We start from the raw sequence: 56162 nt of genomic DNA, 5'->3' as shown, positions 1-56162 counted from the left end.
GCCGTGTTCACCGGCAGGTTCGTCTTGCAGTGGCTGTACAGTGAGTTCAAGAAACGTAGCGTGATCCCGGTCGGCTTCTGGTACCTGAGCATGCTGGGCAGCGCGCTGTTGCTGATCTACGCCATCTACCGCCAGGACCCGGTATTCATCATCGGCCAGGCCTTCGGCTTTCTGGTGTACCTGCGCAACCTGCAGCTGATTGCCCGGCACAAGACGGCGGAGCACTGAAAGGTGCCGCAACTGAAGTCTGCCGCTCTGGAACGCCTGGCTCTGGCAGGCCTTGCCCTGCTGCTGGTAGGCGCGGGCCTGGGCTGGCGCCAGCCGCTGAACGTGGATGAGGAACGCTTTCTCGGGGTTGCCCTGGAGATGCTGCAAAGCGGCACCTGGTTCATTCCCCACCGCGCTGGGGAAATCTACGGCGACAAGCCGCCGTTGTTCATGTGGACGGTAGCCTTCTTCAGCTGGTTGACCGGCTCGCCCAGGGTCGCCCTCTACCTGCCCGGCCTGCTTTCCGCGGCGGTGACCACGGCGGTTCTGCATGACCTTGGTCAGCGCCTGTGGAACAGACGCATCGGCCGCATCGCCGCGCTTCTGTTCCTGGGCACCTATCAGACCTACAGCATCCTGCGGGTTGGCCAGATCGACAGCTTTCTCTGCCTCTGGGTCGCCCTCGGCCTCTACGGGCTGGTACGCCACCTGCTGCAGGGGCCGGCCTGGGGGTGGTTCTACCTGGGCTGCGCCGCCATGGGCCTGGGGATCATCAGCAAGGGCGTCGGCTTCGTGCCGGCGTTGATGCTGCTGCCTTATGCCTACGCGGTACGCCGAGGCTGGCCTGGGGTCGTCAGCCTGCCGGGGCAAGCGCGCCGCTGGTGGCTGGGCGCCTGTATCACCCTCGCCGCCTGCGCCCTCTGGCTACTGCCGTTGCTGGTGGCCATCGCCCAGCGAGGCGGGGCGGCCGAACTGGCCTATCTGCAGGATATCCTCCTGCGCCAGACCGCCAGCCGATACACCGATGCCTGGGATCACCGCGAGCCCTTCTGGTACTTCTTCGTCAAGGTCATTCCCCAGTACTGGCTGCCCCTGGTGCTCGCCTTGCCGTGGCTGGTACCGGCCTGGTATCGACAATTGCGCAAGGGCGACGCGCGGGTGCTGCTGCTATTGGGCTGGGCCTGCCTGGTAGTGCTGTTCTTCTGCCTCAGCACTGGCAAGCGCAAGATCTATATCTACCCAGCGCTGCCTGCCCTGGCGCTGGTAGCCGCCCCGCTCGTTCCATGGCTGCTGGGCCGTTGGTTCAGCGGTCGCCCTCGTGGTCGGCAAGCCTTCATTGCCCTCTCTGTGCTGTGGTTCGGCCTCTGGTTCGTCCGGGGTTTTGTCGAGCCGCTTCGCGAAGGCTCCAATCCTCATGCCGCCCTGATGAGCGAAGCCGCCGAAGCCAGCGCCGGCGCCGACCTGGTGCTGGTGGACTGGCGTGAGGGGCACTGGCTATTCGCCCGCCAGCCCATCGTTCACTTCGGCTTCAGCCGGGGTTCGTCCGTGGAAAACGCGGCCAGCTGGCTGCAAACCCACCCCACGGCCTTCGCCCTGGTGCCGAAGGCCAGCCTGAACCGCTGTTTCCACGCCGATCAGGCCAGGCTCCTGGGGCAGACCTCACGGGCCAGCTGGTACCTGGTCAACGGCACGGCGGACAACGGCCGCTGCCGCTCGACACCGCCCAGCACCGTGTACCGCTTCCATTGGACGGCGCCCACCGGGTAGCCGGCGCCACCCTTTCCTTCCCTTGAGTCGCACCCTGGAGACAACGCCATGACCACTCAGACCCTGACGCAGGACCGCTTGCGTGCCCATCCACGACAGAGGCGCCGGCTGCGCGTTCGCCTGCGCAGCCTCGGCCCACTGGCATTGCTCGCTCTGGTTGCCGGGCTCTGCGTGCAAGCCTATCGCCTGTGCCTGGTCGAACAACTGCAGGCGCATTGGCAGAACTATCGGACAGGCGACACCGCGCCGGGCCGCAACGTCTGGCTGCCTGGCTACCGGGTGACCATCGATGCCAAGCCCATAGCGCCGGGCCTGCGCAACCTCTCGGGGATTACCTATGACTACGACCACGATCGGCTGCTGGCCATCACCAATATGCCCATGGAGCTGCTGGTGATGAATAAGGAGGGGGACCTGGAGGCTCGCTATCCTCTTGTGGGTTTCGAAGATACGGAAGGCCTCACCTACCTGGGGGGCAATCGGGTGGCCATCGCCGACGAAGACCAGCAGCGGCTGGATGTGATCACCTTGCCGCCGCGAGAGCAGGCCATTCTGGCGAGCAGTGCCCAATCAATAACCCTCGCCCTGGGCCTGAGCCACAACAACAAAGGTTTCGAGGGGGTGACCTACGACACACGCAATGACCGCCTGTTCGCCATCAAGGAACGGGACCCTCAACAACTGTATTCGGTATCCGGCATGCTGCGATCGATCCAAGGCCCGCTGAACCTCACCGTGACCGACCTTACCGCCTGGGTGGAACGCGGACGCTACGGGCGCGACCTCTCGGACGGCTATTACGACCCGCGCACCGGCCACCTGCTGCTGCTCAGCGACCAGTCGATGAACATTACCGAACTCGACGAACAGGGACGTTTCGTCAGTATCCGCTCGCTGCGATCCAACCTGGGCGGCCTGCAGCAGGACGCCCCCCAGGCTGAAGGCTTGACCATGGACAAGGACGGCAACCTTTACGTGGTCAGCGAACCCAACCTCTTCTACCAGTTTCAGAAACGCTGATCCGTCCCCGCTGCACCAGTCCCCGCTCGCTCCGTGCGGGGGCTCCCTGCTGTTGAGCTTGCCGCGCCTTGCAGCCTGAGCAAGTCTTCATATGAAACCCTTCTGTGCGAAGCAGATTGAAAGCTCCTTGAAAGCCTGGCGGGTCTACCGTAGTGAGTTTGCAACAATTTGTTGCACCGGTATTCACACCAATAACAAAGGAGTACCCCCGTGGACCTGACCCCAGTGGCCTGGCTGGCCCATGACACCCGCCTGCTGGCCTGTTGTGCACTGGCCATCGCCAGCATCGTTGTGTTGATCAGTGGGTTGCGCCTGCCGCCGTTCCTGTCCATCCTGGTGGGCACCTTCATCGCTGGCATCGGCGCTGGCCTGGCTCCGGAAGAAGTCGCCAAGGCCTTCAGCAAGGGCGCCGGAGGCTTGCTCGGCGAAGCGGGCATCATCATCGCCCTGGGCGCCATGCTGGGCGCGCTCATGGCCGAATCCGGCGCGGCGGACCGAATCGCCAGCACCTTGCTGGGACTGGGCAAGGGCCGCAGCCTGCCGTGGGTCATGGCGCTGGTAGCGATGATCATCGGCCTTCCATTGTTCTTCGAGGTTGGCCTGGTGATGATGGTCCCGATCATCTTCGTGATGGCGCGCCAATCCGGCCAACCGTTGCTGAAAATCGCGATTCCCGCCCTGGCCGGCATGACCACCCTGCACGCGCTGATGCCTCCGCATCCGGGACCGCTCATTGCGGTAGGCGCCCTCCACGCTGATCTGGGCCTGACCATGCTACTGGGGCTGATCCTGGCAGTGCCGGCTGTTATCCTTGCCGGACCTTTGTACGGGCGATGGCTGTCGCGGCGCCTCGACGTGGCTATTCCCGCCGAGCTGGGTGAGCTGTTCAGCGCCCGCCCTGAGGCCGAGCGGCGGCCCAGCTTCCTCGCTTCCCTGGCGATCATTCTCCTGCCTGTGGCGCTGATGCTCGGCAGCACCTTGGCCAAGGTAGGCCTGCCTGTGGACAGCACCCTGGGCGTGGTGCTCAAGTTCCTTGGCGAGCCCCTGGTCGCGCTGGGCCTGGCCGTACTGGCCGCGGTCGCCCTGCTCGGCTGGGCCAACGGCATGGCCCGCGAGCGGGTGGGGCAGACGCTGCGCAAAAGCCTGGCCCCCATCGCGGCGTTGTTGTTGACCATCGGCGCTGGCGGCGGGCTGAAGCAGACCCTGCTCGAAGCGGGGGTCAGCCAGACCATCAGCAAGGCGGCCGAAAGCGCCCACTTGCCCTACCTGCTGCTAGCCTGGCTGATCGCCGTGGCCCTGCGCCAGGCCACCGGCTCGGCCACGGTAGCCACCACCACTACAGCGGGCATCCTGGCGCCCATGATGGCTGGCCTGGCGGCTACCCAAAGCTCACTGGTGGCATTGGCCATAGGTGCGGGCTCGGTGTTCTTCTGCCATGTGAACGACGCCGGCTTCTGGATGGTCCGTGAGTACTTTGGCCTGCAACTCAAGCAAACCCTCTGGGTGTGGTCCGTATTGCAGACCATCGTTTCAGTGGTGGGCCTGGTCGGCACGTCGTTGCTCTGGTGGTATCTGGCCTAGCGCGCCCGTCGGTCAATGCGGCTTGCCCAGCCAGCGCCGCATGATGGCTTCATAGGTACCGTTGCTCTTGATCGTCTGCAAGCCACGCCGGAACCGCTCCAGCAGCTCCGGTGAGGTGCCTCGACTGAAGGCCATGCTCAGGCCGTCAGGGCTGCTCAGCTCCGGCAAGGGCAAGGACTTTACCAGCACCTTGGCCGGGTCCTCACCGTTGCGCCGGGTCAGGTAGATCGCGTTGAGCTCGTTGGAAATCCACAACTCCACATGCTCGACCTTGAGCATGTGGAAATTGTTTTCATAGCGGTTGGTCGACTGCAGCTCCGAGTTCATCTTGAAGCCCTTGCCAAGCAGATACTGCTGGCCCACATCCATGTTGACCGTGGCGATCTGCCGCCCCCGGGCGTCTTCCAGGCTGTCGAGCTTCACCGGCCGTTCGGAGAGGCTGTACAGGTACCAGTTGGTCGGCCCGATGGGGCCGATCCACTGGAACAGGGGCTCGCGCTCGGGGGTACGGGCGATGGAGTAGATCAACACGTTAGGCACCGACAAGGCACGGTCATAGGCACGGGCCCAGGGCATCACCTGGATGGGCGCCTCGACGCCGGTTTCCTTCATCACCGCCTGGACGATCTCGGTACTGAAGCCGCTGATCTTGCCGCCTACCGTCATGTTGTACGGCGGCAGTTCTTCAGTGACCACCTCGATCTCACCGGCAGCCCAGGCCAACCCGCTCGGAATCGTGGCGGCGAGGACAAACAGTAGCAAGGCACGCAGCATGGTTCTTGTCATTGGGAAACCTGCAGGGATTCACACGCTGGACTATAGCTGGATTGAGGCACATCCTGCTCGCTCCCCGCCGCGCTCGTTAGCTGTTCCTGATGTTGTTCATGCAGGAGCGCGATCAGCGCCTGGGGTGTCATCGGCCGTCCCAGCAGATAGCCTTGTGCCTGATCGCACCCCAAGGCCGCCAAGGCTCCCAACTGCTCGGCCGTTTCCACGCCTTCGGCCGTCACCGCCATGCCCAGGCTCTTGCCCATGGCGATGACCGCGCTGACGATGGCTTCATTGTTGGCCTTGGGGTCGGTCAGGTTCATCACGAAACTGCGGTCGATCTTGATGCCATCGAAGGGGTAGCAACTAAGGTAACCCAGGGACGAATAGCCGGTTCCGAAGTCATCCATGGACAGCTTTACGCCCAGCGTCTTCAACTGTGTCATCAGGGCCAGGGCACGCTCAGCATTGTCGATCATCACGCTCTCGGTAACCTCGATTTCCAGTTGGCACGGCGGCAGGCCCGAAACCGCCAGGGCCTGTTCGACTCGGTTGACCAGGTCGGCGCGCATGAACTCTATGCACGAGAGGTTCACCGATACGAAGATCGGCTCCGGCATGTTGGCCACCAGCTCACAGGCACGGCGCAGCACGATGTCGCTCAGCCCGACGATCAAGCCGGTTTCCTCGGCCAGGGGAATGAACACCCCCGGGCTGAGCAGGCCCTTCTCCGGGTGCTGCCAGCGCACCAGCGCCTCGGCCCCCAGGATGCGCCGGCCGTCGATCCCGAAGCGGGGCTGGAACACCACAATGAATTCATCCTGCTGCACCGCACGCTTGAGATCCTGCTCCAGGCTACGGCGCTCCAGGATCCGGGTTTTCATCTCGGCGTTGTAAAGCTGCCAGCAATGCTGACCGTGGGCCTTGGCTTCATAGAGGGCGATGTCCGCCAGGCGCAACAGCTCCTCGCCATCGGTGCTATCCATGGGCGCCTGGGCGATACCGATGCACAGGCCAAGGCGCAGCTCGTGTTCAGCGGTGACCAGGGGCGGGTCGAAGTTCCGCAGCAGCGATTGACAAAGGATTTTCAAATGCTCCGGGCAGACTTGCGGCGTGATGACCAGGAACTCGTCCCCACCGAGGCGTGCCAGGAAATCCCCGTGACCAAGGGCGCCTTGCAGCCGACGAGCCACGTTGGTCAGCACCTGGTCACCGGCGATGTGGCCGAGGCAATCGTTGATCTGCTTGAAGCCACTGAGGTCGATGTACAGCACCGCGAAGGCACCGCCCTGGGCGACCCCTGCCAAGCGCTCCTGCAATACCTGGTAGGCGTGGCTGCGGTTGGGCAGGCCGGTGAGCGAATCGTGGCGCGACAGGTAGGCGACGTGGGCCTGGGCAATGCAGCCATGGTCCACCTGCTCCGCGGCCCGGATAGACCGGCGCAGCAACAGCCAGGCGCCGATGCCGAACAGCAGCGTGGCCATTACCAGCAATGGCAACATCATCGCCAAGAAGGTCGCCCCGGGGCGAGCCACGTCCCAGGTCAGGTAAAGCGGCGGCTGTTCGGATAAAGCCAGGCCGACCGTCGCCTCTGCCGGCGCCTCACGCAGGCCGGGCAAGCCGAACAGCTCGCCCATGCGCGCCAGGCTGCCGGGGCCGATGATGTCTACGAATACCAGACAGGCCAGTTCCGAGACCGGCGCCTTGGAATGGTACGACAGCGGTCTGATGGCCGCCGCGGCCACCATCGCCGGGCGCCCCTCTACGGTGAAGTACCTTTTGACGGCAATTCGCTCACCGGCGCGGTTCCTCGCCTCCGCGAGCAGGCCTGCAAGGTCACCGTCGATCCATTCATTGGCATGGCGGGTATTGAATTGCCCCTTGGCGAAGGCGTAGCGGGTTTCATTTTGAGCGTCCAGGATGAACACGCCGTTCAGGCCGTATTGGGCCAAGAGTGACCGTCCCATGCCCACCTGCTGAGCCGCCCAGGCTTCGTCGACGTTCCCGAGGGTATGCTCGTAGGCCTCGTCCCAATGGGCGAAATCCAGCAAGGGGTAGGTAATGCCGTTCAGCCAGGCCTCGCTGGCTCTGCTGGCCAAGGCCTGGCTGCGCAGGTTTTCCTCTTCATTGAGCTTTGAGGCGACCTGGCTCAGTACCCCGCTGGCGCCGAGAAACAGGCACAACAGGATCGTGGCTACCAGCCAGGCGGCACGTCGGGCAACCCGAGAATGGCTGCCGCTGCCAGGCATCGTGGGAGGTGAAGGCGCATGTGACAACGGCATGCTGGATTCCGGGAAGATGGCACAGTGATAGTTTTCTTATCGGCCAAGGCCTGAGGCCACTTCAGCGCTGCACGCTGCTCTTCGACGGACGGCAAGCCACGCGCTATGCTCACCCGGCTTGCCTGGAATGGATCGCTTATGAAAACCCAAGCCTTTGCGCTGCTCGTGGTTTTGCTGCTCCCCTGTGTCGGCCAGGCCGACCAGACCTTTCGTTGCGACAGTGCCCTGGTTTCGGTGAACGACAGCACCGCCATGGTACTGCGCAAGTGCGGCGAACCAGCCAGCCGCGCCGCGATCAGCTACGTTCGGGTCATCGATGCGGCTGGCCGTATGACAAGCCTGCCAGCAGAACAGTGGACCTACGGGCCTCGCGGCGGCATGTACCATTATCTGCGCTTCGAAGGTGATCGGCTGGTCGACGTCAGAGGTGAGCGGGGATGAGACGCGGGCCAGAGAAGCGCCGTGGCCAATGTCTCAAAGCCCGCATCGAGGGTGGTGAGTGACCTCGCAGGCCTTTAGGCTTAACCGAGGCCATGCCACTGGGCGGGGCGGCGGAATCGGGTTGCGCTCGTACAGGTCTACCACTCACTGCCCCATTCCTATTTCATCTGAGGAGATGGCAATGGCCACCACATTCAAGAAAGGCGACAACGTTGCCTGGAATTCCCAGGCAGGCGAGACACACGGCAAGGTCGTGAAGGTGCATACCAGCGACCTGGACTTTATGGGGAAGCACCGCACGGCGTCCAAGGACGAGCCCCAGTACGAGGTGGAAAGCGCGAAGTCCGGCCACCGGGCGCTGCATCATGGGGATGCGCTGAAGAAAGCCTGAGCGTGGGAAAGCGGTCCAAAGGTATCCAGAGAGGACGCCATCGGTCCTTGCTGCCTAGCCCTCAGGCCCGTGCTTTTTGCTACCAGCTTCATGGGCGGCTTCTCCGGGCAGTTCCTGGCGGCAAGCATCGTCGCCGGCCAGTCCCAGCCGCCCGGCTCCCTATTGGTCGCCGCGACTGAACCGGACGAAGGGCTGACCGGTCCGCGTTATACCACTGTCATCATTTCCCAGTGTGAGAACGCCCATGACTGACCAGCCCTCCCAACTCAACCGCCGCACGCTCTGCAAGCTGGTCGGCGCCTGCGCCACGGCCGCCGTGGTCGCACCGCGGGCCATGGCTGAGCGATTCACCGCGCCTACCCCTGTAGACACTGGCCAGGTGGAAGCCGGCGCAGTGAAATTCCCGGCCTGGCGCGGCCCGCAGGACACCCCTTCAGCACCGCCGCCCAAGCCGCTGCCCCCGGAGCAACGGGTCGGCTTCGCTATCGTTGGCCTGGGCCGCCTGGCCCTGGAGGAAATCCTGCCGGCCTTCGGCAAATCCTTGAAAGCCAAGCCCGTGGCGCTGGTGTCGGGCAGCCCGGACAAGCTCAAGACCGTGGCTAGCCAATATGGCATCCCACCCGAGGCCTGCTACAGCTACGAGAATTTCGACCAGATCCGCGACAACCCGCAGGTGAAGGTCGTCTACATCGTGCTTCCGAACGCCATGCACCGGGAATATTGCGAGCGGGCCGCCGCTGCGGGCAAGCATGTGCTTACGGAAAAGCCGATGTCGGTATCCAGCGAAGACGCCCAGGCCATGGTGCAAGCCTGCCAGCGGGCAAAGGTGAAGCTGATGGTCGCCTACCGTATTCAATACGAGCCCTATAACCGCCGCGCCCGGGAACTGGTACAAGACAAGGGGCTGGGCCGCCTGGTCGCCTACCATGGCGTCAACACCCAGACAGTCGCCGAGGATGGCGCACGGCAATGGCGCCACAAACACGCCATGGCCGGTGGCGGCTCGCTGGTGGACATTGGCCTGTACTGCCTCAATACCGCCCGTTTCATCACTGGCGAGGAGCCGGTGGAGGTCTATGCCACCACCTACTCGCCCCCGGGTGACCCTCGCTTCGCCGATGTGGAGGAAACCGTACAGTTCACGCTGCGCTTCCCCTCCAATACCGTCGCCAACTGCCTTACCAGCTACGGGGCTCGCGATGACAAGTATCAACGGTTGAACCTCGAGCGGGCCAGCCTGGACATGCCCAACGCCTTCCTGTACCAGGGCCAGCGTTTGTCCGTTATCGACCGCGACGGTGATGCCACCCGCAATGCCGAGCTCACCCTGCAGCCGAAGAACCAGTTCGCCCAGGAGCTGGACCATATGGCCGAGTGTGTGCTCAGTGACCGCACCCCCTTCACGCCCGGAGAAGAAGGGGTACAGGACCATCGATTGATGGAAGCCATCTACGAGAGCGCGCGCACCGGCCAGCCGGTGCGCCTGAAGCCGGTAGAGGGGCTGGACAGCTTCCGTGGCCCGCCCTTCGAGCCCGCCTGAGCAGCGGCAGCGCGGGCGGGGCCCTCAGCCGTGCTGTCGAAACACCAGCGCCAGCCCCAGCAGGATCAGCCCCATGCCCAGCAGGCTCAACCGGCTCAGTACGTTGCCCAGCACCAGGTAGTCCAGCAACACAGTGACCACGGGCACCAGGTAGAACAGGCTGGTGACCTTGACCAGGTTGCCGGTCTGGATAAGTCGATAGAGCAGTAACTGAGCCACGACCGAAACCACCAGGCCAAGCCAGAGCACAGGCACCAGCAGTCCAACCTCCCACCGGGCCGTTACCGGCTGGAAGGGTGCCAGGGCCAGGCACAGCAGCAGGCTCACCATATACTGCAACGGCAGCACCTGAGCCGGATGTTGGCTGACCTGCCGCTGCAGCAAGGCTCCGAAGGTCATGAACGCCAGGGCCAGCAAGGCGAAGACGCAACCTGACACGGATACCCGGGCCGCCACCAGGCTCTGGTAGACCACCAGCACCAGTCCACTCAAGGCCAGCAGCAGGCCGGCGAGCCGGACCAGCGACACCCGGCGCTCCAGTATCAACAACGTCAGGATGGGCTGCACCCCCAGCAGGGTGGCAATCAGCCCCGGCGTCATCCCATGGGCCATGGCCTGGAAGTAACACACCGAATAACCGCCGATCAGCAAGAAGCCGGTGGTGGCGACGCGTTTGCCGGTACCCGGGTCGGGAAGCCAGCGCTGACGCCATCCGCCGATAAGCGCCAGGGCCAACAGCGCCAGGCCGAATCGCAGAATCAGAAGGGCGATGGGCGAACCGTGGTCCAGCCCCCACCGAGTAAAGATGGCGGCGCTGCCCCACAGCAGCACGAACAACGCCATGGCAGCGGTCGCTGCCCAGGAGGATCGGGAAATAACCATGCAAGCATTACCTGTCGAAGAGGAAGCAGGCTCCAGTGCGCCAGCGCCTAGAGGCAAGCAAGACTGGAGCGTGAAAGGCGACCGTTCAGGCCAGCGCCACCACGGCGGGCAGCGCTACCGCTACAGCCACGGCAGCCACCATCACTGCAACGACAGGAGGAGATACCGGCTGGGCACACCGCCGCGGGCCTGGGGCAGGCTGCGCGATTGAAGCGGTGTGCAGAAATACCGGCATGGGATGTGTCCGAATGTGAACAGAGCTGAACATAGCAAAGGCTTCGCCATCCTGCAAAGCCCCGTGGCTTATCGCTTCATTGGGCCCAGGCGCTATAGGTCACGTCCTTGCCCACGTAGATGCGCATCAGGTCAGACCCTACTACCACCTTGCCCTGGGGCCAGACCTGCTGGGCGCGCTGCAACAGCATGGCGTCGGTGTTGGTCTCGTCCTGGGGGCCAGGTCGGGAGATATGGGAGAACACCGCCAGCCTGGGCTGAGCCTGGGCGAACACCCTGCCCGCCTCTTCCGGGGAGGTGTGGTGCTCGCGGATGGGCTTGGCCCAGGCTTCGTCCTGATGATGGGTGGAGATTACATTCACCTCGTGCACCAGCACATCGGCGCCCTTCGCATTCTCGATCACCCGGGGGTCATAGCGGGTATCCCCCGACAGCGTCACCGTATGGCCTTTGTACTGGACCTTGTAGCCATAACTGGGCTTGATGGCCGCCCCATGGTTGACCGGGAAGGCAGTGACCTTCACCCCCTTTTCATCGAATACCACGCCCGGCCGGTGGAAGCTATGCACCTCGATGCGCTGCGCCTCGGCAGTGGACTCGTTGTCATTCTGGCGGATGATCAAGTCCGCCGTCATGGTCATGCGCAAGCCTTCGGCCACGATCTGGGTGCCCTGGGGCCCATAGAGCTGGAACGCGCTGGTCCTGCGATTCTGCGGGCTGGGCAAGTAACTGGTGGCCCAGAGGTCGGCCAGGCCATTGATGTGGTCCGAATGGAAGTGCGTAAGAAAGGTGGCGTTCACCGCGCCCAGGGGTACGCCGAGCTGGGCCAGGCGAATGGTACTGCCACGACCGGCGTCGAACATCAGATTCAGGCCATTGGCCTGCACCAGTGTGGAGGGGCCGAAGCGTTCAGGGCTCAGGCTTGGGGAGCCGGTGCCGAGCAGGGTCACCACCATGTCGGCGTGTTCGGCCTCCGCGGCCGAAGCTACAGAAGGCACGGCAGCCTGGGCGGCCCCCCAGACCATGACGCAAGCAAACGAGGCGAACAAAGCAACGGCTTTCATGGGCGTCCTTTCGAGGAAGATGGCAGTCAAGCTGCCTAAGCTATCCCTTTCCTGACGCTTTGACTGCATGGTTTTTCTTCAGCCGCTTCGCTTTTTTCTACCGCTTCGCCAGGGCGCTATTCAGCAGGGCCCCACATGCCCGGGGCGGGGATAACCGACGCCTTCCAGCGAGTGCTCCCCGGAACATCAGGCGACGGTCACTCGGAATCGCTTGCTGGCTTGCGCCAATCGGCTGGTTGCCTGATTCAAGTGCTCCGACTCACCTTCGAGCACACCCGCCTGGATCGCATTGTCCTGAGCCACACCTTGCAACGCTCCAAGGTCGTCCTTTACCTGAGTGCTCGCCGCCGACTGCGACTGAGTGCTGGCGGCGATCTGCAGACTCATGGCACTGATCGAGTCAATGTCGTTGGCGACCGTGCCCAACAAGGTCGCGGCCTGGTCGACACCCTGGACGCAACGCTTTGCCCCTTCCCGACTCTCATCCATGGCCTGGGTCGCCTGGACGGTGCTTTGCTGGAGCCGCTGGATCAGCGTCCTCACTTCCACGGTGGAACTGGCCGTACGCTGGGCCAGGTTGCGAACCTCATCGGCCACCACCGCGAACCCCCTGCCCTGCTCCCCGGCCCGGGCCGCTTCGATGGCAGCATTGAGCGCCAAGAGATTGGTCTGATCAGCAATGCCACGGATGACGTCCAGCACCGTCCCGATTTCCTCGGAAGCCTCGGCCAGCGCGAGCACGTCCCGCCCTGTGGTTTCGATATTACCCGCCAGGGCCTGAATCTCTTTGCGTATGTGTTCGACCGCGGCGGTGCTCTGCCGAGAATGTCCATTGATGGCCACCGCGACGCTCGATGCCTGGCCAGCGCAGGCAGCCACTTCCTCGATCGAACCCGCCAGGGCACGAAGCGCCGCGTCCATCCGGTCGGCTGCGTCTTGCTGCTGGTCGACGCCACCGCGAATGCCGGTAGTGGCGCCGCTCAGTTTTTGCGCCGTGGCGCCGAGTCGATCCGCCTCGTCGATGACCTCGCCGACCATGCGTTGGAGCTGGTCCAGGAACTGGTGGAAACGCAATACCACGGGGCTGTGCACGTCGCTGCGATAGCCCAGGTCCACTCGGGTATCGTCGGCGCCGAGACGATTGGCGATATCCAGCAGGGCTTGCCCTTCCACGGCCTCGGCCTGGCTACGCTTGGCCATGTACACCAGGATGACGCTTTCAACGACCACGTAGAGCGCGTGCAGCAGCACGACCCAGATGTTGTGTTCCTGCACCACATGCACGGCGCTGAAGTGCTCCTGGATGAAAAAGAACGCCAGGTGATGGACCGCGATGACACCGGCGGCCACGACTATGGGCAGCCAGTCGCGGTAATACACAAGGCAGGCCAGCAGCACGAAAATACCGAAGTGCAGTTCAGTGAAGCCGCGGCCCAGGTTGATATGGAGCGCGGCCATTACCATCAGGCCGGTGCCCATGGCGCAACGAAGCAGCCGGGAGCCTGGGGCGATTCGCTGCAAGAGGGTAAGAACGATAGCGCAGCCCCCGCCGACCAGCCCGGCCTGGGCCCAGGTATCCGACCACGCGGCAATCCCCAGGGCAGCCAGGAACATGAACCAGACTATGCCCAGCATGACGCGGTCGGCTCGCAGGTAATGCTCTTTAAGTTGATCGTGTGATGCACGCATGGTGAAACTGCCTGTGAATGATCGAGTGGCTGACAACCGGATGTGGCTTGACCCGGTTATCGGCCATATCGCACGTAACCTGAACCATTGCAGTGAGCACCACGGCCATCCGCCAGGACACTGTCATGCAAAGCTGCTCGATGCTCCCGCAGCGCTCGGCCTAGGCTTTGCCGGAAGGATCGATACTCGCTGAGGCGGCTTCGAGTCCCCGCGGCGGCTAGGTTTTTCCGAAGTGCAGCCACAATGAAAACATTCCCAGCACCACCCAGAACCCGGTGAAGATCCAGGGGGTACGCATGGAAAACAGCAATGACTGGCGAAACCCCTTCTCCTGGGCTTCATACTTGCTGAACAGCGGCGAGTCGTCATAGGCCGCGCCCATGGTCGGCTCGGCGCGCAGCAACTGGTACTGCTTGAAATGCCAATGATCGATGATCTCGTAAGCCGCGCGTATGCCCGGCCAGGCATGCAGGGAACTGACGATTCCCAGCAGGGCGAGGATAGGGGGCACCACCAGGGTGAAGAGCTTGCCCCAGTCCGGGTTCAGGTTGGCCATGGAGGAGGCGAAGGCGATGACCAGGAACGATTGCGCGGACAGGTAGGCGTTGGTGCGGTTGGACAGCAGCGAGGTTTCGTACTGGATTTCGTTGCGGTAGAAGTCCAGCCGCGCCTTGGGCGTGCCGAACATGGCATTGTCGCTGGTCTCCTGGGCCTTGCTGGCCATGTCCCGCGGTTCAGTGATGATCTTGCTCATGGGCCTCCGGTGGAGCGAGGCCGGCCCCAAGGCGGGCCGGCTTTCGCGCGTTTCAATTTTTCATGTTCAGTTTCTTGCGCATGGTCGCGGTGATGGTCTGGCGCACCTTGGCGTAGCCTTCCCAAGGGTCATTGCCCTCCATCTCTGCGAGCCGCTCGTGAATATTATGAATGTTCCACTGGTTGCCGCCCTTGAGCCCGGCCACTTCTTCGCGCGACACCGGCACCGACACCGGCAGGCCTTCGCGGGTACGAGCCGCGAAGGCGCAAATGGTGGTAGCCCCCTGTGAATTGCGCAGGTAATCCACGAAAATCTTGCCCACTCGGTTCTTGGGCCCAGCCACCTCGGAAAAGCGATCCGGCAATAGCCTGGCCAGGTGGCTGACGATGGCATGGGAAAACGCCTTGACGCTTTCCCAGTCGTCCTTGGGCTTGAGCGGCACTACGATATGCATCCCTTTGCCGCCGCTGGTCTTGAGAAACGACTTGAGCCCCAACTCATCGAGCACCGTGAGGGTCAGTTGGGTAGCTTCCACCATGGCCTTCCAGGGCAGGGCCGGGTCCGGATCGAGGTCCAGCACGAAACGATCCGGATGCTGGCCGTCCTTGCTGGTGGCGTTCCAGGTATGGAACTCCACAGTGCTCATCTGTACCGCCCCCAGCAGTGCCTGGGGGTTGTCCACCACCATCACCGGCTGGCCGGAAAATGCCGACCCCAAGGTAGAGATGCCAGGGATCTTCAACCGTTCGGCATGCTTCTGGAAGAACAGCTCCCCGGCTATCCCTTCCGGCGCTCGCACCAACGCCACCGGACGCCGCTCGAGGTGGGGCAGTATCCAGGCCGCCACCTGGGCATAGTACTGAGCCAGCTGTAGCTTGGTGGTGCCGCTGGTGGCATCGATCACACGGTCAGGGTGGGTGATGCGGATCTCTCCGGCCGGGGCTTCGTGTTTGCCAACCCTGCTGGCCTTGAGCGGTGCCGGCTTGGCTTCGCCGGCACCCCTGGCCCCTGTTCTGGCTGATGCAGCCTTGGCAGTTGTTTTGGTCGAGGCCTTCTCGGCCTTGAGCTTGGCCGTATCCATGGGCGTCTCCTGGATGATTTCAGTGGCGGGCTTGTCCTGGCGCAAGCCGTGGAACACCGCATGGCGCACCGAACCCTCCCGGGTCATTTCGGCATAGGCCACCTCGGCCAGTTGCGTCGGCTTCAGCCAGTGAACGCCACGTGCCTCGGCGCCCTTGGGTGGGTTGGCCAAGGCCGGCTTCTTCACCTCCAGGGGCTGCAGTCGCGCATGGATAGTCTTCAAGGTGTGTTCGTTGAAACCCGTGCCTACCTTGCCGGCGTAACGCAACTCCCCGCTGTCGGCATCGTGCAGCCCCAGCAGAAGCGCGCCGAAAGCGCTACGGCTGCCGCGGGGTTCGGTATAGCCGACCACCACGAACTCCTGGCGATGCTTGCACTTGAGCTTGATCCAGTCATTGCTGCGACGGCTGACATAGGGGCTGCCCAGGCGCTTGCCGATCAGCCCTTCCATCTTCAGGGAGCAGGCACTGTCGAGCAGTGACGTGGCCGCTTCGTCGAAGCTGGCGGAAAACCGCAGGCCGCCATCCTGGTTGGCCTGCAGCAGTTTGTCCAAGGCCGCGCGTCGTTGTTCCAGAGGCGCCTGGGACAGGTCCATGCCATTGAGGTAAACCAGGTCGAACAGGTAATAGACGATAGCCTGGGCCTGATCGCTTTCGAAGGCGTTTTGCAGCGATTGGAAGGCCGGTACGCCTTCATCATTGTTGACAATCACTTCGCCATCCAGCCAGGCGGATTCCAACCCCAGGGCCTTTAGTGCCTGGGCCTGGCGCGGTAGCCGAGCGGTCCAGTCATGGCCGTTGCGGGTAAACAGACGAACCTCGCCCTGGTCGATTCGGGCCAGGATGCGATACCCGTCAAACTTGATTTCGTAGGTCCATTCCCCGGCCGGTGCGGACTCGACCAGGGTCGCCAGTTCCGGAGTGAGCGTCTCTGGCAGCGGTGCCGCCACCGCGCCTTCCAGCGCGCCACGCTTCTTGCTGGAAGCTGGTGGCCTCCCGACGGACGTAGCGGGCTTGGTGTCAGCCGAGCGGGACCTTGACGGCGTTTTCGCTGGCATCCTGGTCGAGGCTGCCTTGCCCCTGGCCCTCGGCACCAGGGTACGATCGCTGATCACGCTGTCTGGGGCGGCTTCGAGCACGTCGTACTGATCATGGTCCCGGGCCGCCTCGTCATGAGACTTGATCAGAAACCACTGTTGCTTGCTTCCGCTCATGCCGGTGCGCACCAGGTTCCAGACACCGCTGAGCTTTTCCCCTTGCAGGCGAAACTTCAGCCTGCCTTTTTCGAACGCCTTGTGTGGCTCTTCCTCCGGCTGCCAGACCCCCCGGTCCCAGACGATCACATCGCCGGCGCCATAATGGCCCTCGGGGATATGGCCCTCGAAGCTGGCGTAGTCGATGGGATGGTCCTCCACCTGGATGGCCAGGCGGCGGTCCCGGGGGTCCAGCGAGGGCCCCTTGGGCACGGCCCAGCTCTTCAGGGTGCCGTCCAGCTCCAGGCGAAAATCGTAGTGCAGATGGCTGGCATCGTGCTTCTGGATGCAGAACTGCAGCGCGTGCTCGGCGTCTTGGACCTTGCCCGGGCGGGCCTTGCCGGAGGGCTCCGGCGTGGCTTCGAAATCACGCTTGCGGTTGTACTCCTGCAGGGCGTCGCTCATGGCGCTGGGCCTCCTGTGCTCGCGGATGCTTGCCCGCCAGGTTCCAGGCCTGGCGAGCCGACGTTTCATGAAGCGCTTGAACGTCCGAAGCGATACGGGGGCAAGAGTTCCGCCGGCCGGCCGAGCGGCGGGCGGCTGGGCTCAGGCGAAGTGCAGCTCCACGCCCAGCCCACGTAGTGCATCCCAGTAGGCCGGGTAGGTCTTGGCCACGCAGGCCGGGTCCTGGATACGGATGCCACTGACCTTGAGCCCGGCCAGGGCGAAGCACATGGCCATGCGATGATCGGAATGGGTATCAATGATTGCCTCGCTGTGACTGCCAGCCAGCCCCAGATCGGCCGCTACCAGCAGGTCGTCCCCCTCCACGGTGGCCAGGCCGGGCCGGATGGCGTTCAGGCCATCGTACAAAGCCTGTACCCGGTCGCACTCCTTGACGCGCAGGTTAGCCAGCTGGGTGAAGCGCACCGGGTTGCGGTTGAACGCGGCCAGCACCGCCAGGGTCGGGATGGCGTCCTGCATCTGGGAGCCGTCGATCACCGGCGCCATGTCGGGGAAGCGGGCGATATGGGCCTGTGCCTGGGCGTCGGGCTGGGTGAAGGCATCGCCGGCCACGCCCAGGTCGATGGCGCCGCCAGTCAAGGCTTCGGCGGCCCAAAGGTAGGTAGCGGCGGAGGCGTCCGGCTCGATCAGGTAATCATGGGCCTGGTAGCCACCAGGAGCGACACGCCAGGTGGCATCGTCGAGCATGTCCACCTGGGCGCCAAAAGCGCGCATGCAGGCCAGGGTCAGGTCCACATAGCCACGCGCACCGATGTCCTTGCCGGTGAGCGCCACCTCGATGGGCGCTTCGCCCAGGGCCGCCAGCATCAGCAGCGCGGAAACGTACTGGCTGGACAGGCCGCCGTCGATCTCGAGCCGGCTGGCCTTGAGCGCGCCGCCGCGAACCGTGACCGGTGGGCAGCCCGTGGGGCTATGGGCATCAATACCTACTGCCCGCAGTGCGTCCAGCAGCGGGCCAATGGGGCGTTTTTGCATATAGGCGTCGCCGTCGAGCACCACCGTGCCCGGCACGGTCGCCACCGCCGCGGTGAGGAAGCGCACCGCGGTGCCAGCGTTGCCCAGGAACAGCGGCCCCGCGGGGACACGCAGGCCACCGTTGCCGGTGACGATGAAGGTGGTGGCGTCCGGCTCTTGGATGGCGACGCCCATCTGCCGCAGGGCTTCAGACATGTGGCGGGTGTCATCGCTCTTGAGCGCGCCGCTCAGGCGGCTGGTGCCCTTGGCCAGCGCCGCCAGCAGCAGCGCGCGGTTGGTGATGGACTTGGACCCTGGCGGCGCCACCCGCCCCTGCAAGGGTTTGCCAGGGGGAACGACGGTGACGGTGGGCAGGCTCATGGGCTTCTCCAGGGCGAACAGGGAAAAGCGCCGATGATGCCATAAAAGCCAGGGTCCGGCAGGTTTGCGCCTTCAGCGGCTGGGGGTAGCCCGCCCGGCAGCACGCCCGCTGAACAGACGCGGCCCGAACACATTGATCAACAGGCCCACCATCACCAGCGCGCCACCGGCCCATTGCAGCGGGCCTAGGCGTTCACCCAGCAGCCAGGCCGAAGAACTGAGCCCCACCACCGGCACCAGCAACGAAAAGGGTGCTACCTTGCCGGCCGGGTAACGGGACAACAGCGTGCTCCACAGGCCATAACCGAGCATGGTCGCGATGAAGGCCAGGTACGCCAGGCTCAGCAGCGAGCTCAAGTGAATGTTGAGCAAGGAATCGACGATACGCGCCTGCCCCTCAAGCCACCAGGACAGTGCAAGAAACGGCAAAGGTGGCACCAACGCCCCCCAGACGACCAGGGCGACCAAGTCCACGTTGCCGAAGCGCCGGGTGATGATGTTGCCCATGGCCCACATGGCGCCGGCGCACAGGGTCAGCAGCAGGGCCAGCATGGGCGTGACGTGATCCCCTTCCAGGCCGATCATTGCCAGGCCACCAGCGGCCACCAGCAACCCGAGCACGCTGGCCGGGCGCAGCCGCTCACGCAGGAAGAGCGCGGCGAAGAACAGGGTGAAGAACGCCTGGCTCTGCAGCACCAGAGAAGCCAGCCCCGGCGGCATCCCGTGGGCCATGGCCTCGAACAGGAAGGCGAACTGCCCCAAAGAAATGGTGGCGCCATAGGCCAGCAGCCAGCGCCATGGCAGCTTCGGTCGCCTGATGAAAAGCGCCGCGGGGAAGGCGACCAGGGCGAAGCGCAACGCCCCCAGCAGCATGGGCGGCAAACCGTCCAGGCCGACCTTGATCACGACGAAATTCAGGCCCCAGGCGACGATCACGACCAGCGCCAGCAATAAATCCTTTGGTGACATGCTTACTCCTGAGTGTCGCGGGCGACATTGGTCGGTGGGAAGAAACCTTTGCAGCCATGGCCGAGTCGACTAGTGAAGCGGGACGGCGTCCATCGTGCGCCTCGGACGCGGGGCTTGCTTTCTGAGGCGCCTCACGGCCGAAGGGATGCGCTGGCATCTTAATGCCAAGCCTGGCGACTCGCTACCAACTGCCTGGTTTTATGTTTCGGGAGCTCTCGAATGACCACCACACCCTCCTCCCCCCCTGGCCATGTCGCCAGCGGCCCCGCCTCTGCGGGCCTGCATGTGATCACTCTGGTCCATGGGCGCAGCGGCCACTTGCACAATCTTCTACAGGGGCTGGAGCATTCCACCGTTCTGCCCCTGGGGCTTTGGGTGGTGCATATGAACGAGCCAGCCGCCGCGTTGCACAGCGATCGCTTTCCCGTGCATGAACAGGTACTCGAAGGGGTAGACGGCCTGCCCCTGGCCCGTGCGCGCAATGCAATACTCGGCCTGCCGGTGGAGGGCCCCTGGATCTTCCTCGACGTGGACTGCATCCCCTCCGAGACCTTGGTGGAGCACTACCTGGCCGCCCTGCGCGCCTATCCCCATGACCTGCACCTTGGCGCGGTGCGCTACCTTCCCGAGGGGGCTAACGCACCGGGCTGGAACGAAGCCAGCCTGCGCGCCCAGAGCGTGGCTCACCCCCTGAGCGTCTACCGCGGCGAGCCGGGGGATGAACTGGAACACGCGCTGTTCTGGTCACTGAATTTCGCCTGTACCCGCCCGGTGTTCGAACGCATCGGCGGGTTCGACGAGGGCTATACCGGCTATGGCGCCGAAGACACTGACTTCGCCTTCCGTGCCCAGGCGCGCCAAGTGCCGCTGCGAGTAGCCGAAGCCCTGGCCTACCATCAGTACCACCCGACCTACAGTCCGCCGTTGAATCACTTCCAGGACATCATCACCAACGCCCTGCGCTTTCATCAGCGCTGGAAGGTCTGGCCCATGGAAGGCTGGCTGCGCAGTTTCGCCGAACGTGGCCTGGTGCATTGGGAAGGCGACACCCTGCAGGTGCTGCGCACGCCTGACGCCGCCGAGGTGGAAAGCTGCTTCAATACCGCTCGCCAAGGCTTTTGAAGACGGCCTCAGCCTGCTCCTGGATAATGGCCGCCGCCCGGGCACTGGCGGCGATGTCCGCCCAGCGGCGCCAGCGCAGGCCATCGAGGGCACCGGCTTTATCCAGTACCGAAGGCCATTGGACCGGAGCGGGCCAGGCCTCCAGGCCTAGGGCAAGGCCCGCCGCCTCCAGGCGTCGCGCCTGATGCAACTGCTCATCGAATGGACGTGCCTCGGCCACTGCCACGAAGCGGCAACCCAGGGACGCCGCTTCGGACACCAGGCTATCGCTGGCGCTGCCCATGACCACCCATGCCCGGCGCATTTCTTCCAAAGGATCGGCCAGGTGCCCCAACGGAACCAGGTTCGCCGGGGCCTTGCTGAAGGCATCGTCCGGCAGCCCGGCCACGCGTAGCTCAATGCTTGGGCAAGCCACGGCGGCCGCCTCCAGCAAAGGGGCGCTCAGCCCGCTGCCGCCCCGCCCGCAGATCACCAGGACTCGTCCCGGCTCAGGTTCGGCCGCCGGCTGCTCGGCAAAGCGGGACAACCAGCCACTGTAGGCCGTCTTGGCCCGCCAACGCTCCGGCAGCGCTGGATCTTCCAGCTCTTGGGGATAGGGCGCGAGCAAGGCGTTGGCCGCTTCGTAGGCCAGCTGGTGAGGCAGGTCGTCCCGCTGACCATGCTGGCGCATATAAATTACCGGAACGGAACACAGCCGCGCGAAGAGCGCCACTTCTACCGAAACGTCTACCACCAGCAGGCAAGGCCAATGGCTTTCGAACCACTGGGCCAGACGCGCCATGCGCGAGCGCAGCCCCGGCACACCCAGCGGCGCGTAATGCAGCCCGGTCAGCGCTGGCTCCTCCACCCCTTCGGCGGTGTCCGGCGGCAACTCCAAGCGGTGGATATGCGAGGCCAGTGGTCCCTGCGGCAGCGCGCTGCCGATCAAGGTCACCGGATGCCCCAGTTGCTCGGCAATCGTCAGGGCCCGCACGCCGTGTCCAGCGCCGTGATGGTGAACGTAATAACCGATGTTGAATTCATGCATGGCCAGCAGCGACCTCGGCCAGCAGTCGCTCGTATCGGCTCAGCATCAGGTCGAAACCCCAGTTCTGCTCGGCCAGGGCACGGCAGGCCTGGCGGGACTTGCCTGCCGCGATCGGCATGGCTGCCGCCAGGGCTTCGACATCATTGGCTGGGACCACCACGCCGGTGTCCTCGGTCACCAGGTCGGCGATGGCGCCCCGGTCGAAGCCTGCCACCGGCGTACCGCAGGCCATGGCCTCGGCCACTACCAGGCCGAAGGGCTCGTCCCAGCAGGGAGTGACCAGGGCGACCTTGGCTTGGGCGAGCGCCATAACCAACTGTTCCCGGGAGAGATGCCCCAGATGGTGTACCCGTGGCCCCAGCAGGGGCTCGATGTACTGGCGGAAATAGTCATCATCGGCCATGTTCCCGGCCAGGTGGATTTCCATGCCCGCCTTGCGCGCCGCTTCGATGGCCAGGTGCGCGCCTTTTTCGGGGACAAGGCGTCCGAACCACAGGGCATGGTCGCCCGGTGGCGTGGCCGAAGGCATCCAGGCCTGAAGGTCGATACCGTTGGGAATGACCTCGCACTCGGGCAACAGGTGCTGCCAACTCCGGGCATTGGCGGCCGAGACCGTACAGAACCTGCCAGCGGCGCGGCCGTCGCCGTAGGCGTTGATCAATTCGAAGAAGGGCGGCGTATGCAGCACCGTCAGCATTGGCGTGCGCAGCAGGCTGGCCATGGTCGCCGGCACATAGTGCAAGGCGTTGTTGAAGATCACATCCAGGCCCAGGCTGTCGATGCGCTGCATCAGGCCCAGGTAGGCATGGTGCTCGGCCATATAGCCTTCGCTCAGGCTGATCGGCAGGCAACGGTGCTCGATGATAGGGTCGACCCGCAGCGTTTCAGCGCTCCCGTCCCGGGCGAACAGGATCACCTCATGGCCACGGGCGCGTAGGCCCAGCACGATGTCGTGGGTAAAGGCTTCCAGCCCGCCCGCGAAGGGTTGCCGGATGGGAAACTGGATATGCGCGATGACCCCGATACGCAATGGTCGGGACGGGGCCCGAGACTTCTGGGGGGCGGGGCTGTGGGAGGTGGTCGGCATCGGGTCTTCCAATGACACAGGCCACCCCCGATACGCAATGGTCGGGACGGGGCCCGAGACTTCTGGGGGGCGGGGCTGTGGGAGGTGGTCGGCATCGGGTCTTCCAATGACAAAGGCCACCCGCCGCGCTCCCGGCTCAGGGCCATGGGTCCCGGACCGGAGCGCTCGAGTGGCCATGGGGAGGGTCAGGCGGCCTTGCGAGTCAGCTCTTTCTTCAGTTGCTGCTTGAGCTGTTCCATCTGGGCGCCGATTTCATCCAGCTTGTCGCCCAGCAATTCCTGGGCCTTGGGGAACATTTCCTCTTCTTCTTCTTCGATGTGATGCTCGAGCATTTCCTTGCACACCTTGGCCCGACCGGCGAAGGCCGGGGTGGCCGGGTCGGTGGCCTTCAGGTCAGGCAGCACCAGGGCTTCCACCGCACGGTGCTCTTCCTTGGCCTCGTAGTACATCACGTCCTCTTCCTTGCTTCCGGCTTCCTTGAAAGCCGGGTACAGGATGTCTTCCTCGATATGAGTGTGCAGAGTCAGTTCAAGCTCGATCTTGCCGAGCAGCTCGGCCCGTTTCTTGACGCCGCGCTCGGTGGTCTTGGTCAGCTCTTCGAACAGCCCCTTGAGACGTTCGTGGTCCTGCTTCAGCAATTCGATGGCGTTCATGGTGTGGTCCTCAGGCTAGGCTCGACGGTCATTTTTCTGGCCCAGCATGCCGTCGGTTCGTGCTGGCCCTGTTTGGCACTTCGAGTGAGTGGTCTCCCTTATGCTGAGCGAGACGGCAGGCCATTGGTTCCATCGACTCAAGCGACCGCGGATAAGCGGAAGGCGAGCCGGTTCAGGCAGAACCCTGCAAGCGCAGCCGCTTCGAACGAACGCGCCTACCGGGCATCGAAAGCGATGTATCCCCGGCTGGCGCCCCTGACCGAGCCGGGCCGTCGAAAGCGTTTTGGAGGCTTGAATGAACAACGAAGAAAACCGCCGGCAACCCAATGCCCCAGTGACCGACAGCGAAGGCAAGCCCGTGGATGTAGTGGAACGCGACATCGAACAGCCTGACTCGGATACCGACGATGTGGACAAGCTGATCACGCCTACCTCCATCAAGCGCAAGGAACAGGACGTCGAGACCCTGGAACGCGCCAATCGCGAGGTAGAGCGGCGGCTTTGACGCCCCTGATTCGATAACCTGGGACTGCCGGGGCGCATTCGCCAGCTTCGCTGGCTCCAACAAGGTGATTGCAAGCTATGCTGGGTCGAGCGCCGCACTCGCGCGGCGCCCCAGACACCCGATGGAGCGAGTGACCTGTGATCACCCCGACCCCGCCCTACAGCACCCGGCCCGGCGCCGTGCTCTGGCTGACCGGCCTTTCCGGCGCCGGTAAGACAACCCTCGCCGAGGGGCTCGCGGCGCGCTTGCAGCCGTTGGGCTACCCTTGCTTCGTGCTCGACGGGGATCGGCTGCGAACAGGCCTGAACCAGGACCTCGGCTTCAGCCCCGCGGACCGCGCCGAAAACGTCAGGCGCACTGCCCAGGTCGCGGCGCTCTTTGCCGAAGCAGGCCTTTTGTGCATCGTTTCTTTGATCTCCCCCTACCGGGCCGACCGCGAGCGGGCCAGGGAAATCATTCCAGCGTTCCATGAAATTCACGTGGCGGCTGACCTGGCCACCTGTGAAGCGCGAGACACCAAGGGTCTGTACCGCCGGGCCCGCGCCGGGCAGTTGCCCGGCTTCACCGGGGTGGACGCGCCCTATGAGTCTCCGCTCGCGCCCCAGCTACGCCTGGATACCCACCGGCAGAGCCTGGCGCAAAGCCTGGAAGCCCTCGCCCGCTACGTTCAGCAGGCACTGCCTTGGCAAGCGGCCCAGACGGCGCCCCTCGAAGTTCGCCACCAGCAGGCGTTGCACCTGTACCGCAATGGTGAAGTCAAGGAAGCCCTGCAGGCCATGGCCCGGCTGGTCGAAGAGGCACCCAACGCTCCGCTGCTGCATAGCAACCTGGCTGAGATGCTTCGTCAGCAGGGGCAGGCGCGTCCCGCGGTAGCTCATGGCGAGCGCGCGGTCGCGCTGGCACCAGCCGCCGCCTCGGCCCATAGCAACCTTGGTCTGGCCTGGTTCGACCTGGGCGAGCTGGAGCGCGCCGAGGCCTGCCATCACCAGGCGCTTCAATTGCAGCCTGGCATGGTGCCATCCTTGAACAATCTGGCGAGCATTGCCCACGCCCGGCACGATCTCGAAGGGGCCATCTCCGGTTATCGGCAGGCCCTGGTGGCCCGGCCAGACTACCCTGAAGCGCTCTCCAACCTGGGTGCCGTGCTCATGGAAGCCGAGCGTCTGCACGAGGCCGCCGAGGCGCTGGAGCAGGCGGTCGAGCTGGCACCCGATTCACCGGATGCGCTGTGTAACCTGGGCCTGGTGCGGTTGCGCCAGGCGCGCCCCCGGGAAGCCCGGCATCTGTTGGCCCAGGCGCTGCAACAGCGCCCAGGTCATATCAAGGCCTGCATCGGCATGGCGCGCTGCCTGGCCGAGCTGGACCAGCGCGAGCAGGGAGTGCAGCTGCTTCAGGCCGCGGTGGCGCGCAGCCCGGAGCATGCCGATGCCTGGTGCCAACTGGGTACAATGCACGCCGAAGAAGGTGACAGTGCCCTGGCCGAAGAAGCCCTGCAACGCGCCCTGGCCCTGCGTCCCGACTTCGCCGACGCGTCGGTGGGCCTGGCCAGCCTGGCCCTGGAGCGAGGTCGTCAGGCCGAAGCGGTGACCTTGCTCGAACAGACCCTGGCCGCGCAGCCCGACCATCATGGGGCCCGCTATCACTTGGCCCAGGCACGCAAGGCACGCCCGGGCGAACCTAACCTGGCGCGCATGGAGCAAATGCTGGCCGCCAGCAGCCAGGCGAGCCCGGGCCGACGTATCGCGCTGCATTACGCCCTGGGCAAGGGCTATGACGAGCTGGGCCAGTACAAACAGGCCTTCAGTCATTTCTCCCAGGGCGCGCGACTCAAGCGCGCTACCCTGGACTACAGCAGCGAAGCGGACGAAGCGCGCCTGCGGGCGATCATCGCCGAATTCGACGGGCCCCGGCTGCGCGGCCTGGAGGGCCAGGGCGACCCCAGCGAGCTGCCCGTCTTCGTGTTAGGCATGCCACGCTCCGGCAGCACGCTCACGGAGCAAATACTGGCCAGCCATCCGAGCGTGGCAGCCGCCGGAGAACTTCACGAACTGCTACGCCTGTTGCAATTGCCGCTACCTGGCCATGGGCCGGCGCCCTACCCTGCGAACCTTCGCCAGGCCGATGCCGGGCACCTGAGCGCCCTGGGCCGGGAATATGTCCGACGGCTGCGTCGACATGGCCCTGACGCCTTGCGCATCACCGACAAGCTACCCGCGAACTACATGGCGGCCGGGCTTATCCCGGCCATGCTGCCCAACGCCCGGATCATCCATGTCAGCCGCGACCCGGTGGACACCTGCCTGTCCTGCTACACCCGCCTGTTCAGCGAGCATCAGGAAGCCACCTACGACCTGGCCGAACTGGGCGCTCACTATCGTCACTACGCGGGGCTGATGGCCCATTGGCGCCAGGTGCTACCGGCCGGGCGCCTGCTGGAAGTCCGCTATGAAGACCTGGTGGCAGACCTGCCCGGCCAGGCGGCGCGCCTGTTGGAGTTCTGCGGCCTGCCCTGGAACGATGCCTGCCTGGCCTTCCACCGCACCGAACGCAGTATCCGCACTGCCAGCCTGACTCAGGTGCGAGAGCCCCTGTACAGCAGTTCGGTGCAGCGCTGGCGCAATTACGAGGCGCACCTTGGTCCCCTGCTCGAAGCGCTGGGGTCGTGCCGATGAGGTGCTTTGCTCTGGTAGGGTGGGAAGTTGCCTGAGTTCCCTCGCCCGCCTTCCCTGGCGGGCGCCCAGCTTCGCCATGCCTCCACTCGGCCGAGCCGAGGCGCATTCCGCGTCGTCTGTGCCATCCGCACAAGCTTCGCCAGCTGGCACTGGCTCTAACCAGGTGTGCGCCGAGCCGAAAGGCCTGAAAGCACAATCACCGCCAATCATCACAGATCCACACCTGGGGCTGGTCATAGCCTCCACTGCCCCGATGCATGGTCACACCAAGGATCTGAATGGCGAAACCCGCGCTCAGCAGATACTGGTAGGCGCTACGGCGCCCGGTATTCACCCCCAGCATGAGTCGGGTCTGACCGTGAGCGAGGGCAAGGTCGTTGCAGGCGATCAACAACCGTTCCATCCGCGCGCTGGCCTCGTCCCCACCGCTAACCATGGCGAACTTGACGTAGCACACGCCCTCGCCGGCTTCGCTGCGGGGGCCGAAGTGGCAGGCGGCGAAGGCTTCGAGTTCGCCATCGGCTCCATGCAATAGCAGGTTCGCTCCCAGCCCGAGGCGTTCCACGGCGTCGAGCTCGCCGGTAGGGTCGAGCCCGGCCGCCGCCTCATTGGCCAAGGCGGCGCAGGCCTGGCGTTGGGCCTGGCTCAGGGCCGCGCACACAGGGGCCGAGCCGCTGGCCTGGCCTTCGACAGCCCGAGCCATGACCGCGGTCAAGGCCTGGGGCCAGAAGCCGAAACCTTGATAGAGCCCTAGGTGCCGCGGGCTGTCAGGAAAGGTGAACAACCCCGCGTGATCAATCCCCCAGGCATCGAGCTGGCCGCTGACTGCCGCCATCAGCGCCTTGGCCAACTTGCGCTCCCAGTAGGCCGGGCGCACCGCTACCGGCCCTACGACCGCGTGGCTACCCCAGCGCGCGACACCCGCGACCCCGGCCATCTGTCCGTTGATGTCTACCTTGAACCAGGCCGTATGCTCGGCACGCCAGCGACCCTCCACATAATCGCGATCATTCCAGAACTCCCCCGGTGCGGCTGCGCCCATGAAGGTCGCAAAGGCTTCACGTACCACCTCGCGGGCTTCGCTCAGGTCGCTCTCGCGCAAAGGTTGAATCACAAAGTCGTCCATTCCGGCCCCCTGGCTGTGAGCACTTGAGACCCTTGCGTCTGTGCGTGGTTCTTCATCACCCTCGCGACCACCTGCCCCACAACCACGATGGCCTTTCCAACAGGCGGGTTGAAAAAAAGCCGACCACCGGCCAGAACCTTTTCAGCGCGCACGTCTCTACTTTAATCATGACAGGGAGGTGGCATATGGCCGCAATCCAATCCAGCTTCGCCCGGCTTGACCTCGCAATGGATGCAATCACCGCATGGGAAACCCATTGGTCCCTGCGCGGCGATCGCTTGACCTGCAGGCATTGCGGGTCGAGCCAGGGCCGCTGGCAGAGCCGGCAGCCCTTCCAGCACAGGCGTAGCTGTGAAGTCGCCGTCTTTGCCGACCCCATGCCGTGGGTCGCGGTGCCCGGCTGGCAAGGCTGAGTACTCATGCGGGTACAGCCCTGGCTTCGCGGGACAATGCCTGAGGGTTCGGGCGTTCCGGGAGGGATTCCGTACCCCGACGACCCGTATCAGCAGCCTTGGTCCAGACCTAAGGCCAGTCTTGCATAGCCATTGTGGCCACCGTGGGGAACAGCCGTTCCCATCTCCCTACGCACTGCGTGATACCCTGGCCAGCCCTACTGTCACGATCTGTGAGCGTCCATGCTGGCACCCGAGCTCAAGGCTTTCTACACGGTGGCTCGCCTTGGCAGCATCACCCAGGCGGCGAAAAAACTCGGCCTGAGCCAGCCCACGGTCACTACCCAGATTCGCGCCTTGGAGGCGCGCTACGGTATAGAACTGTTCTACCGAGGCGGGCGCCGCCTGGTGGTCAGCGAGGAAGGGGCCAACCTGTTGCCGTTGGTGCAAACCTGGTTACGCCAGGAGGCGGACATCGAGTTTCACCTGCGTAACGCCAGCCAGATGCAAGGGAGCTTGCGCCTGGGTGCCACCGCTCCCTACTACGTGCTGGACCTGGTCAAGCGGCTACGGGCTCGCTTCCCCCAGGTCCAGGTAAGCCTGGAGATCGGCAACTCGCAGCAGGTGATCGAAGCCCTGGAAGAACACCGGGTGGACCTGGCGGCGTCCTCCCAGCTGGAGGACGACAGTCGATTCGTGCGTCTGGTGCTCGGCCAGGACCCGCTAGTGCTGGCGGTACACGGTAGCCACCCTCTCGCCGCCCATGCCTGCCTGCCGCCCCAGGCCTTGACCGGTCAGTGCCTGTTGATGCGAGAGGCAGGTTCTACCACCCGGCTGCTGACCGAGCAGATGCTGCAGGCCGCGGGTGTGATCCCGGGGGCACTGCTGGAAATCGGCAGCCGCGAATCCATTCGCGAAGCAGTGTTGCGCAACCTGGGCGTGAGCGTGATCGCTCGCCATGAAGTGCCCCATGACCCGGCGCTGCGGGTGATTGCCCTGGAGGGCGCGCCCCTGATCGCCGAATACCTCTACTGCCTGAAGGACCGCCGCCAGGCAAGGCTACCGGCAGCATTGCTGGCGCTGGCCCGCGAAGCGCAATGAGCGCATGACAAAAAAACCGATAGCAGTATCACTGCTTTTCGATCCGGTGCCATCAAGCGTTAGCAGGCCAAGCGCAGCATAAGCCTCGTTTCCCCCCAACGAGGTACGAGCATGGGCGCGGTCGGTCTGCATATCAATGGTTTGCACAAAGCCTTCGGCGGCTTCAAGGCTTTGGATGGGGTCAGCCTGACCGTCAACCCAGGCGAGCTGGTATGCCTGCTCGGCCCTTCCGGCTGCGGCAAGACCACCCTGCTACGCTGCCTGGCCGGCCTGGAACGCCAAGACCAGGGGCAAATCCATTTCGGCGAGCGCGACGTCTCGACCCTCCCACCCCAGGCGCGTGACTATGGCATCGTCTTCCAGTCCTACGCGCTTTTTCCCAACCTCAGCGTGGCGGCCAATGTGGCCTACGGGCTGGCCGGGCAAGGACGCAAGGCGACACGTGAACGGGTAGCGCACATGCTGGAGCTGGTGGGCCTGGCCGGAAGTGAAGCCAAGTATCCCGGTCAGCTTTCCGGCGGCCAGCAGCAACGCGTGGCCCTGGCCCGCGCGCTGGCGCCCAACCCTACAGTCCTGCTCTTGGACGAGCCCATGTCAGCCCTGGATGCTCAGGTACGTGAGCGCTTGTGCGGCGAGCTACGGCAGCTGCAGCGTCAATTGGGCATTACCACCTTGATGGTCACTCACCATCAGGACGAAGCCATGCTCATGGCCGACCGCATCGCGGTCATCCATCAGGGCCGGGTGGAACAATACGGCGCCGCCGAGCAGCTGTACCGCCAGCCCGCCAGCGCCTTCGTGGCCGGCTTCCTCGGCCAGGGCAACTGGCTGCCGTTCGAACGCGACGGCACACAGGCTCGGGTAGGAGGGCTGAGCCTGACCCTGGCCGCCCCCCCGGCCCATGCCCGGGGGCAGCTGTTCTGTCGCCCAGAAACGGTTGCGGTCAACCCGCCGGTACACGAAGCCAACCTGTGCAGCGCCAGGCCCAAGGGCCTGACTTTCCTGGGCAACCGCTGCCGGCTGGCGTTCGAGCTGGACAACCTTCCCGGGCATACCTTGCATGCCGAGCTATCCGCCGAAGCGACCCGTCGACTGGGCGAAGGGCCGCTGTGGGTCGCCCTGCCACCACACCACTTGCAGGTATTCGCCTGATGAGCCGGGTCATGGCGTGGCGTGCAGCCTCGAGCACGACTTCTTCGCGGCCCGCTGACCTGGCCGATGGGCTACTGGTCGGCGGCGGGCTCACTGTGCTCCTGGCATGGCTATCGCTCGCCCTGCTCTGCCCCCTGCTGGCCATGCTCTGGCGAGGCCTGAGCGATGCCCCGGGGCAAGGCGGAGGCCTGGCGGCGGCCGCGGCACTGTTCGGCAGCGCGCATTTTCGCTGGTTGCTGGGTAACAGCCTAGCGACCGCGGCCACGGTGGTCGGCATTGTGGTGCCATTGGCCTACAGCCTGGCCTATGGGCTGCAGCGCAGCTGTATGCCGTTCAAAGGGTTGTGGCGGGGCCTGTCGCTGCTTCCGCTACTGGCACCCTCGATGCTGCCCGGGATCGCGCTCATCTACCTGTTCGGCAACCAGGGACTCTTGCGGCCCTGGCTGGACGGTAATCTCTACGGCTTCTGGGGAATCGTCCTGGGGCAGGCGATCTACTGCTTCCCGCACGCCCTGATGGTGTGCCTGTCCACCCTGGCCATGGCGGACAGCCGCCTGTTCGATGCCGCCGCTAGCCTCGGTGCTTCCCCATGGCGGGCCTTTCGCACCATTACCTGGCCGGCCAGCCGTCGCGGCCTGTTTGCCGCAACCTGCCTGGTATTCACCCTGTGCGTTACGGATTTCGGTGTGCCAGTGGTGGTCGGCGGGGATTATCAGACCCTGGCCCTGGAAGCCTACAAGGCGGTGGTCGGCCAGCAGCAGTTCGGCCGCGGTGCGCTTATCGGCCTGGTACTGCTAGGGCCTGCGCTGCTCAGCTTCGCGGTGGACCGCTGGCTCGGCCGGCACCAGCGCGACACCCTGGGTGGGCGCGCCCAGCCGCTGCGACCACAGCCAAGCCCAGGCCGCGACCGCGCCTACCTGGCCCTGGCGACCCTGATCGGCTTGCTGTTACTCAGTGTGTTCGCAATGGCGGTGTTCGCTTCCCTGGCGCGTTTCTGGCCGTACAACCTTGCCCCTTCCTTGGAACACTACGCCTTTTCGGATCTGCCCGGCGGCTGGCAGGTGTACCGCAACAGTCTGGCCATGGCCCTGGGTACCGCCGCTGGCGGGGTGGTTTTGGTATTCCTGGCGGCCTGCCTGGTGGAAAAGACCCGCCCCAGCGTACTGACCCGGACCATCGCGTTCTTGAGTTTCATCCCCATGGCGGTGCCCGGACTGGTACTGGGGCTGGGCTACGTCTTTTTCTTCAACCTGCCCGGCAACCCGTTGCATGGCCTCTATGGGAGCCTTGGCTTGCTCAGCCTGTGCACCCTCGCCCATTTCCTCACGACCGCTCAGCTCACGGCCAACGAGGCCGTGCGCCGGCTCGATGGCGAGTTCGAAGCGGTGGCGCTGTCGCTGAAAGTGCCCCTGGCCTGTCATTTCCGCCGCGTCACGCTGCCGCTGGCGCTGCCTGCCATGCTCGACGTGTTCCGTTACCTGTTCGTCTCGGCCATGACGACGGTGTCGGCGGTGATCTTCCTCTACAGCCCGGATAGCCTGCTGGCCGCCATCGCCGTGCTGAACATGGACGATGCCGGAAACGTCGGCGGCGCGGCGGCCATGGGGTCGCTGATCATGTTCACCAGCGCGGCAGCCTCCGTGGCCCTGGCGCTGCTGTCCCGCGCAGCGCTGCGCCGAGCCCAGGCCTGGCGCGGCCAGGCCAACTGATTTTCATACTCTCGCCCACCCGGAGCATTCCATGACCTACCAACGCCCCACTCACTTGCAGGCCGCCATTCTCGACTGGGCAGGCACCGTGGTGGATTTCGGCTCCTTCGCCCCCACCCATATCTTCGTGGAAGCCTTCGCCAGCTTCGACCTGGCCCTGAGCCTGGAAGAAGCCCGCGGCCCCATGGGCATGGGCAAGTGGGACCACATCCGCGCGCTCTGCGATCAGCCCGCGGTGGCCGCACGCTTTGCGCGCCGCTTCGGCCACGCACCTACGGACGCAGATGTGACGGCCCTGTACGAGCGCTTCATGCCCCTGCAGATCGAAAAGGTCGCTGAACATTCAGCGCTGATACCCGGCGCCCTGGAGGCTGTTGCCGCGTTGCGTGAGCGGGGGCTGAAGATTGGCAGCTGCTCCGGGTACCCCCGGGCAGTGATGAACAAGGTCCAGGCGCTTGCGACCGCGGCGGGCTACCGCCCAGACCATGTGGTGGCCAGTGACGAAGTACCCTGCGGGCGCCCGTACCCGGCCCAGGCCCTGGCCAATGTCATCGCCCTGGGGCTGGAGGATGTCGCCGCCTGTGTGAAAGTCGACGATACCGCGCCGGGGCTGCTGGAGGGGCGGCGCGCCGGGATGTGGACAGTCGCGTTGCGCTTCTCCGGGAACTGCCTCGGGCTGAGCCTGGAGCAGTTCCAGGCGCTCTCCGGCCAGGAACGGGCTGCCCATCGCCATCGCATCGATGCCGAACTGGCACCCTGCCGGCCGCATTATCTGATCGATACCCTGGCCGACCTGCCGCCGATCATCGATGCCATCAATGCACGCCTGGCCCGCCGTGAACATCCGGGTTCGGACTGAGCCATCCCGAACTGTCCAGACAAAACCGTCCGCCTCACCCCCACTGGAGCCTTCTTATGTTCAAGCCCGCCGCGCTGGCCGTTTCCCTGTGCCTGGCCCTGGCCTCACACGCCCAGGCCGACACCGAACTCACCGTTTATACCGCCCTGGAGGTGGAACAACTCAAGCCTTACCAGGCCGCCTTCGAGCAGCAGCATCCGGATATCAGGATCAAGTGGGGACGCGACTCCACGGGCATCGTCACCGCCAAGCTGCTGGCCGAAAAGGACCGCCCCCAGGCGGACGTTGTCTGGGGCCTGGCGGGCTCGAGCCTGGCCATCCTTGACCACCAGGGCCTGCTGCTGCCATACGCGCCGGCCAACCTGGCGCAGATCGGCCCGCGTTATCGAGACCCGGCCAATCCGCCCGCCTGGGTAGGCATGGACGTCTGGGCCGCCACGCTCTGCTTCAACACCGTGGAGGCGCAGAAGCAGGGCCTGCCCAGGCCCACCAGTTGGGCCGACCTGACCAAGCCGATATACCGAGGCAAGATCGTGATGCCCAACCCAGCCTCCTCCGGCACTGGCTACCTGGATGTAAGCGCGTGGTTGCAGACCTTCGGTGAAGCCCAGGGCTGGGCCTACATGGACCAGCTTCACCAGAACATCGGCCAGTACACCCATTCCGGCTCCAAGCCATGCAAGCAGGCCGCCGCCGGTGAATTTCCCATCGGCATCTCCTTCGAATACCCGGCCGTGCAACTCAAGCGCAAAGGCGCGCCACTGGAAATCATCCTGCCAAGCGAAGGCCTGGGCTGGGAGATCGAGGCTAGCGCCATCATCAAGGGCACCGCCAAGCTGGACGCGGCACGCAAGCTGGCGGACTTCGCCTCCAGCCCAACGGCCATGGCGTTGTACCGGAACAACTTCGCGGTGCTGGCACAGCCGGGCCTGGCAGCCCGTTTCGAAGACTTGCCGGCCGACTATGAGCAGCGCCTGGTCAAGAACGATTTCGCCTGGGCCTCGCAAAACCGTGACCGCATCCTGGCCGAATGGCGCAAGCGCTACGACGGCAAATCCGAACCCGTAGCCCAATGAGCCGGCAGGAGCCCATCATGACTGAAAAAACCACAGACCTGATCGTAGTCGGTGCCGGCATCCTGGGCCTTGCCCATGCCTGGGCTGCCGCGCGTCGTGGATTGAACGTGCGGGTGTTCGAGCGTAGTCATACCCCCCTGGGCGCCTCGGTGCGCAACTTCGGCCAGGCCCTGGTCAGCGGCCAGGCCCCTGGCCGGATGCTGGACCTTGCCCGCAAGGCACGCGGCCTGTGGGCCGAACTGGCCGGGCACGCGGGGCTGCATCTGCGCCAGCAAGGCTCTTTGCTGTTCGCCCGCAGCGAAGCCGAGGAAGCCCTGCTCGAAGCCTTCCAGGCCGGCCGCGGCAAGGCCCTGGGCTACCGCAGCGAGCTACTGCGAGGCCCGGCCCTGGCGCAGCTGTACCAAGGGCGCTTCGCTCACCACCGGGCCGCGCTCCATGGCCTGGATGATCAGCAGCTGTACTCCCGCCAGGCACTGCCCCAGATCATTGCCTACTTGGCCAAGGAGCTGGGTGTGCGTTTTCATTTTTCGGCCCTGGTTCGCGACCTGGCGCCGGGCAGCGTGGTCACCACCGAGGGCGTGTTCCGTGCACCCCGGGTGGTCGTATGCTCAGGTCACGACTACCAGACGCTGTTGGCCGAGCAGATGGCCGCGCTCAAGCCTCAGGTGTGCGCCTTGCAGATGCTCCGCGCTCGCCCCAGGCACCCTCTGGACCTGCGCCATGCCCTGCTGACCGGCCTGAGCTGTGTGCACTACGGGGCCTACGCGGACCTGCCCGAAGCCGAGGCGATCCGCCAGGCCATACGCCGTGACCAGCCCGCCCTCGAAGCCCATGGCATCCACCTGCTGATCAGCCCTACGCCCCACGGCGACCTGATCATTGGTGATTCCCATGCCTACGGCAGCGATGCTTCGCCCTTCAACGCCGAAGCGGTGGACCGGCTGTTGCTGGAGCTGGCCGAACATACTCTCGGTGGTGAGTTGGAGGTCGTAGAACGCTGGCAAGGCGTGTATGGCTGCCGCGGGCCCGGCCCGTTCAGCGTTACCCACGTGGGCGACGGCATCAGCGCGGTGCTGATGCATACTGGGCTGGGAATGAGCGTGGGGCTGGCATTGGGGGAACAGGTGATCGGGGACCTGTATGGTCCCAGGGGCGAGTAGACCTTGTCCGGAGGAGACGGGCGAAGCCGCAGGCGGAGCTCGCGAAGGCCGTTACCCCATTCGAGAGGTTCGCCCCGCTCCGATGTGGGCTAGCCTGTAAACCTTTCAGATAGGATTTCAAGGTGAGCGCGCTGTCGGCTCATTCAGTAATGAAATCGGCACGCGATCACAGTCAAGGTGCCGGCGCCGTAGTGATACACGAACCGGTGCTCTTTCGTTATGCGCCGGGACCAGTAGCCCGATAAATCGCCTTTGAGCGGTTCGGGCTTGCCCACCCCCTCGAAGGGTGTACGCATGCATTCGCCGACCAACCGGCAGACGCCCGCGTGGATCTTCGCGTCATGAGCGCGCCAGTACTCAAAGTCTTCCCAGCCTATGGCAGTGAAGGATACCTGGACACTTTCAGTGGCTGCCTTTTTATTCTGCTGCTTTTTCTTCTGGGACATCGATCGGAATATCCTTCGTGAACGCTGTCCCGGCTTTGTGCTGGGCAATGGACTCCCGAAGTCTCGAGGCATTCGACGCCGTACCGAGGAGGTACATCGTTTCGTTCATCGAGTTGAAATCTTCCAGCGATAGCAGCACAACGTGATCGCCGCGTTGGCGAGTGATGACCGTGGGCTCATGGTCCCGGCATACGTCATCCATGACTCGCTTCAAGCCTGCTCTGGCTTCGCTGAATGTAAGTACCTGCATGTCTCGTTCCTTCCTCTGACGCCAGAGGATTGCTGCAACCCTTGGGGGGAGGAGCCTGCTGATGTGTTGGCCTTGAAAAACCGTCAGCTTTCAAAGCATCCGGACAGAGTTGCTCCAGTCATCGGGACGACGCCTGCCAGCGGCATCATGGTACAACACCTTGTACGAAACTCAATGCATGCCGAGTCCATTGACCGTAGGTTGGCATACCGACCGTCTATGCCAACGGTAGCTCCTGCAACCAGACCCGATTCTTGCCACTGTGCTTGGCCCGGTACAGCGCCTGGTCGGCCGCGTGCAACCAGTCGCGCTCGCTGGCATAACGGCGCGAATAAGGCACCAGGCCGATGCTCAGGCTGGCTTGGGCGGGTGAAACGCCGTCGGTCCATTCGGCGAAGCGCTTGCGGATATCGTTAAGCTGCTCGCAGGCCTGGCTGACGGTGACCCCGAGCAGGATCACGCAGAATTCGTCTCCTCCGTAGCGCCCTGGCACGGCCTTGGGGCCAAGCCCGGCGCGCAGCAGATTCGCCAGGCGGCCGATCATGGCGTCGCCCACCAGATGGCCATGACTGTCGTTCACCGACTTGAAATCGTCGATATCCAAGAGGGCCAGTATGGCCCCCTGCTCACCCGCGCGGCACTGTTCGAAGGTTTCGCCCAGCCTGGTCATCCAGGCCGCTTGATGCGGCAGGTGGGTCATGCCATCCAGCGTGCTGATGAGCTTGAACGCCTTCTTGTGCTCGGCCAGCTGTACGGCCAGGCGGTAGCTGGCGCTACCCACGGTCACTGGATAGACCCCGAGCATGGGCACGCAGCTGATCATCTGCAGTTGAGTGGTTTCCGGGGCTATGCGCAGGCCCGCCGCGGCCAGACCCAGCATTACCCCCACTGCTTGCAGCCCAAGGGTGGCGCGCAACATGGACGCGCCCCCGGCAGCCACGCCGTTCATGGCGACCATGGCCAGGAGCAACGCGGAGGGCAGAAGGTTCAGCGCCATCTGCCCCACCCAGAACCCGGCGAACAGGCCATCGAGCAGCAGATTGCGCTTCTCGGCGGCATAGGGGTCCGCGCTGGCTCGGCCAAGGCGGTAGGCCAGGGTCGGCCAGCAGAAGGCATTGAGGGCCATCAGCGCCCAGACCCACACTGGCGTATGCCCGCCCTGATAGGCCACGGTGCCGATGAATAGCGCGCTGAGCGCGCAGCCCAGCGCGCGTGGGCCATAGATGCGGCGGGTAAAATCCCGGCCCAGTTCGCGACGGCTGCGTGGCATTGCTCGATCTTTCCTCAATGATCCGAGAGGCTGGCCATGGCGTCGATGGCTCTGCAATGGCCATGGCAGCCAAGCATAGATGCTCGGCGGTCGGATCATGTCACTTTGATATGGAGTGGACAATGGGCCGGCTCGCGCATTCGTCGGCCAGCACTTCGAAGCCGGGCGCTGTCCAAGCCCTGACAGCATCGCGCGGTCCGCGCCCTAGCACCGTCTGCCGAAGGCCATCCTTTAACCGTGCCGCCCGGCGGCGAATCTCTTACACTTGCGCGCCGCAACAGGTCGCGGGGAGCCACGAAGTACCATGGGCAGCTGTATGAAGAGCGAAAGCGACACCCCTTCCACGCCAAGCTTTCTTTTTGGCGGGGGCGAGATGGGCGAACGTATCCGGGCCTTTGCCTGGACGCAGACGCCGCTGGGCGCGCCGGGCACCTGGCCACAGTCACTGCAATCGGCCCTGAGCATCTGCCTCAACTCCAGCTTTCCCACGGCCATCTACTGGGGCGAAGAGCTGCGCCTGCTTTACAACGATGCCTGGGCGCACGTTCCGGCCGAGCGTCATCCCCAGGCCCTAGCCCAGCCAGCCGCCCAGTTATGGCATGACATCTGGTCGGTGGTCGGTCCGCAGATGCGCCAGGTGCTCGACGCGGGTGAAGGCGTGACCGTCTTTGACCAGATGCTGCCCATGCTGCGTGACGGCGTGGTCACTGAAACCTACTGGAACTACAGCCTGACGCCCATACGCGGCGAAGCAGGCGAGGTAGTAGGCATTTTCAACCAGGGGCACGAAACCACTGACAGGGTGCTTCATGAACGCACGCGCGAAGCCCATACGGCCCGTCAGCGCCGAATGTTCGAGCAGGCCCCCGGGTTCATTACCATTCTTCACGGTCCCGAGCATGTGTTCGAGTTCGTCAACAGCGCCTACCTGCGCCTGTTCGGTCATCGGGATTTCATCGGCAAGCCCATCCGCGAAGTGTTTCCCGAACTGGCCGGCCAGGGGTTCTACGAATGGCTCGACCAGGTGTACCGCACTGGCGAGCGTTTCGTGGCACGGCGTACCCCGATTCAGCTTGCCTTCGAAGGCGCTCCTTCCGAGCAGCGCTACCTGGATTTCATCTATGAACCGCTGACCGATGAAGCTGATCGTGTCATTGGTATCTTCTGCGAAGGCTTCGATGTCACCGAGGCACATGTGGCCGAAGCAGCCCTGGCTGCGAGCGAGGAGCGCTTCCGTTCGGCGCTGGAAATCGACACCGTCGGTGCTGTGTTCAGCGATGACCAGGGCGTGGTCGTCGATACCAATGAGGCGTTCCTGCGCATGAGCGGCTACCACCGCGATGACGTGCGCGCTGGTCGTCTGACTTGGCAAGGCCTGACCCCCGAGCCCGGGTGGGACGAGGTACGCCACGCCTTCCTGGAACTCAAGGCTACCGGGGCCAGTACCCCCTACGAGCGCGAATACCTGCGCGAGGACAGCAGTCGCTGGTGGGGCCTGGTGGCGGCGAAGCGCCTGCCGGATGGCACCTGTTTCGAACTGGTCGTCGACATCAGCGACCGGGTACGCGCCGAGACGGCCCTGCGCGAGCAAACCCGCACCATGGAAACCCTGGACCGGATCAACAAGCTGCTGGCCGGCGACCTGGATCTTGAACGGGTAGTGCAAACCGTCACCGATGCCGGAGTGGCGCTGACGGGCGCGAAGTTCGGTGCATTCTTTCACAACGTGCCGGATGAAAGCGGCGAACGCCTGGCCCTGTTTACCCTTTCCGGGGCGGACCGGGAGCAGTTCAAGCCTTTCGGCGGTCCTCGCGCGACGGCCGTGTTCGGGCCGACTTTCCGTGACGAGGGGGTGGTGCGCTCCGACGATATCCTGGCTGACCCGCGCTATGGCCGTAACGCCCCCCATCATGGCATGCCCAGGGGGCACCTGCCGGTGCGCAGCTACCTGGCCGTGTCGGTGGTGTCGCGCCAGGGCGGCGTGCTGGGCGGGCTGTTCTTCGGCCACCCGGAGCGGGGACGCTTCAGCGAACGGCATGAACAGGTGATGGTTGCCCTGGCGGCCCAGGCCGCGATCGCCATCGATAACGCCCGTCTGTTCCAACAGGTGCAAACCGCCAACGAAACGCTCGAACAGCGGGTCGCCCAACGGACCGAAGAACTGACCCAGGCCCATGAGGCCTTGCGGCAGGCCCAGAAAATGGAAGCCGTCGGTCAGCTCACGGGAGGTATCGCCCACGATTTCAACAATTTGCTGGCTGGCATCATCGGCAGCCTGGAAATTGTCGAGCAGCGCCTCAAGAGCGGCCGCCTGGACAAACTGGAGCGCTTCTTCCAGGGAGCCCAGACCTCAGCGCAACGGGCAGCCGCGTTGACCCAGCGCCTGCTGGCCTTCTCCCGACGACAGACCCTGGCGCCTCGCCCAACGGACGTGAACCGCTTGATGAGCGGCATGGAGGAGTTGATCCGGCGGACCGTGGGCCCTGCTATCACTGTGGTGGTGCGGGATACGCCTGACTTGTGGTCAGCGCGGATCGATGCCGTGCAGTTGGAGAGCACGCTGCTGAACCTGGCGATCAATGCCCGGGACGCAATGCCTGAGGGGGGAATGCTCCGCCTGGGGGCCGACAATCTATGGCTCGGTGGCGATTGCGCGACGGCGCTGGACCTGGCCCCCGGGGAATACTTGGCTATCGAAGTGGCGGATACAGGTACCGGTATCCCCACCAATATCGTCGAACGTATCTTCGATCCCTTCTTCACCACCAAGCCCATCGGCCAGGGCACTGGGCTGGGGTTGTCCATGGTCCACGGTTTCGTCCGTCAATCCGGCGGCCAGGTACGGGTCACCTCGAACGTAGGCCAGGGCACCACCTTCACGCTTTACCTGCCTCGTTACACCGGCGAAGTCGTACTGGACACCACGGCCCAACCGGCCCGGCCGATCGAAGCCGGCAGCGGCGGTACTGTCCTGGTGATCGACGACGAGGCCACCGTTCGCATGCTCATGGCCCAGGCGCTGGAAGATGCGGGCTATCGCACCCTGCAAGCCGACAATGGCCCTGCCGGGCTGGAGTTGCTGCAAGGGGCCGGGCGCATCGATCTGCTGCTGACCGACGTCGGCCTGCCAGGCGGCATGAACGGCCGCCAGGTGGCCGATGCGGCCCGGGTGGTACGGCCCGGGCTCAAGGTGCTGTTCGTGACTGGTTTCGCAGAGCACGCGGTACTTGGAAACAACGACCTTGAACCCGGCATGGCGGTACTGACCAAACCGTTCCCCATGGCCAGCCTGGCGGCGAAGGTGAGCACCCTGCTTGCAGATTGAGATCCGGCGCGCCGCGCGTCGGCCAAGCGCCCGCTACGCTTTAGTTTGACCGGGGATCGCCGATGCTTAGAACCACCGGCGGGCCTGGCCCGCACGTAACTTCGACGGCTACGGAAAGGGCTCGATCACTATGGGTTTTATCAATAACGCCAAGCTTGCCACCAAGCTGCTCAGCGCCTTCGCGCTGTGCGCGCTGCTTACCTTGCTGGTAGGTATCATCGGCGGTCGTGGCATCAATCAGGTTGGCGACAGCCTCGATAGCGTGTTCTCCAACAACGTGGTATCCATCCTCAACGTCAACAAGGTTCGCTCGGCGGTCATCGCTCAAAACCGCGATCTCTATCGCTACCTGTCGCTGGTGGCGGCCAAGGCGCCCGAAGCCGCGCGCGCCGAGTTGCTTGGTGTCATGAACGCCAACCGCGACGAAGCCTGGAAAGACTTTACTGCTTATCGCCAAACTCCTCTGGCCGACGATGAACGCGCTGCTGGCGATGCCCTGGAACGCGCTGATTGGAGAGCCCTGCAGGATGCTATCGATCAGGCTGTAACCGTCATTAATCAGGGCAATATCGAAGCGGCTCGGCAGGCCCTTAACGGCACCGTGCTGGAAAGCTACAAGCGCGTGCTCGACGACATCACCGTGATCCGGGACTCCAATACCCGGCAGATCAAAGAGGCTGCTGTTCAGGCCGATGCCACGGCCCAGCATGCTACCTACTGGCTGGTGGGCGTGATCGTTTTCGCCTTTGTGCTCGCCATCCTGCTTGGCCTGATCATCACCCGCGCCATCGCCCGCCCCATTGCCCTGGCAGTGGAATCAGCCCGGCGCGTAGCCGCGGGCGACCTGACGGTTTCCATCCAGGCCGACCGCACCGATGAGACCGGTCAGTTGCTGACGGCCCTGGGCGGCATGCAGAGCAACCTGAAGACTACCATCGAGGAGATTGCCAAGGCGTCCGAGCAACTGGCGTCAGCCGCCGAAGAACTGAGCGCGGTGACCGAGGAAAGCACCCGTGGGCTGACCCGTCAGAATGACGAAATCCAGCAGGCGGCGACGGCGGTGACCGAGATGACCAGCGCTGTGGAAGAAGTGGCCCGCAACGCGGTTTCCACCTCTGAAGCCTCACGCAGCACCAGCCAGGAAGCCGAAACCGGACGTACCCAGGTGCAGCAGGCAGTGGACGCGATCAACGGCATGGCCCGCGAGCTCAATGGCTCAACCGAAACCGTGCACACCCTGGCGGACCAGGTACGCAACATCGGCAACGTGGTGGATGTGATCCGTGGCATTGCCGAGCAGACCAACCTGCTGGCCCTCAATGCCGCCATCGAAGCGGCCCGGGCGGGCGAGCAAGGCCGCGGCTTCGCCGTGGTGGCCGACGAGGTGCGTGCCCTGGCGGCGCGGACCCAGACCTCCACTGGCGAGATCGAGACCATGATCGCCACCGTGCAGGCCACCGCCGATCAGGCTGTACGTGCCATGGGCAACAGCCAGTCTCTGGCCCAGAACACCCAGCACCTGGCTGTCGCTGCCGACCAGGCCCTGGAACGCATCACCCATGCTGTCGCCGGTATCAACGAACGCAACCTGGTAATCGCCAGCGCCGCCGAGGAGCAGGCCCAGGTTGCCCGCGAAGTGGACCGCAACCTGGTCAACATCCAGGACCTGTCGAGCCAGACTGCCGCCGGCGCCAACCAGACCAACGCCTCCAGTCAGGACCTTTCCCGCCTGGCTACCGCCTTCAACCGCATGGTGGCTCGGTTCAAGCTGTAAGCGCGGCGATTGCTCAGGCGGTCGGGGCCGCGGTCAGAAGTCCAGGCTCAGCGCCAGGTTCACCCCTTGCTGAGTGCTCTGACCGCTTCCTCGCCATTGGTAGGCCGCATTCAGCGCCAGGCCGGGCCTCAGTTGGTGGCGCAAGCCCAGGCTGGCCCGGTCATGGTTACGCGCCGGGCTATAGCCCTGAAGCTTGAAACCATTGGCCGGCAGGCTGCGCAGTGAGAGGTCCAGGTACTGGACGTCGTCGTTCAGCTCGCGCTCATGTGCCAGCTCACCGAATACCACGGTGGCAGGCGTCAATTGGCGGCTGAGGTGCAAGCCAAGGCCAAGTCGCCTGGAATCTTGACGCTGGTCGCCCACGGTCAGGGCCGTGGCCCGGGTGCTCTTCTCTGAATACCCATCCACCTCGACGCTGGCGTAGTCGGCGCTGATAAAGGGCGATACTTGCCAGGGGCCGGCTGGTGCCATCAGGTTGTAGCCCAGGCGCCCGCTCAGCGCCCACAGCGCACCCTGGCTGTCGCCTTTTTCCGAGCGTTCGCCCACGCCCAGATCGAAGGTACGCTTGAGCTGGTCATAGTCCAGCTTGCCCGCGGTCGCGGCCAGGTCAGCCCAGAACCGGCCTTGCCGGTATTGCGCGAACGCCGTGCCGAGGTAGCTGCTCAGGCTATAGTCGGAATCCGCCGCGCCGGCTTCCACTCGCTGGCGCTGGTACCCGCCCGCCAATCCCAGCCGCCAGGCCGTGTTCAGCCGGTAACTGCCGCCCACCATCAGGTTCAAGCCATGGCCGTTGGCCTTGGCGCCGCCGCGGTGATCATCCATGTCCAGGGATTGCCCAGCGGTGTCGAGCATGGCCTGCCACTGCCCTACGGCTTGCCAGGGTTGGTTCCACTGCGCTCGCAGGCTGTCCTGATGGCTACGCAGGCTGCCGTGGGCCAGTTCCGGCAGCAATGTCAGCTCCCATGGCGCCGATAGCAGCGAGTAGGCGTAGTCGGCGATCAGCTTCTGCCCAGCGCTGGTGGGATGCACGCTGTCGTTGAACAACAGCTTGCTCGGGTCGGCGTTGCCGCTGTTCAGGCCATAGGCCGCATTCTCAGTGCAGCCATTGCCGCTGAAACAGGTGCCCAGCAGATTCTGGTCCGTGGCCAGGCCATAACGACCGGGCTCGGCCACCACTTCCGAGAGCAGCAGGGGCACGTTGAGCGGGATTATCTCGGCGTCGATCTGTGCCAGTTGAGACACAAGCGTCTGGTTGAATACCGCGCTCAATGCCGATGTCCCAGCCTGGTTGGCGGTACCGTAGAGGTAGGGCGTAAGTCCCAGGTCAGGCAGCAGCCATACCATGATGTAGCGCGCACCGGCCTGCTGCAGTGCGGCTACGCTACTGGCCAGGCGGCCGGCCGCGGCGCTGGCCGTGGCCACCGAGGTCACTTGCCCCTGGAGGAAATCATTGCCGCCTCCGCTCAGGTAGTAGAGCGCGTTGGGGTCGGCCCGGTTGCCGTTGGCCAGGTAGCCTGGGCGGCTGCGCAGGAGCAGGCCAGCGATTTCCACCCGGGACTCACCGGTAATGGAATCGTAGATCTGGTCGGTTCGGTAGCCACCCGTGGCCCAGTTGTTTCCATCCGGTAGTCCCACGGCCTGGTTTATCGCCGAGGTGGAAGCGCCCAGCGCCAGCGAGTCGATGCCCAATCGCGTCCCTAATTGAGTGGAAGACACGGCGCCATAGATTTCTCCGCTGCCATCCTTATAGCTTGGGCCGGTGCGGTTGGTGAAACGAGTACTGGCGCCCAATGGGCCGGTCAGGTCTGGAAACTGCCCGGCATCGCTGAGGCTGTCGCCGAACACGATCATGGTGGAGTATGGCGAAGGGTTGGCCGAGGCAGGCGTGGCACCCAAAACAAGGCCAAGCGCAACGGCGGTAGCAAGCGCGGTTTTTTTCATCATGCTGGTATCGTCCTTGTATTTTTATTGTTACAGGATCGGACGATAGTACTAATGGAACGTCATGAATACCGAGTTAGGTGACTTTTCCCTCTTTCCTACACGGGATTAGGTAGTCACCTACAAGACAGACGCTCAAGTCAGCGACCAGTGTCGGAGCGGCGAGTATTGGCCTTTATGCGATTCGAACAGCGTGAACCGGCTGGCGCTCAACCACAGCTCAGGCGGCATCACGGCTTCGGGGGCCTGGCCTTGAAAGTCTCGGGCAAGGGTCAGGTGAGGCCGGTAATCACGACTCTCCTTGAGCAGGCCGAGCGGCAGCAGGGCTTGCTGCAAGTCATACGCCAGGCGGAGTAGGGCCTTGGGGGGCGACTGCGGCGCCAGCACCAGTACACCGGAGCGATGCCAGGCCTCGAGACGGTCCAGCGGCACCCGCAAAGCGCCGCCAGGGGGACGCACGGAACCAGCGGCCGCGAGTACCGAGGGCAGGCGCTCGAGACTGACCTCGCCAAGAAACAGCAGGGTCAGGTGAAAGTGTTCCGAGGGCACCTTACGGCCCTGCCCCAAGGGCAGCGTCTTGCGCCAGCGCGCGATGACCTGGCGCTGCTCGGCAGTGCAATCCAGCGCGAAGAACAAGCGTTTGAAGGGCTCGCCGGTAGCGCGTGGCTGGGAGATCATTGGCTCTGCTCCTGTGGCAAGAAACGGCCCTGCGGGTCGCTGCACAATAGAGACACGGGCGGCGGGTTCGTTCAAGCTAAGCCGGCCAGTAGCAGCTACCGAAGCCCAGGTTCATTGCCGCGGGGCAGACAAGCGAAGGCAGGAAACCCGTGTAAATACCGGTGCTATCGACTGAATGCTTTACAATCAAGCCGCGGGTTCGTGGCTGGATTTGGCAACGACCCCTAGCCACTCTCTGAGGTGAACCTCTGAGAGCGGTTCGCTGAATAGATAGCCCTGCGCCATGGGACAACCTGCTTCACCTAGCCACTGCGCTTGTCCACGGGTCTCCACTCCTTCGGCCAGCGCGGGCAAGCCTAAGCCTTCGCTCAGGTGAATGACTGCTCGAACGATACGGGCGTTCTTTTCGCTCTGAAGCACCGTATCGATGAATGTCCGATCTATCTTCAGCTTGTCGAAATTGAAATGGCTCAACTGTGCCAAGCTTGAGTAGCCCGTGCCGAAATCGTCCATGGCGATGCGTATCCCCATCTTTTGCAAGGCGTGTATTTGCTTGCTGGCCATGGCTACGTCGTTCACCACCGCGGTTTCGGTTACCTCCAACTCCAGGCGGTTCGCCGGAAAGCCGCTTCGCTGCAGTGCGGTGTGCACCCGTTCGACGAGGCCTTCATCCCGAAGGTCCAGGGCGCTGAGGTTGAATGCCAGCCAAAGGTGGTCGGGCCAACTCGCAGCTTCCCGACAGGCCCGCTCCAGTAGCAGTGTGGTCAAATCCCGCATCAGCCCGGATCGCTCAGCGGCCCGGATGAAAGACGTGGGTGGAATCTGTCCATGCACGGGGTGATCCAACCGAGCCAAGGCCTCAAAACCGATAATCTCCTCCCCCTGCAAGGAAACGATTGGCTGATAGGCTAGGCTCAGATAGCCATTATCGAGCGCCTCGCGCAGCAGCTGCGCCACTTGCGACTGCTGCTCAAGATGCGAATCGCGCAGGGGATCGAAAAAGCGAATCGTATTCTTGCCATCATGCTTGCCTTGATACAGCGCCAGGTCGGCGCGGCGAAGCAGGCTGCTGAGGTCTGCCCCATCTCTAGGGTATTGAGCAACACCATAGGTGCCCGCCGCGCTCAGGCGCACAGAGCCAAATACCGCAGGGCTGGAAATCAGCGAAGCCAGTTGATCGAGCAAAAGGCGAGCAGCCTCCGCGGTTTTGGCAGAGCGGATGATCAGCGCGAATTCATCTCCACCCAAACGGCATGCAAAATCACCTTGCGGCAAGGATTTGCGTAGACGCTCCGCCAGCTCCTTGAGCAACCGGTCACCGAAGGCATGACCATAAACATCATTGACGGATTTGAAGCCATCCAAGTCAAAGACCACCAGGAAGAATGGATCATCGGGGCGTAGTCTGCGGGAATGGAACTCCAGCTCCAGGCCTCGCCGGTTGGACAACCGAGTCAAACTGTCATGGAGAGCCATGTCGATTGCGGCTCTTTCAGCGAGTTGGCGACTGCGGACTTCTTTGTGAAGTTCGTAAACCCTACGAATACCGAAGGCGAAGCCACACCAGCCCATAACTACAAAGCCAAGGAACAGTTCATCTGCTTGCCAACTCTCGTGCTGGGCGCTGAATTGGGTGAGTTCTTCGAAAAGATCCAAATGAATGCCGAGCCAAAGCACTGACAAACCCAAGCAAGCGATCACGATAGAATCCCACCAGGCCTGATGGAGGCGAAAGGATCGGCGCGATATGCGGTTTGCCATAGGAAAGTCGTCGGTGGGATCTTGATCTTCAGCTATCGACCCGTATGGAACATCCTTGAACCCATCGGTCAGTTCCTCGCCCTGTACCATGGGGCACGGGCTGGTCATATTCGCGGTGGAACACACCGGCGGATGGTTGGGTGCCCTGTTGGAGTTTGAATGATTTCGCCCTGAGGAGATTTTTTCGCGTGACAACACGAACCGAAACCAGTGCCTGGATACCTGGCCTATGCCTTGCCTTGGCCATGGTGAACGCGGCCCAGGCGGATGACGCTCCGGCCTTGGTGAGCGCGCTTAACGAATACCGCGGTCAACCGCAACGCTGCGGCGATCTGGCATCGCTGCCGCTCCCGCCCCTGACGCCGGACACGCGGCTGGCGGCGGCCGCCGGGGATCCGGGAGATTTGACCCAAGCGCTGGCGCGGGCGAACTATCCCATGGTCAACGTCCGGGCCATCAGCCTGTCCGGCCCCAGGGACGCTGCCGCGGCCATGGCTGCCATGGCCGTGCCCTATTGCCAGGTCATCCTGGACCCTCAGTTCGTGGATGTGGCCGTTACCCAGCAAGGACGTGACTGGCGCATCCTGTTGGCGCGCCCATTGCTGACCGCCAGGCTGGGTACGGCCCAGGCCGAAGGCAAGAACCTGCTCGAAGCGGTCAATCGGGCCCGCGCCCAGGCTCGCCAATGCGGTGGCCAAGCCTTCACTGCCAGCCCTCCCCTGGTCTGGGACGACATCCTGGGCAGCGTCGCTGAAGCCCATAGCCGGGACATGGCCAACCGTAACTACTTCGATCATCTTGATCGCGACGGGCGACTGCCGGGAGACCGTGCCGAACTGGCCGGATACAGCGGCACCCAGGTGGCCGAAACCATCGCGGCAGGCCAGGACAGTGGCGCCAAGGTGGTGGAGGGGTGGCTGGCCAGCCCTGGTCACTGCGCGGCCCTGATGAGCCCACACCTGCAAGCCATGGGCGCCGCCTATGCCACCGCCCCCAAGAGCGACGCTGGCATTTACTGGACGGCCATGTTCGGCGCCCTCTGACGCCTGAGCTCAGGCTCCCATGGCGAAGGTTTCCGGGTCCGGGCCCAGGCGTTGCTGGCGATCCAGTGCCTGGATCGACTGCCGATCCTCCTCAGTGAGGCTGAAGTCGAACACTTCGAAGTTGATGCGGATGCGTTCAGGCGTTACGGACTTGGGAATCACGATGGTGCCATTGTCCAGATGCCAGCGCAGGGCGACCTGGGCCGGGCTCTTGCCATACTTGGCGGCGATGGCCTGCAACTGCGGGTCTTCGGCGACCTTGCCCTGGGCCAAGGGGCTCCAAGCTTCGGTATGGATTCCATGTTCCTGGTGGAAGGCACGCAGGTCGGCTCGCTGGAAATACGGATGGGCTTCGACCTGGTTGACCGCCGGAACGACTCCGGTTTCGTCGATCAGACGCTGCAGGTGGCTGGGGTTGAAATTGGATACGCCGATGGACAGCGCGCGGCCTTCGTCACGCAAGGCGATCAGGGCTTTCCAAGTGTCCAGATAGCGCTCGGCCATGGGCAGCGGCCAATGGATCAGCAACAGGTCCACATAATCCAGGCCCAGTCGTTCCAGACTGCGCAGGGCCGCCTCCCGTGCCTGGTCAAAGCCCTGGTCGGCATTCCACACCTTGGTGGTCACGAAGTACGACTCACGCGGCAGGCCGGCATCCTGCAGGCCCAGGCCCACTCCGCCCTCATTCTCGTAGATGGACGCGGTATCGATGGAGCGATAGCCCACTTCGAAGGCCTCGCGCACCGCCTGGCGGGCTTGGTCCTCACTGGCTTTCCAGACCCCAAGGCCTAGTTGCGGCATCATCTTGTCGTCGTTAAGCGTGACGTAGGGAACCGATTTGCTCATGGAGCCTCCTCTCGAAAATGAATGACGCCTGGTTTACCGACACCGTCGTCCTCCGTGGGTTCGCAGGCTGGATGGGAACCGCCGACGCGGTTGCGCCCGGCCGGCTTTGAAACCAGAATGAAAGCACCCTTTGTCCTTCGGCGGCCTCTGAATGACCGAGCACCAGTTCGACGAAAGCCTGATGAAAATCCGTAAGCTGTTCCCTACTCCCTTGGTGAGTTGCCAGCTGCCGGAGCATGCGCGCCTCAATGAGCAACTGAGCGCCGCCATTTTCGCGGAGGAAGCCCGGTCTCGGGGCGTGCAGCACAGCAACCAGGGTGGCTGGCAGTCGGAAGCGGACTTCGCCGATTGGTCGGGCGAGGCCGGTGCCACCCTGCTCCAGTTCGCCCAGGACATGGCGCGCAGCCTTACGGCGGTACACACCGCGGACAACGGCCTGGTTCACGCCACCTTCCAATGGCATTACAACGCCTGGGCCAACATCAACCGTGCTGGTGACAGCAATGGCGTGCATGGCCATGCCGGGGCCTTCTGGTCGGCGGTCTACTGGGTGGACGACGGCGGTCGCGCCCAGGACCCGAGCATTGGCGGCGACCTGGAATTCCTCGACCCCCGTGGTCTGGTGGCCTCGGCCTACCGCCCTGAGCTACGCATGCGTATCGAGGAGTGCGTCAGCGCCGGCTGCGCTACCACGGAAGCCGCCCGCAGCGGAACCCTGATGATGTTTCCCTCCTGGCTGCTGCACAGCGTCCGGCCATTCAAGGGCAGCCGTCCACGCATCTCCATCGCGTTCAATTTCGGCCTGTAACCGAGCCCGCACGAGCAGGCGTTCCGAGGTCACGCCTGCTGAAGTTCTCTGGCACCGTGGACTTTTGACCCGCCCGGCCCGCCGATTCCATGGGCAGGCCACGCCTGGCCAAGTGATCAGGCCGCCTGACGCAGCGGGATATAGGTCAGGTTGTGCTGCTCCAGTGCAGCCGCGATCAGGGCCCCGGTCTCTTCCAGACGCGCGATCAGGTCTTCGCTCGGAGCAAGCAATGACCAGGCCTGCTCATGGGCGAAGCGGGCCAATCGCAACGCCTCTACCCGCTCCGCCGCCTGACGGAAGTGCGTCATATCCGGCATGAAGGCGGCGAACCCCTCCCCCTTCAGGGCCATGCTCCGGATACCCAGCAAATGGCAAATGGCAGCCTTTGCGGCGATGTCATCGCGGTCGGCCTGACGAGAGCGCTCGATCAACTGTCGCAGGTCGGCGTCTACGGCCTGGCCCCCGTGAATCAGCCGGGGCCCCTGTTCCCACGCTTGGGGCGGGCAATCCTTGTTCTCGGCGCGCAGCGGAATGTGCGGGTTGATCTCCATGGGATAGATGCGGCACACCAGCGGGCGGCGCTCGTAGATGCGGCACATCTTGTTTTCATCGAGGTTGCGGCAGGCCCCCTGGTTGAAAGCGGCGAAGGTAATGGCCACATAGGCATGCACGCTTCCACTGGGCACCCGCAGCGAGCGGCGACGGGCATGCTGCAAGGCGGGGTCCAGGTCCAGCCAGGCGTCTTCCAGAAAGCCTTCGGTGAGCACGATCAATTGCCCGCCATCGTCGGCCCACTGCACTGCCTCGGCCAGGGTCAGGGGAACGTGATGATCGTTACAGCACTTGCCACAGCCCACACAGGAAAACCGCATGCCCATACCTCAGCCGATGGACCCGGCGCCGAAAAACAGGCGCCGGAAGAAGGAGTACGAGGGAGGTAGCAGACTGTGTGCCAACTGGTACAAAAGCCAACAGGGAAGTCCAGTTAATATCGATACCCATACCGAATTATGACTCTCGGACCTCCCACAAAGCTGTCATCCGAGTCATAGGACATGTCCGAATCAGGACTGGGTGGGCGGAGCGCCTCAGATTGTCGCCTCGGGCTCGACCGTCGCGCAACGCCTCGTACCCTTGGCGCCTCGTGCAGATTCAATAGAGGCAACGCTGGTTCGATTCTTCCGTTCGTCGCGCGATAGCTCGAGTTCAGGGCGCGGCTAGAGGCCGAAGCAGGAGCAGCCTCTACGCCAGTGGCGCTTATCACCGGTTCCGGCGCCGGCCGTTCAATGGGATGTGTCCGGGTAAAGGCCCGGGATCCGCGCCCTGTATTGGCAGGGATTGCGCGAACGCCTCGCACTCGAGCAACCGAGGCCATTGGCCGACCCACGCCTGTGATTGGTCCGGAAGGTAAGATGATCGGGCGAGGACGCACCAACTGCCGAATCTCGGCTTGTTGCACCACCCACTTCCACCATACCGGTGCACGACCATCCGGATCATGCTTGTTGATCGGGTCGCTATTGCAATAGGCATACCCGTTGATGCCCCCAGGGCCAAAGGGGCTCAGGCTATCGTACCTTCCAAAGCGATGCAGTAATGGGAGATAGGGTCGGTAGCCATTTCCAAAGGCAATGAAGCGTCCAGGTTCGAGAAGCAAACCGTTATAGCCGCTACGTTGTCGGTGCGGCGAGCTCATCCCGAATGGCGTATAGGCAAAGCTCCGTTCTTTTCCTGCCAGTAGCACGGAGCGAGTACTATCCGTGGCGAGCACAAGGGAAGTGATCATACGGCTATTCCTGTCTACTCACTTTCAAGACATTTCACAGCAGCTGGAAAAAAATGGCAGCTAGTCATCCTGCCAGCCAAGAGCGAGTGCGCCGCTGAACCGTTGTCGGATAGTGAGGATGGTTGCGACAAGCTAGGCGCTGAACCACCCTGCGTTTCCCTCAGCCGAGTCCTTCTGTAGACAGCCTACAGCGGAAACGGCAGGTGATAGGACAGCGTCCGGAACCTGTTCAATACCCCGCCTCAGGATCCGCCTCATTGAGCAAAGGCTGGCCGGCCTGCAACCGTCGCACATTCTCGACCACCTGCCGAGCGATACTGCCCGGTGAGGCCGAGGACGCCATGTGCGGCGTAATCACCACGCCGGGGGTTTGCCATAATGGGTCATCCGCAGGCAAAGGCTCTTGCTCGAACACGTCGAGCACCGCGCCGCGTAGACGACCGCTGTCCAGCGCGGCCAGCAGGTCCGGGACGACCAGATGCTCACCCCGACCGCAGTTGACCAGTACCGCGCCCGGCGCCAGGCGAGCAAAAACCCGAGCATCGAGCAGGCCACGGGTCTGCTCGGTCAACGGCAGCAGACAGATGAGCATATCCAGCCCGTCGAGAAAAGGCTGCAGTTCCGCCGCCCCGGCGTAGCTGCGAACGCCGGGCAAGGCCTTGACCGAGCGGGCCCAGCCGCGCACCGAGAAGCCCAGGCTGGCCAGCGCGCTGGCGGCATGAGCGCCCAGTGCGCCCAGCCCCAGCACCCCTACCTGACATAACGCCGCGGAGCGTTGGCCCGGTTCGACCCAACGAGCTTCGGCCTGGTTGGCCAGGACCTGGTCCATACGGCGATGGTGATGCAGCACAGCCCAAAGGACGTATTCGGTCATCCCCTGGCGGTGATCGGCATCGACGATCCGGCACACCGGCACGCCGGGCGGACGGCTGCCATCGCGCAACACGTGATCGATGCCGGCGGCAATGGATTGCACCAGGCGCAACCGGGGATACGCGCCCAGACTGCCCGGCGCCGGGCACCAACAGGCTGCTACCTGCGCCTGCTCCGCCGCCGGCTCGCCGTGAAGATAGACTGGCAGCTCCGGTGCCAGTGCCTGGATCGCCAGGCGCAAGGTGCTGAGGTCATCGCTCGCGCTGATCAATACCACGCCGGTCATGAGCAGTAATCCTCACGCTGGTCGGCGATGAGCTTGAGGGCTGCCTCCCAGGCCAATTGCATCAGCGCAAGCCCCGCTTCGTCATCGGTGAACTGGCTGGCGGTCAGCCGGCATACGGCTTCGGAGGGGTAGATCAGTTCACTACCCCCGGTCAGGGCCTGGACCTGCGCCTGGCAGGCCCGCTCCAGGAAATGGATTTCATGGAAAGCCTCGGCTACCGTGCGCCCTCCGGCGAGCAGACCATGGTTACGTAGAATCATGGCGCGATGCGGGCCAAGGTCGCGTACCAGCCGCTCACGCTCCTCGAGATGCAAGGCAACCCCTTCGTAGGTGTGGTAAGCCAGCTTGCCGTAGAACTTCAGCGCATGCTGGGTAATCGGCAACAAGCCATGGGCCTGGGCCGACACCGCCATGCCCGCGGCCGTGTGGGTGTGGATCACGCAGTTCATGTCTTCCCGAGCCAGGTGGATGGCCGAATGAATCACAAAGCCGGCTTCATTGACGTTGTGAGCTTCATAGGCGGGATCCACCCGCCGGCCTTCCTTATCGATAAGCACCAGATCGCTGGCGCGCATGTGATCGAACAACACGCCATAGCGGTTTATCAGGAAGTGATGCTCCGGCCCCGGCACTCGTAGGCTGATATGGGTGTCGATCAGGTCGGTCATGCGAAAATGCGCCACCAGCCGATAGAGCGCGGCCAGTTCGCAACGTAGCTGCCATTCGGTGGGGGAACAGTGAGGGGTAACGCTCATCGGGGGCTCCGGCTAGTCAGGCATTGCCGCAACCCTGCAAGGCCTGCGCCAGGCCATATAGCCCGAATCGCGCATCTGCCGGGCCTGCCCTGCGCGAACATGGTGCCCGTGGAGGCGACTGTGCCTCATGACCGATCGTGAAAGCGTGGGCTGTATCCAAGAAACAGAGGCCAAAAAAAAAACGACCCCTAAGGATCGTTTTTTTGCTCACGGGTGTTCAGTGGGCCCATGAGCGAAGATGGCGCAGCGGACGGGACTCGAACCCGCGACCCCCGGCGTGACAGGCCGGTATTCTAACCGACTGAACTACCGCTGCGCGATACACAGAGCGAGTGGTGGGTGATGACGGGATCGAACCGCCGACCCTCTGCTTGTAAGGCAGATGCTCTCCCGGCTGAGCTAATCACCCTTTGTCTCTCGGTGTGGCGCGCATTCTACGGAGGGCATTTCCTGCTGGCAAGCACTTTTTCAAAAAATTTTTCGAGCCCTTCCAAAGACTTAGCCCAGGGTTGGCCTTGGCGCTAACAGAGAGAATAATGCCCGGCTTCTGTACCTAATGAGACACCCGCCAATGTGGTTCAAAAACCTGCTCGTCTATCGCCTCACCCAGGAAGTGCCGTTCGAACCCGAGGCCCTCGAAGCCGCGCTCGCCAGCAAGCCGGCCCGCCCCTGCGCCAGCCAGGAATTGGCGACCTATGGTTTCGTCGCACCCTTCGGCAAGGGTGAAGACGCTCCGCTGCTGCACCTGAGCCAGGACTTCCTGCTCATCGCCGCGCGCAAGGAAGAGCGCATCCTCCCAAGCAGCGTCGTGCGTGACGCTGTACAGGAGAAGATTGAGGAAATCGAAACCGAGCAGATGCGCAAGGTCTACAAGAAGGAGCGCGAGCAGATCAAGGACGAGATCATCCAGGCCTTCCTGCCCCGCGCCTTTATCCGTCGCTCCAGCACCTTCGCCGCCATCGCACCCAAGCAGGGCCTGATCCTGGTGAACTCGGCCAGCGCCAAGCGCGCTGAAGACCTGCTTTCTACCTTGCGCGAGGTCATGGGCTCCCTGCCAGTGCGCCCGCTGACCGTGAAAATCGCCCCTACCGCCACCATGACCGACTGGGTGAAAACCCAGCAGCCGGCTGCGGATTTCTACGTACTGGACGAATGCGAACTGCGCGACACTGGCGAAGACGGTGGCATCGTGCGCTGCAAGCGCCAGGACCTGGCCAGCGAGGAAATCCAGCTGCACCTGAACACCGGCAAGCAGGTTACCCAGCTCGCGCTCGCCTGGCAGGACAAACTTTCCTTCCTGCTGGACGACAAGATGGTCATCAAGCGGCTGAAGTTCGAAGAGCTGCTGCAGGATCAGGCCGAGGAAGACGGCGGCGAGGAAGCCCTCAGTCAACTGGACGCCAGCTTCACCCTGATGATGCTGACCTTCGGTGACTTCCTGCCCGCCCTGTTCGAAGCCCTGGGCGGCGAAGACATGCCGCAAGGTATCTGACCAACCACGCATAACAATAAAGGAAAAGCACATGCGCGCCCTGGCCGCTTTCAGCCGTTTCGTGGGCAATACCTTCGCCATCTGGGTGCTGGTGTTTGCCGTTCTGGCGTTCCTGCAACCGGCCTGGTTCATCGGGCTGAAGGGTTACATCGTTCCCTTGTTGGGGCTCGTGATGTTCGGCATGGGGCTGACCCTCAGGCTGGACGACTTCGCGGAGGTGCTGCGCCACCCCTGGCGGGTGGGCCTGGGCGTGGTCGCTCACTTCGTGATCATGCCCGGCGTGGCCTGGGTGCTCTGCCAGGTGTTTCACCTGCCGCCGGAAATCGCTGTGGGGGTCATCCTCGTCGGCTGCTGCCCCAGCGGCACGTCCTCGAACGTCATGACCTGGCTGGCCAAGGGCGACCTGGCGCTTTCGGTGGCCATCGCCGCGGTCACCACCCTGCTCGCGCCCCTGCTGACTCCCGCGCTTATCTGGTTGCTGGCCTCGGCCTGGATGCCGGTGTCCTTCTGGGACATGTTCTGGTCGATCCTGCAGTTCGTGATGCTGCCGATCGTGCTGGGCGTGATTGCCCAGCGCTTGCTCGGCAAGGCAGTGGCCATAGCCGTGGAGGTGCTGCCACTGGTCTCGGTGGTGAGCATCGTGATGATCGTCTGCGCGGTGGTGGCGGCCAGCCAGGCCAGGATCGCCGAGTCCGGCCTGCTGATCATGGCGGTGGTGATGCTGCATAACGGCTTCGGCTATCTGCTGGGGTATTTCACCGGCCGCTTGTGCGGACTGCCCCTGGCCCAGCGCAAGTCGCTGGCGCTGGAGGTGGGCATGCAGAACTCAGGCCTTGGCGCCGCCCTGGCCGCGGCGCATATCTCCCCGATCGCCGCGGTGCCGAGCGCGCTGTTCAGCGTGTGGCACAACATCTCCGGCGCCCTTCTTTCTACCTTCTTCCGGCGGATGAAGGGAACGGAATAAGGCGCGCAGGTTCGTTCGCCAGCTGCCGCCGGCTCCCACCGGAGGGAGCACCCTGGTGGGAGCTAGCGGCAGCTAGCGAACGAATCTGAAACCTGCCCGTCAACGCCAATCCCCCCGCAACGCCTGCACCCTCTCCCGCAATACCCCCGGAGTATGCTCATCTGGCCCTACCGAGGGGCCGGCGGCGACCTCAACCCTGGACCAGAACCGCTTGAACAGCCCCTTGTGTGGCGCGCGGCTGAAGAAGCTTCCCCACAACCCGCGCAGGGCCATGGGAATCACCGGCACCGGGGTTTGCTGGAGAATGGTGGTAATACCGCTCTTGAAAGCGTCGATCTCGCCATCCCGGGTGAGCTTGCCTTCCGGGAACACACACACCAGCTCGCCCACGGCCAGGTAACCGGCGATATCACGGAACGCCCGTTCGTAGATCAGCAGGTCCTCGCTACGCCCGGCGATCGGAATGGCGCCGACGGTGCGGAAGAAGAAGTTGAGCACCGGCAGGTTGTAGATCCGGTAATACATGACGAAGCGCACCGGCCGGCGAATGGCGCCTGCCAGGATCAGCGCGTCCACGAAGGAGACATGGTTGCACATCAGCAGCCCAGGCCCTTCCTCCGGGATATGCTCCAGCCCGCGGTGGCGGACCCGGTACATCGAGTGGCTGAGCAGCCACACCAGGAAGCGAACGCTGAACTCAGGCACGATCTTGAAGATGTAG

Annotated in this window: 48 protein-coding genes, 2 tRNA genes and 1 pseudogene (2 of these 51 running past the window's edge); 24 read left to right on the top strand and 27 right to left on the bottom strand. The window is 64.0% G+C overall.

From position 1 onward, the window contains the following. The 4 genes from BN1188_RS16355 to BN1188_RS16340 all read left to right on the top strand — a co-directional run. Nucleotides 1-228: the 3' portion of a lipid-A-disaccharide synthase N-terminal domain-containing protein gene (locus BN1188_RS16355; RefSeq protein ID WP_040262457.1), read on the top strand. 51 nt of this gene lie to the left of the window's left edge; only the last 228 of its 279 coding nucleotides appear in the window; its start codon lies off the left edge, out of view; its stop codon occupies nucleotides 226-228. 138 nt (nucleotides 229-366) lie between these two features. Beyond that, nucleotides 367-1755 carry an ArnT family glycosyltransferase gene (locus BN1188_RS16350; RefSeq protein WP_408633629.1) on the top strand — a complete coding sequence of 463 codons (1389 nt, stop codon included), beginning with the start codon at nucleotides 367-369 and terminating at the stop codon, nucleotides 1753-1755. A 48-nt stretch (nucleotides 1756-1803) separates the two neighbouring features. Continuing rightward, nucleotides 1804-2775, top strand: coding sequence for an SdiA-regulated domain-containing protein (locus BN1188_RS16345; RefSeq protein ID WP_040262455.1), 972 nt, complete (start codon nucleotides 1804-1806; stop codon nucleotides 2773-2775). 210 nt (nucleotides 2776-2985) lie between these two features. Continuing rightward, entirely contained in the window at nucleotides 2986-4356 is a 1371-nt protein-coding gene (locus BN1188_RS16340) for a GntT/GntP/DsdX family permease (RefSeq protein WP_040262454.1), read from the top strand. Nucleotides 4357-4368: 12 nt separating this feature from the next. On the opposite strand, the gene BN1188_RS16335 is transcribed toward BN1188_RS16340, so the two are convergent. Together BN1188_RS16335 and BN1188_RS22115 are read right to left on the bottom strand one after the other, a co-directional pair. Beyond that, entirely contained in the window at nucleotides 4369-5142 is a 774-nt protein-coding gene (locus tag BN1188_RS16335; protein ID WP_040262453.1) for a substrate-binding periplasmic protein, read from the bottom strand. Then, nucleotides 5139-7406, bottom strand: coding sequence for a putative bifunctional diguanylate cyclase/phosphodiesterase (locus tag BN1188_RS22115; RefSeq protein WP_084596251.1), 2268 nt, complete (start codon nucleotides 7404-7406; stop codon nucleotides 5139-5141). The genes BN1188_RS16335 and BN1188_RS22115 overlap by 4 nt, the downstream gene beginning before the upstream one ends. 138 nt (nucleotides 7407-7544) lie before the next feature. Between BN1188_RS22115 and BN1188_RS16325 the strand changes: the two genes are divergently transcribed. The 4 genes from BN1188_RS16325 to BN1188_RS16310 all read left to right on the top strand — a co-directional run bounded on the left by BN1188_RS16325 (nucleotide 7545) and on the right by BN1188_RS16310 (nucleotide 9778). Further along, nucleotides 7545-7847, top strand: coding sequence for a DUF2845 domain-containing protein (locus BN1188_RS16325; RefSeq protein WP_040262452.1), 303 nt, complete (start codon nucleotides 7545-7547; stop codon nucleotides 7845-7847). Nucleotides 7848-8028: 181 nt separating this feature from the next. After that, the gene (locus tag BN1188_RS16320; RefSeq protein WP_040262451.1) at nucleotides 8029-8238 is read left to right on the top strand and encodes a hypervirulence associated TUDOR domain-containing protein; all 210 of its coding nucleotides are present in this window, start codon (nucleotides 8029-8031) and stop codon (nucleotides 8236-8238) included. Nucleotides 8239-8307: 69 nt separating this feature from the next. Further along, the gene (locus BN1188_RS16315; protein ID WP_040262450.1) at nucleotides 8308-8490 is read left to right on the top strand and encodes a hypothetical protein; all 183 of its coding nucleotides are present in this window, start codon (nucleotides 8308-8310) and stop codon (nucleotides 8488-8490) included. Further along, nucleotides 8483-9778 (top strand): Gfo/Idh/MocA family protein, encoded by a 1296-nt coding sequence (locus BN1188_RS16310; protein ID WP_040262449.1) that lies wholly within the window; start codon nucleotides 8483-8485, stop codon nucleotides 9776-9778. Before BN1188_RS16315 ends, BN1188_RS16310 begins: the two co-directional genes overlap by 8 nt. Nucleotides 9779-9802: 24 nt before the next feature. Here the strand turns inward: BN1188_RS16310 and BN1188_RS16305 are convergent, their stop codons facing one another. The 7 genes and pseudogenes from BN1188_RS16305 to BN1188_RS16275 form a co-directional block, all read right to left on the bottom strand. Further along, on the bottom strand, nucleotides 9803-10660 hold the full coding sequence (locus BN1188_RS16305) for a DMT family transporter (protein WP_040262448.1): 858 nt from the start codon (nucleotides 10658-10660) through the stop codon (nucleotides 9803-9805). A gap of 311 nt (nucleotides 10661-10971) precedes the next feature. Beyond that, a complete protein-coding gene (locus BN1188_RS16300; protein WP_052469309.1) occupies nucleotides 10972-11958 on the bottom strand; it encodes an MBL fold metallo-hydrolase in 987 nt (328 codons plus the stop codon). 186 nt (nucleotides 11959-12144) lie between these two features. Further along, nucleotides 12145-12693: pseudogene (locus BN1188_RS22455) on the bottom strand (methyl-accepting chemotaxis protein); the annotation flags it as partial. 1171 nt (nucleotides 12694-13864) lie between these two features. Further along, nucleotides 13865-14401 (bottom strand): hypothetical protein, encoded by a 537-nt coding sequence (locus BN1188_RS16290; RefSeq protein ID WP_040262446.1) that lies wholly within the window; start codon nucleotides 14399-14401, stop codon nucleotides 13865-13867. Between the two features lie 52 nt (nucleotides 14402-14453). Beyond that, nucleotides 14454-17138: a DNA ligase D gene (gene ligD / locus BN1188_RS16285; RefSeq protein ID WP_040262445.1), complete on the bottom strand. Its 2685-nt coding sequence runs from the start codon at nucleotides 17136-17138 to the stop codon at nucleotides 14454-14456. Between the two features lie 141 nt (nucleotides 17139-17279). Beyond that, entirely contained in the window at nucleotides 17280-18533 is a 1254-nt protein-coding gene (gene aroA, locus BN1188_RS16280; RefSeq protein ID WP_040262444.1) for a 3-phosphoshikimate 1-carboxyvinyltransferase, read from the bottom strand. 72 nt (nucleotides 18534-18605) lie between these two features. Beyond that, the gene (locus BN1188_RS16275; RefSeq protein WP_040262443.1) at nucleotides 18606-19502 is read right to left on the bottom strand and encodes an EamA family transporter; all 897 of its coding nucleotides are present in this window, start codon (nucleotides 19500-19502) and stop codon (nucleotides 18606-18608) included. 219 nt (nucleotides 19503-19721) lie between these two features. Here BN1188_RS16275 and BN1188_RS16270 point away from each other — a divergent pair, with 219 nt between their 5' ends. Further along, nucleotides 19722-20624, top strand: a complete 903-nt coding sequence (locus tag BN1188_RS16270; protein WP_232430935.1) for a glycosyltransferase family 2 protein — start codon at nucleotides 19722-19724, stop codon at nucleotides 20622-20624. Here BN1188_RS16270 and BN1188_RS16265 read toward each other — a convergent pair. The 3 genes from BN1188_RS16265 to BN1188_RS16255 form a co-directional block, all read right to left on the bottom strand. Continuing rightward, nucleotides 20599-21651, bottom strand: coding sequence for a hypothetical protein (locus BN1188_RS16265; RefSeq protein WP_040262442.1), 1053 nt, complete (start codon nucleotides 21649-21651; stop codon nucleotides 20599-20601). The two genes, BN1188_RS16270 and BN1188_RS16265, sit on opposite strands and share 26 nt — an antisense overlap. Further along, nucleotides 21644-22738, bottom strand: coding sequence for a glycosyltransferase (locus BN1188_RS16260; protein ID WP_232430934.1), 1095 nt, complete (start codon nucleotides 22736-22738; stop codon nucleotides 21644-21646). The genes BN1188_RS16265 and BN1188_RS16260 overlap by 8 nt, the downstream gene beginning before the upstream one ends. A gap of 185 nt (nucleotides 22739-22923) precedes the next feature. Then, nucleotides 22924-23391, bottom strand: a complete 468-nt coding sequence (locus BN1188_RS16255; RefSeq protein WP_040262441.1) for a hemerythrin domain-containing protein — start codon at nucleotides 23389-23391, stop codon at nucleotides 22924-22926. A 295-nt stretch (nucleotides 23392-23686) separates the two neighbouring features. Between BN1188_RS16255 and BN1188_RS16250 the strand changes: the two genes are divergently transcribed. Both BN1188_RS16250 and cysC read left to right on the top strand, forming a co-directional pair. Further along, on the top strand, nucleotides 23687-23896 hold the full coding sequence (locus BN1188_RS16250) for a hypothetical protein (protein ID WP_040262440.1): 210 nt from the start codon (nucleotides 23687-23689) through the stop codon (nucleotides 23894-23896). Between the two features lie 137 nt (nucleotides 23897-24033). Further along, entirely contained in the window at nucleotides 24034-26568 is a 2535-nt protein-coding gene (gene cysC, locus BN1188_RS16245) for an adenylyl-sulfate kinase (protein ID WP_052469308.1), read from the top strand. A 196-nt stretch (nucleotides 26569-26764) separates the two neighbouring features. Here the strand turns inward: cysC and BN1188_RS16240 are convergent, their stop codons facing one another. After that, complete coding sequence (locus tag BN1188_RS16240; protein ID WP_040262439.1) at nucleotides 26765-27694, bottom strand: GNAT family N-acetyltransferase; 930 nt, start codon at nucleotides 27692-27694, stop codon at nucleotides 26765-26767. Nucleotides 27695-27879: 185 nt separating this feature from the next. On the opposite strand from BN1188_RS16240, the gene BN1188_RS16235 reads away from it, so the two are divergent. The 7 genes from BN1188_RS16235 (at nucleotide 27880) to BN1188_RS16205 (ending at nucleotide 35143) form a co-directional block, all read left to right on the top strand. Continuing rightward, complete coding sequence (locus tag BN1188_RS16235; protein ID WP_040262438.1) at nucleotides 27880-28107, top strand: hypothetical protein; 228 nt, start codon at nucleotides 27880-27882, stop codon at nucleotides 28105-28107. A gap of 222 nt (nucleotides 28108-28329) precedes the next feature. Next, nucleotides 28330-29187 carry a LysR substrate-binding domain-containing protein gene (locus BN1188_RS16230; RefSeq protein ID WP_040262437.1) on the top strand — a complete coding sequence of 286 codons (858 nt, stop codon included), beginning with the start codon at nucleotides 28330-28332 and terminating at the stop codon, nucleotides 29185-29187. A 111-nt stretch (nucleotides 29188-29298) separates the two neighbouring features. Then, entirely contained in the window at nucleotides 29299-30339 is a 1041-nt protein-coding gene (locus tag BN1188_RS16225) for a putative 2-aminoethylphosphonate ABC transporter ATP-binding protein (RefSeq protein ID WP_040262436.1), read from the top strand. Between the two features lie 11 nt (nucleotides 30340-30350). Continuing rightward, entirely contained in the window at nucleotides 30351-32048 is a 1698-nt protein-coding gene (locus tag BN1188_RS16220; RefSeq protein WP_088776241.1) for a putative 2-aminoethylphosphonate ABC transporter permease subunit, read from the top strand. 31 nt (nucleotides 32049-32079) lie between these two features. Then, complete coding sequence (phnX, locus tag BN1188_RS16215; RefSeq protein WP_040262434.1) at nucleotides 32080-32907, top strand: phosphonoacetaldehyde hydrolase; 828 nt, start codon at nucleotides 32080-32082, stop codon at nucleotides 32905-32907. 56 nt (nucleotides 32908-32963) lie between these two features. Further along, nucleotides 32964-33983, top strand: a complete 1020-nt coding sequence (locus BN1188_RS16210) for a putative 2-aminoethylphosphonate ABC transporter substrate-binding protein (RefSeq protein WP_040262433.1) — start codon at nucleotides 32964-32966, stop codon at nucleotides 33981-33983. Between the two features lie 17 nt (nucleotides 33984-34000). Continuing rightward, nucleotides 34001-35143 (top strand): TIGR03364 family FAD-dependent oxidoreductase, encoded by a 1143-nt coding sequence (locus tag BN1188_RS16205; protein ID WP_040262432.1) that lies wholly within the window; start codon nucleotides 34001-34003, stop codon nucleotides 35141-35143. Between the two features lie 143 nt (nucleotides 35144-35286). Here the strand turns inward: BN1188_RS16205 and BN1188_RS16200 are convergent, their stop codons facing one another. The 3 genes from BN1188_RS16200 to BN1188_RS16190 form a co-directional block, all read right to left on the bottom strand. Further along, nucleotides 35287-35589 (bottom strand): Txe/YoeB family addiction module toxin, encoded by a 303-nt coding sequence (locus BN1188_RS16200; protein ID WP_040262431.1) that lies wholly within the window; start codon nucleotides 35587-35589, stop codon nucleotides 35287-35289. Beyond that, entirely contained in the window at nucleotides 35561-35839 is a 279-nt protein-coding gene (locus BN1188_RS16195) for a type II toxin-antitoxin system Phd/YefM family antitoxin (RefSeq protein WP_040262430.1), read from the bottom strand. Before BN1188_RS16195 ends, BN1188_RS16200 begins: the two co-directional genes overlap by 29 nt. A gap of 217 nt (nucleotides 35840-36056) precedes the next feature. Next, nucleotides 36057-37109, bottom strand: coding sequence for a diguanylate cyclase (locus BN1188_RS16190; RefSeq protein ID WP_040262429.1), 1053 nt, complete (start codon nucleotides 37107-37109; stop codon nucleotides 36057-36059). Between the two features lie 316 nt (nucleotides 37110-37425). On the opposite strand from BN1188_RS16190, the gene BN1188_RS16185 reads away from it, so the two are divergent. Beyond that, a complete protein-coding gene (locus BN1188_RS16185) occupies nucleotides 37426-40434 on the top strand; it encodes a PAS domain-containing protein (protein ID WP_084596321.1) in 3009 nt (1002 codons plus the stop codon). Between the two features lie 130 nt (nucleotides 40435-40564). After that, nucleotides 40565-42208, top strand: coding sequence for a methyl-accepting chemotaxis protein (locus BN1188_RS16180; RefSeq protein ID WP_040262428.1), 1644 nt, complete (start codon nucleotides 40565-40567; stop codon nucleotides 42206-42208). A 33-nt stretch (nucleotides 42209-42241) separates the two neighbouring features. Here the strand turns inward: BN1188_RS16180 and estP are convergent, their stop codons facing one another. From estP to BN1188_RS16165, 3 genes are all read right to left on the bottom strand, one after another. Then, complete coding sequence (gene estP, locus BN1188_RS16175) at nucleotides 42242-44152, bottom strand: esterase EstP (RefSeq protein WP_040262427.1); 1911 nt, start codon at nucleotides 44150-44152, stop codon at nucleotides 42242-42244. A 132-nt stretch (nucleotides 44153-44284) separates the two neighbouring features. Next, nucleotides 44285-44827 (bottom strand): RNA 2',3'-cyclic phosphodiesterase, encoded by a 543-nt coding sequence (gene thpR / locus BN1188_RS16170; RefSeq protein WP_040262426.1) that lies wholly within the window; start codon nucleotides 44825-44827, stop codon nucleotides 44285-44287. A 186-nt stretch (nucleotides 44828-45013) separates the two neighbouring features. Further along, nucleotides 45014-46678: a putative bifunctional diguanylate cyclase/phosphodiesterase gene (locus BN1188_RS16165; RefSeq protein WP_187375331.1), complete on the bottom strand. Its 1665-nt coding sequence runs from the start codon at nucleotides 46676-46678 to the stop codon at nucleotides 45014-45016. A 155-nt stretch (nucleotides 46679-46833) separates the two neighbouring features. Between BN1188_RS16165 and BN1188_RS16160 the strand changes: the two genes are divergently transcribed. Further along, the gene (locus BN1188_RS16160; protein ID WP_052469305.1) at nucleotides 46834-47631 is read left to right on the top strand and encodes a CAP domain-containing protein; all 798 of its coding nucleotides are present in this window, start codon (nucleotides 46834-46836) and stop codon (nucleotides 47629-47631) included. Nucleotides 47632-47640: 9 nt separating this feature from the next. On the opposite strand, the gene BN1188_RS16155 is transcribed toward BN1188_RS16160, so the two are convergent. Beyond that, on the bottom strand, nucleotides 47641-48477 hold the full coding sequence (locus tag BN1188_RS16155) for an aldo/keto reductase (protein ID WP_040262425.1): 837 nt from the start codon (nucleotides 48475-48477) through the stop codon (nucleotides 47641-47643). Nucleotides 48478-48628: 151 nt separating this feature from the next. On the opposite strand from BN1188_RS16155, the gene BN1188_RS16150 reads away from it, so the two are divergent. After that, the gene (locus BN1188_RS16150; RefSeq protein WP_040262424.1) at nucleotides 48629-49285 is read left to right on the top strand and encodes a TIGR02466 family protein; all 657 of its coding nucleotides are present in this window, start codon (nucleotides 48629-48631) and stop codon (nucleotides 49283-49285) included. Between the two features lie 116 nt (nucleotides 49286-49401). Here the strand turns inward: BN1188_RS16150 and BN1188_RS16145 are convergent, their stop codons facing one another. The 6 genes from BN1188_RS16145 to BN1188_RS16120 all read right to left on the bottom strand — a co-directional run bounded on the left by BN1188_RS16145 (nucleotide 49402) and on the right by BN1188_RS16120 (nucleotide 53394). Next, on the bottom strand, nucleotides 49402-50163 hold the full coding sequence (locus tag BN1188_RS16145; protein WP_040262423.1) for a YkgJ family cysteine cluster protein: 762 nt from the start codon (nucleotides 50161-50163) through the stop codon (nucleotides 49402-49404). Between the two features lie 107 nt (nucleotides 50164-50270). After that, complete coding sequence (locus BN1188_RS22340; RefSeq protein ID WP_084596248.1) at nucleotides 50271-51071, bottom strand: RHS repeat-associated core domain-containing protein; 801 nt, start codon at nucleotides 51069-51071, stop codon at nucleotides 50271-50273. 229 nt (nucleotides 51072-51300) lie between these two features. Next, nucleotides 51301-52230, bottom strand: a complete 930-nt coding sequence (locus BN1188_RS16135; protein WP_040262422.1) for a 2-hydroxyacid dehydrogenase — start codon at nucleotides 52228-52230, stop codon at nucleotides 51301-51303. Continuing rightward, complete coding sequence (locus BN1188_RS16130; RefSeq protein WP_040262421.1) at nucleotides 52227-52985, bottom strand: class II aldolase/adducin family protein; 759 nt, start codon at nucleotides 52983-52985, stop codon at nucleotides 52227-52229. The genes BN1188_RS16135 and BN1188_RS16130 overlap by 4 nt, the downstream gene beginning before the upstream one ends. A 239-nt stretch (nucleotides 52986-53224) precedes the next feature. Further along, nucleotides 53225-53301 (bottom strand) — tRNA-Asp (locus BN1188_RS16125). A 17-nt stretch (nucleotides 53302-53318) separates the two neighbouring features. Then, nucleotides 53319-53394 (bottom strand) — tRNA-Val (locus BN1188_RS16120). A 162-nt stretch (nucleotides 53395-53556) separates the two neighbouring features. On the opposite strand from BN1188_RS16120, the gene rdgC reads away from it, so the two are divergent. Together rdgC and BN1188_RS16110 are read left to right on the top strand one after the other, a co-directional pair. Then, nucleotides 53557-54477 (top strand): recombination-associated protein RdgC, encoded by a 921-nt coding sequence (rdgC, locus tag BN1188_RS16115; RefSeq protein WP_040262420.1) that lies wholly within the window; start codon nucleotides 53557-53559, stop codon nucleotides 54475-54477. Between the two features lie 31 nt (nucleotides 54478-54508). Further along, on the top strand, nucleotides 54509-55441 hold the full coding sequence (locus BN1188_RS16110) for a bile acid:sodium symporter family protein (protein WP_040262419.1): 933 nt from the start codon (nucleotides 54509-54511) through the stop codon (nucleotides 55439-55441). A 99-nt stretch (nucleotides 55442-55540) separates the two neighbouring features. Here BN1188_RS16110 and BN1188_RS16105 read toward each other — a convergent pair whose 3' ends face one another. Then, nucleotides 55541-56162, bottom strand: partial view of an MFS transporter gene (locus BN1188_RS16105; protein ID WP_040262418.1) — the 3' end only. The gene runs 1250 nt beyond the window's last position; only the last 622 of its 1872 coding nucleotides appear in the window; its start codon lies beyond the right edge, outside the window — the gene reads right to left on this strand; the stop codon is at nucleotides 55541-55543.

The organism is Pseudomonas massiliensis (genome assembly GCF_000826105.1).
In the GTDB taxonomy this organism is placed as follows: Bacteria; Pseudomonadota; Gammaproteobacteria; order Pseudomonadales; family Pseudomonadaceae; genus Aquipseudomonas; species Aquipseudomonas massiliensis.
Note: the sequence above shows the minus strand (reverse complement) of the source record. Positions and strands in the feature narration are given on the sequence as shown.

Coding starts and splice junctions, on each gene's coding strand:
- BN1188_RS16350 (WP_408633629.1), top strand. CDS start 367: ATGCTGCAAAGCGGCACCTGGTTCATTCCCCACCGCGCTGGGGAAATC.
- BN1188_RS16345 (WP_040262455.1), top strand. CDS start 1,804: ATGACCACTCAGACCCTGACGCAGGACCGCTTGCGTGCCCATCCACGA.
- BN1188_RS16335 (WP_040262453.1), bottom strand. CDS start 5,142: ATGACAAGAACCATGCTGCGTGCCTTGCTACTGTTTGTCCTCGCCGCC.
- BN1188_RS22115 (WP_084596251.1), bottom strand. CDS start 7,406: ATGCCGTTGTCACATGCGCCTTCACCTCCCACGATGCCTGGCAGCGGC.
- BN1188_RS16325 (WP_040262452.1), top strand. CDS start 7,545: ATGAAAACCCAAGCCTTTGCGCTGCTCGTGGTTTTGCTGCTCCCCTGT.
- BN1188_RS16320 (WP_040262451.1), top strand. CDS start 8,029: ATGGCCACCACATTCAAGAAAGGCGACAACGTTGCCTGGAATTCCCAG.
- BN1188_RS16310 (WP_040262449.1), top strand. CDS start 8,483: ATGACTGACCAGCCCTCCCAACTCAACCGCCGCACGCTCTGCAAGCTG.
- BN1188_RS16305 (WP_040262448.1), bottom strand. CDS start 10,660: ATGGTTATTTCCCGATCCTCCTGGGCAGCGACCGCTGCCATGGCGTTG.
- BN1188_RS16300 (WP_052469309.1), bottom strand. CDS start 11,958: ATGAAAGCCGTTGCTTTGTTCGCCTCGTTTGCTTGCGTCATGGTCTGG.
- BN1188_RS16290 (WP_040262446.1), bottom strand. CDS start 14,401: ATGAGCAAGATCATCACTGAACCGCGGGACATGGCCAGCAAGGCCCAG.
- ligD (WP_040262445.1), bottom strand. CDS start 17,138: ATGAGCGACGCCCTGCAGGAGTACAACCGCAAGCGTGATTTCGAAGCC.
- aroA (WP_040262444.1), bottom strand. CDS start 18,533: ATGAGCCTGCCCACCGTCACCGTCGTTCCCCCTGGCAAACCCTTGCAG.
- BN1188_RS16275 (WP_040262443.1), bottom strand. CDS start 19,502: ATGTCACCAAAGGATTTATTGCTGGCGCTGGTCGTGATCGTCGCCTGG.
- BN1188_RS16270 (WP_232430935.1), top strand. CDS start 19,722: ATGACCACCACACCCTCCTCCCCCCCTGGCCATGTCGCCAGCGGCCCC.
- BN1188_RS16265 (WP_040262442.1), bottom strand. CDS start 21,651: ATGCATGAATTCAACATCGGTTATTACGTTCACCATCACGGCGCTGGA.
- BN1188_RS16260 (WP_232430934.1), bottom strand. CDS start 22,738: ATGCCGACCACCTCCCACAGCCCCGCCCCCCAGAAGTCTCGGGCCCCG.
- BN1188_RS16255 (WP_040262441.1), bottom strand. CDS start 23,391: ATGAACGCCATCGAATTGCTGAAGCAGGACCACGAACGTCTCAAGGGG.
- BN1188_RS16250 (WP_040262440.1), top strand. CDS start 23,687: ATGAACAACGAAGAAAACCGCCGGCAACCCAATGCCCCAGTGACCGAC.
- BN1188_RS16240 (WP_040262439.1), bottom strand. CDS start 27,694: ATGGACGACTTTGTGATTCAACCTTTGCGCGAGAGCGACCTGAGCGAA.
- BN1188_RS16235 (WP_040262438.1), top strand. CDS start 27,880: ATGGCCGCAATCCAATCCAGCTTCGCCCGGCTTGACCTCGCAATGGAT.
- BN1188_RS16230 (WP_040262437.1), top strand. CDS start 28,330: ATGCTGGCACCCGAGCTCAAGGCTTTCTACACGGTGGCTCGCCTTGGC.
- BN1188_RS16225 (WP_040262436.1), top strand. CDS start 29,299: ATGGGCGCGGTCGGTCTGCATATCAATGGTTTGCACAAAGCCTTCGGC.
- BN1188_RS16220 (WP_088776241.1), top strand. CDS start 30,351: ATGGCGTGGCGTGCAGCCTCGAGCACGACTTCTTCGCGGCCCGCTGAC.
- phnX (WP_040262434.1), top strand. CDS start 32,080: ATGACCTACCAACGCCCCACTCACTTGCAGGCCGCCATTCTCGACTGG.
- BN1188_RS16210 (WP_040262433.1), top strand. CDS start 32,964: ATGTTCAAGCCCGCCGCGCTGGCCGTTTCCCTGTGCCTGGCCCTGGCC.
- BN1188_RS16205 (WP_040262432.1), top strand. CDS start 34,001: ATGACTGAAAAAACCACAGACCTGATCGTAGTCGGTGCCGGCATCCTG.
- BN1188_RS16200 (WP_040262431.1), bottom strand. CDS start 35,589: ATGTCCCAGAAGAAAAAGCAGCAGAATAAAAAGGCAGCCACTGAAAGT.
- BN1188_RS16195 (WP_040262430.1), bottom strand. CDS start 35,839: ATGCAGGTACTTACATTCAGCGAAGCCAGAGCAGGCTTGAAGCGAGTC.
- BN1188_RS16190 (WP_040262429.1), bottom strand. CDS start 37,109: ATGCCACGCAGCCGTCGCGAACTGGGCCGGGATTTTACCCGCCGCATC.
- BN1188_RS16185 (WP_084596321.1), top strand. CDS start 37,426: ATGAAGAGCGAAAGCGACACCCCTTCCACGCCAAGCTTTCTTTTTGGC.
- BN1188_RS16180 (WP_040262428.1), top strand. CDS start 40,565: ATGGGTTTTATCAATAACGCCAAGCTTGCCACCAAGCTGCTCAGCGCC.
- estP (WP_040262427.1), bottom strand. CDS start 44,152: ATGATGAAAAAAACCGCGCTTGCTACCGCCGTTGCGCTTGGCCTTGTT.
- thpR (WP_040262426.1), bottom strand. CDS start 44,827: ATGATCTCCCAGCCACGCGCTACCGGCGAGCCCTTCAAACGCTTGTTC.
- BN1188_RS16165 (WP_187375331.1), bottom strand. CDS start 46,678: ATGGTACAGGGCGAGGAACTGACCGATGGGTTCAAGGATGTTCCATAC.
- BN1188_RS16160 (WP_052469305.1), top strand. CDS start 46,834: ATGGTGAACGCGGCCCAGGCGGATGACGCTCCGGCCTTGGTGAGCGCG.
- BN1188_RS16155 (WP_040262425.1), bottom strand. CDS start 48,477: ATGAGCAAATCGGTTCCCTACGTCACGCTTAACGACGACAAGATGATG.
- BN1188_RS16150 (WP_040262424.1), top strand. CDS start 48,629: ATGACCGAGCACCAGTTCGACGAAAGCCTGATGAAAATCCGTAAGCTG.
- BN1188_RS16145 (WP_040262423.1), bottom strand. CDS start 50,163: ATGGGCATGCGGTTTTCCTGTGTGGGCTGTGGCAAGTGCTGTAACGAT.
- BN1188_RS22340 (WP_084596248.1), bottom strand. CDS start 51,071: ATGATCACTTCCCTTGTGCTCGCCACGGATAGTACTCGCTCCGTGCTA.
- BN1188_RS16135 (WP_040262422.1), bottom strand. CDS start 52,230: ATGACCGGCGTGGTATTGATCAGCGCGAGCGATGACCTCAGCACCTTG.
- BN1188_RS16130 (WP_040262421.1), bottom strand. CDS start 52,985: ATGAGCGTTACCCCTCACTGTTCCCCCACCGAATGGCAGCTACGTTGC.
- rdgC (WP_040262420.1), top strand. CDS start 53,557: ATGTGGTTCAAAAACCTGCTCGTCTATCGCCTCACCCAGGAAGTGCCG.
- BN1188_RS16110 (WP_040262419.1), top strand. CDS start 54,509: ATGCGCGCCCTGGCCGCTTTCAGCCGTTTCGTGGGCAATACCTTCGCC.